General features: G+C 74.1%; 45 protein-coding genes and 2 pseudogenes (2 of these 47 cut by a window edge). 23 read left to right on the forward strand and 24 right to left on the reverse strand.

Features of this window, described 5'->3' with window-relative positions:
- The 4 genes from B124_RS15075 to B124_RS15090 form a co-directional block, all read left to right on the forward strand.
- Positions 1–1,872, forward strand: the 3' portion of a protein-coding gene (locus B124_RS15075) for a putative baseplate assembly protein (RefSeq protein WP_496503333.1). 93 nt of this gene lie to the left of the window's left edge; 1,872 of the gene's 1,965 nt are visible here — the last part of the coding sequence; its start codon lies off the left edge, out of view; it ends in the stop codon at positions 1,870–1,872.
- A 40-nt stretch (positions 1,873–1,912) separates the two neighbouring features.
- Positions 1,913–2,476 (forward strand): phage tail protein, encoded by a 564-nt coding sequence (locus B124_RS15080; protein ID WP_496503334.1) that lies wholly within the window; start codon positions 1,913–1,915, stop codon positions 2,474–2,476.
- A gap of 4 nt (positions 2,477–2,480) precedes the next feature.
- A complete protein-coding gene (locus B124_RS15085) occupies positions 2,481–3,722 on the forward strand; it encodes an NADase-type glycan-binding domain-containing protein (RefSeq protein ID WP_496503335.1) in 1,242 nt (413 codons plus the stop codon).
- A 206-nt stretch (positions 3,723–3,928) separates the two neighbouring features.
- Positions 3,929–4,591: a hypothetical protein gene (locus B124_RS15090; RefSeq protein ID WP_496503336.1), complete on the forward strand. Its 663-nt coding sequence runs from the start codon at positions 3,929–3,931 to the stop codon at positions 4,589–4,591.
- A gap of 45 nt (positions 4,592–4,636) precedes the next feature.
- Here the strand turns inward: B124_RS15090 and B124_RS15095 are convergent, their stop codons facing one another.
- The 3 genes from B124_RS15095 to B124_RS15105 form a co-directional block, all read right to left on the reverse strand.
- Positions 4,637–5,221: a hypothetical protein gene (locus tag B124_RS15095; protein ID WP_496503337.1), complete on the reverse strand. Its 585-nt coding sequence runs from the start codon at positions 5,219–5,221 to the stop codon at positions 4,637–4,639.
- A gap of 104 nt (positions 5,222–5,325) precedes the next feature.
- Entirely contained in the window at positions 5,326–6,039 is a 714-nt protein-coding gene (gene rnhB, locus B124_RS15100; protein WP_496503338.1) for a ribonuclease HII, read from the reverse strand.
- 64 nt (positions 6,040–6,103) lie between these two features.
- A complete protein-coding gene (locus tag B124_RS15105; protein WP_496503339.1) occupies positions 6,104–6,742 on the reverse strand; it encodes a TetR/AcrR family transcriptional regulator in 639 nt (212 codons plus the stop codon).
- A gap of 114 nt (positions 6,743–6,856) precedes the next feature.
- On the opposite strand from B124_RS15105, the gene B124_RS15110 reads away from it, so the two are divergent.
- Positions 6,857–8,404 (forward strand): MFS transporter, encoded by a 1,548-nt coding sequence (locus B124_RS15110; RefSeq protein WP_496503390.1) that lies wholly within the window; start codon positions 6,857–6,859, stop codon positions 8,402–8,404.
- Between the two features lie 193 nt (positions 8,405–8,597).
- Here the strand turns inward: B124_RS15110 and B124_RS15115 are convergent, their stop codons facing one another.
- Genes B124_RS15115 through B124_RS15125 form a run of 3 tightly spaced genes read right to left on the reverse strand, consistent with a single transcriptional unit; the run spans position 8,598 to position 10,799 of the window.
- Positions 8,598–9,698, reverse strand: coding sequence for an ADP-ribosylglycohydrolase family protein (locus tag B124_RS15115; RefSeq protein ID WP_496503391.1), 1,101 nt, complete (start codon positions 9,696–9,698; stop codon positions 8,598–8,600).
- Between the two features lie 19 nt (positions 9,699–9,717).
- A complete protein-coding gene (locus B124_RS15120) occupies positions 9,718–10,323 on the reverse strand; it encodes a YdbC family protein (protein ID WP_496503340.1) in 606 nt (201 codons plus the stop codon).
- A 53-nt stretch (positions 10,324–10,376) separates the two neighbouring features.
- Positions 10,377–10,799 carry a RidA family protein gene (locus B124_RS15125; RefSeq protein WP_496503341.1) on the reverse strand — a complete coding sequence of 141 codons (423 nt, stop codon included), beginning with the start codon at positions 10,797–10,799 and terminating at the stop codon, positions 10,377–10,379.
- Between the two features lie 101 nt (positions 10,800–10,900).
- Here B124_RS15125 and B124_RS15130 point away from each other — a divergent pair, with 101 nt between their 5' ends.
- Positions 10,901–11,803, forward strand: a complete 903-nt coding sequence (locus B124_RS15130; protein WP_496503342.1) for a LysR family transcriptional regulator — start codon at positions 10,901–10,903, stop codon at positions 11,801–11,803.
- Positions 11,804–11,913: 110 nt separating this feature from the next.
- Here B124_RS15130 and B124_RS15135 read toward each other — a convergent pair whose 3' ends face one another.
- Positions 11,914–14,796 (reverse strand): vitamin B12-dependent ribonucleotide reductase, encoded by a 2,883-nt coding sequence (locus tag B124_RS15135; protein WP_496503343.1) that lies wholly within the window; start codon positions 14,794–14,796, stop codon positions 11,914–11,916.
- Between the two features lie 148 nt (positions 14,797–14,944).
- Positions 14,945–15,538: a transcriptional regulator NrdR gene (gene nrdR / locus B124_RS15140; RefSeq protein WP_496503344.1), complete on the reverse strand. Its 594-nt coding sequence runs from the start codon at positions 15,536–15,538 to the stop codon at positions 14,945–14,947.
- Positions 15,539–16,199: 661 nt separating this feature from the next.
- Between nrdR and lexA the strand changes: the two are divergent.
- Positions 16,200–16,877: pseudogene (gene lexA, locus B124_RS15145) on the forward strand (transcriptional repressor LexA); the annotation flags it as partial.
- Between the two features lie 164 nt (positions 16,878–17,041).
- Here the strand turns inward: lexA and recX are convergent.
- From recX to B124_RS15165, 4 genes are all read right to left on the reverse strand, one after another.
- Positions 17,042–17,767, reverse strand: a complete 726-nt coding sequence (recX, locus tag B124_RS15150; protein ID WP_496503345.1) for a recombination regulator RecX — start codon at positions 17,765–17,767, stop codon at positions 17,042–17,044.
- A gap of 3 nt (positions 17,768–17,770) precedes the next feature.
- Entirely contained in the window at positions 17,771–18,910 is a 1,140-nt protein-coding gene (gene recA, locus B124_RS15155; RefSeq protein ID WP_496503346.1) for a recombinase RecA, read from the reverse strand.
- A 176-nt stretch (positions 18,911–19,086) separates the two neighbouring features.
- Complete coding sequence (locus B124_RS15160; protein ID WP_496503347.1) at positions 19,087–20,088, reverse strand: TAXI family TRAP transporter solute-binding subunit; 1,002 nt, start codon at positions 20,086–20,088, stop codon at positions 19,087–19,089.
- Positions 20,089–20,198: 110 nt separating this feature from the next.
- Entirely contained in the window at positions 20,199–21,377 is a 1,179-nt protein-coding gene (locus B124_RS15165) for a trypsin-like serine peptidase (protein ID WP_496503348.1), read from the reverse strand.
- Positions 21,378–21,740: 363 nt separating this feature from the next.
- Here B124_RS15165 and B124_RS15170 point away from each other — a divergent pair, with 363 nt between their 5' ends.
- The 9 genes and pseudogenes from B124_RS15170 (at position 21,741) to B124_RS15210 (ending at position 36,602) form a co-directional block, all read left to right on the forward strand.
- Positions 21,741–23,699: an IucA/IucC family protein gene (locus tag B124_RS15170; RefSeq protein WP_496503349.1), complete on the forward strand. Its 1,959-nt coding sequence runs from the start codon at positions 21,741–21,743 to the stop codon at positions 23,697–23,699.
- 120 nt (positions 23,700–23,819) lie between these two features.
- Entirely contained in the window at positions 23,820–24,581 is a 762-nt protein-coding gene (locus B124_RS15175; protein ID WP_496503350.1) for a GNAT family N-acetyltransferase, read from the forward strand.
- Positions 24,582–24,602: 21 nt separating this feature from the next.
- Positions 24,603–26,413 (forward strand): annotated as a pseudogene (locus tag B124_RS15180) (IucA/IucC family protein).
- 40 nt (positions 26,414–26,453) lie between these two features.
- Positions 26,454–28,517: an ATP-dependent DNA helicase gene (locus B124_RS15185; RefSeq protein ID WP_496503351.1), complete on the forward strand. Its 2,064-nt coding sequence runs from the start codon at positions 26,454–26,456 to the stop codon at positions 28,515–28,517.
- Positions 28,518–28,614: 97 nt separating this feature from the next.
- The gene (locus B124_RS15190) at positions 28,615–30,822 is read left to right on the forward strand and encodes a RelA/SpoT family protein (protein WP_496503352.1); all 2,208 of its coding nucleotides are present in this window, start codon (positions 28,615–28,617) and stop codon (positions 30,820–30,822) included.
- A gap of 57 nt (positions 30,823–30,879) precedes the next feature.
- Positions 30,880–32,376, forward strand: a complete 1,497-nt coding sequence (locus B124_RS15195; protein ID WP_496503353.1) for a M1 family metallopeptidase — start codon at positions 30,880–30,882, stop codon at positions 32,374–32,376.
- A gap of 140 nt (positions 32,377–32,516) precedes the next feature.
- On the forward strand, positions 32,517–34,013 hold the full coding sequence (hflX, locus tag B124_RS15200) for a GTPase HflX (protein ID WP_496503354.1): 1,497 nt from the start codon (positions 32,517–32,519) through the stop codon (positions 34,011–34,013).
- Positions 34,014–34,100: 87 nt separating this feature from the next.
- Positions 34,101–35,612, forward strand: a complete 1,512-nt coding sequence (gene miaB, locus B124_RS15205) for a tRNA (N6-isopentenyl adenosine(37)-C2)-methylthiotransferase MiaB (protein ID WP_496503355.1) — start codon at positions 34,101–34,103, stop codon at positions 35,610–35,612.
- Between the two features lie 258 nt (positions 35,613–35,870).
- Positions 35,871–36,602: a class III extradiol dioxygenase subunit B-like domain-containing protein gene (locus B124_RS15210; RefSeq protein ID WP_496503356.1), complete on the forward strand. Its 732-nt coding sequence runs from the start codon at positions 35,871–35,873 to the stop codon at positions 36,600–36,602.
- Positions 36,603–36,725: 123 nt separating this feature from the next.
- On the opposite strand, the gene B124_RS15215 is transcribed toward B124_RS15210, so the two are convergent.
- Positions 36,726–36,935, reverse strand: a complete 210-nt coding sequence (locus tag B124_RS15215) for a hypothetical protein (RefSeq protein WP_496503357.1) — start codon at positions 36,933–36,935, stop codon at positions 36,726–36,728.
- Positions 36,936–37,115: 180 nt separating this feature from the next.
- Here B124_RS15215 and miaA point away from each other — a divergent pair, with 180 nt between their 5' ends.
- The 3 genes from miaA (at position 37,116) to dapF (ending at position 39,561) form a co-directional block, all read left to right on the forward strand.
- Positions 37,116–38,054, forward strand: coding sequence for a tRNA (adenosine(37)-N6)-dimethylallyltransferase MiaA (gene miaA, locus B124_RS15220; RefSeq protein ID WP_496503358.1), 939 nt, complete (start codon positions 37,116–37,118; stop codon positions 38,052–38,054).
- A gap of 112 nt (positions 38,055–38,166) precedes the next feature.
- Entirely contained in the window at positions 38,167–38,625 is a 459-nt protein-coding gene (locus tag B124_RS15225; RefSeq protein WP_496503392.1) for a hypothetical protein, read from the forward strand.
- A 69-nt stretch (positions 38,626–38,694) separates the two neighbouring features.
- Positions 38,695–39,561, forward strand: a complete 867-nt coding sequence (dapF, locus tag B124_RS15230) for a diaminopimelate epimerase (protein ID WP_496503359.1) — start codon at positions 38,695–38,697, stop codon at positions 39,559–39,561.
- Positions 39,562–39,710: 149 nt separating this feature from the next.
- Here dapF and B124_RS15235 read toward each other — a convergent pair whose 3' ends face one another.
- The 5 genes from B124_RS15235 to B124_RS15255 form a co-directional block, all read right to left on the reverse strand.
- Positions 39,711–41,297: an FAD-dependent monooxygenase gene (locus tag B124_RS15235; protein ID WP_496503360.1), complete on the reverse strand. Its 1,587-nt coding sequence runs from the start codon at positions 41,295–41,297 to the stop codon at positions 39,711–39,713.
- A 130-nt stretch (positions 41,298–41,427) separates the two neighbouring features.
- Entirely contained in the window at positions 41,428–42,387 is a 960-nt protein-coding gene (locus tag B124_RS15240) for an amino acid ABC transporter permease (protein ID WP_496503361.1), read from the reverse strand.
- Positions 42,384–43,055 carry an amino acid ABC transporter permease gene (locus B124_RS15245; RefSeq protein WP_496503362.1) on the reverse strand — a complete coding sequence of 224 codons (672 nt, stop codon included), beginning with the start codon at positions 43,053–43,055 and terminating at the stop codon, positions 42,384–42,386. The genes B124_RS15240 and B124_RS15245 overlap by 4 nt, the downstream gene beginning before the upstream one ends.
- A gap of 116 nt (positions 43,056–43,171) precedes the next feature.
- The gene (locus B124_RS15250; protein WP_496503363.1) at positions 43,172–44,017 is read right to left on the reverse strand and encodes a glutamate ABC transporter substrate-binding protein; all 846 of its coding nucleotides are present in this window, start codon (positions 44,015–44,017) and stop codon (positions 43,172–43,174) included.
- Positions 44,018–44,053: 36 nt separating this feature from the next.
- Complete coding sequence (locus tag B124_RS15255; RefSeq protein ID WP_496503364.1) at positions 44,054–44,833, reverse strand: amino acid ABC transporter ATP-binding protein; 780 nt, start codon at positions 44,831–44,833, stop codon at positions 44,054–44,056.
- A gap of 259 nt (positions 44,834–45,092) precedes the next feature.
- Here B124_RS15255 and B124_RS15260 point away from each other — a divergent pair, with 259 nt between their 5' ends.
- Both B124_RS15260 and B124_RS15265 read left to right on the forward strand, forming a co-directional pair.
- Positions 45,093–45,836 carry a response regulator transcription factor gene (locus B124_RS15260; protein WP_496503365.1) on the forward strand — a complete coding sequence of 248 codons (744 nt, stop codon included), beginning with the start codon at positions 45,093–45,095 and terminating at the stop codon, positions 45,834–45,836.
- A 12-nt stretch (positions 45,837–45,848) separates the two neighbouring features.
- The gene (locus tag B124_RS15265) at positions 45,849–47,273 is read left to right on the forward strand and encodes a sensor histidine kinase (RefSeq protein WP_496503366.1); all 1,425 of its coding nucleotides are present in this window, start codon (positions 45,849–45,851) and stop codon (positions 47,271–47,273) included.
- On the opposite strand, the gene B124_RS15270 is transcribed toward B124_RS15265, so the two are convergent.
- Positions 47,270–48,568, reverse strand: a complete 1,299-nt coding sequence (locus B124_RS15270) for an AI-2E family transporter (RefSeq protein WP_496503367.1) — start codon at positions 48,566–48,568, stop codon at positions 47,270–47,272. The two genes, B124_RS15265 and B124_RS15270, sit on opposite strands and share 4 nt — an antisense overlap.
- A 36-nt stretch (positions 48,569–48,604) precedes the next feature.
- A complete protein-coding gene (locus B124_RS15275) occupies positions 48,605–48,799 on the reverse strand; it encodes a DUF3046 domain-containing protein (RefSeq protein ID WP_496503368.1) in 195 nt (64 codons plus the stop codon).
- A 90-nt stretch (positions 48,800–48,889) separates the two neighbouring features.
- Between B124_RS15275 and B124_RS15280 the strand changes: the two genes are divergently transcribed.
- Positions 48,890–49,792: a hypothetical protein gene (locus B124_RS15280; RefSeq protein ID WP_496503369.1), complete on the forward strand. Its 903-nt coding sequence runs from the start codon at positions 48,890–48,892 to the stop codon at positions 49,790–49,792.
- A gap of 141 nt (positions 49,793–49,933) precedes the next feature.
- Here the strand turns inward: B124_RS15280 and B124_RS15285 are convergent, their stop codons facing one another.
- The 3 genes from B124_RS15285 to B124_RS15295 all read right to left on the reverse strand — a co-directional run bounded on the left by B124_RS15285 (position 49,934) and on the right by B124_RS15295 (position 52,081).
- Positions 49,934–50,242, reverse strand: a complete 309-nt coding sequence (locus B124_RS15285; RefSeq protein WP_496503370.1) for an AzlD domain-containing protein — start codon at positions 50,240–50,242, stop codon at positions 49,934–49,936.
- Positions 50,239–51,084 carry an AzlC family ABC transporter permease gene (locus B124_RS15290; RefSeq protein ID WP_496503371.1) on the reverse strand — a complete coding sequence of 282 codons (846 nt, stop codon included), beginning with the start codon at positions 51,082–51,084 and terminating at the stop codon, positions 50,239–50,241. Before B124_RS15290 ends, B124_RS15285 begins: the two co-directional genes overlap by 4 nt.
- A gap of 145 nt (positions 51,085–51,229) precedes the next feature.
- Positions 51,230–52,081: an AraC family transcriptional regulator gene (locus tag B124_RS15295; RefSeq protein ID WP_496503372.1), complete on the reverse strand. Its 852-nt coding sequence runs from the start codon at positions 52,079–52,081 to the stop codon at positions 51,230–51,232.
- 47 nt (positions 52,082–52,128) lie between these two features.
- Between B124_RS15295 and B124_RS15300 the strand changes: the two genes are divergently transcribed.
- Positions 52,129–57,006, forward strand: a complete 4,878-nt coding sequence (locus B124_RS15300; protein WP_496503373.1) for an ATP-dependent helicase — start codon at positions 52,129–52,131, stop codon at positions 57,004–57,006.
- A gap of 316 nt (positions 57,007–57,322) precedes the next feature.
- Here B124_RS15300 and B124_RS15305 read toward each other — a convergent pair whose 3' ends face one another.
- Positions 57,323–57,671 carry the 3' portion of a response regulator transcription factor gene (locus B124_RS15305; RefSeq protein ID WP_496503374.1) on the reverse strand. 305 nt of this gene lie beyond the right edge of the window, so the window shows 349 of its 654 coding nt (coding positions 306–654); its start codon lies beyond the right edge, outside the window; its stop codon occupies positions 57,323–57,325.

Below are 57,671 nucleotides of genomic sequence, written 5' to 3' on the forward strand. Positions count from 1 at the left end.
ACCGACCACAACGTATCCGACCCGGGCGTCACCCTGATCGAGACGTTCGCCTACATGGTGGACCAGTTGCTGTACCGGCTGAACCGGGTCCCGGACAAGAACTACACCGCGTTCCTGGACCTGCTGGGCATCCGCCTCTTCCCGCCGGCCGCGGCCGGGGCCGAGGTCGACTTCTGGCTGTCGGCCCCGCAGCCCGACACGGTCGCCCTGCCCGCGGGCACCGAGGTGACCACCGCGGGCGGCGAGAGCGAGGAGGCCGTGGTGTTCATGACCGCGGACGAACTGCTCATCCTGCCGGGCGAATTGGTACGGCTGGTGACCGCGCCCCGCTCCGGTGAGCAGACCGACATGACCGGCACGCTCGCCGAAGGCCGGGACGTCCGCTGCTTCCAGGCGGCGGCCCCGGAGCCCGGTGACGCGCTGCTGTTCGGCCTGCCGACGGGGGTACCGCGCTGCATCGTCGCGCTGCGTCTGGACAGCCGGGTGGAGGGCATCGGCGTGGACCCGCGCCAGCCCCCGCTTGAGTGGGAGGCGTGGACCGGCGGCGGCTGGCAGGTCTGCGAGACCGGCACGGACACCACCGGCGGCCTGAACCAGCCCGGTGAGGTCACCGTGTACGTACCGGCCGGGCACACCGCGTCGGTGATCGGCGGGACCCGGGCGGGCTGGCTGCGCTGCCGGGTCACCGAGGTGGCGCCCGGCCAGCCGTTCTACTCGGAGTCCCCGACGGTGCGCGAGGCGGCGGTGTTCACCGTCGGCGGCACCGTGTCCGTGGAGCACGCCGAGACCGTGACCGACGTGCCGCTGGGCACCTCGGAGGGCGTCGCCGGGCAGACGTTCCGGCTCGGCCGCCCGCCGGTCCTCCTGGACCGTGAGCCTCCGGTGGTGGAGGTGTCGTCGGCCGACGGGTGGCAGCGCTGGGAGGTCGTGGAGCACTTCGGCCGCTCCGGCCCCGCCGACCGGCACGTCCGCGTGGACGCCACCACCGGCGAGTTCACCTTCCCCCCGGTGCTGCGCGAGCCGGACGGCACGCTGCGCCAGTGCGGAGCCGTACCGCCCAAGGGGGCCCGGATCCGGGTGGCCCGCTACCGCACCGGCGGCGGCCCTGCCGGCAACGTCGCCCGCGGCGCGATCTCCGTGCTGCGCAGCTCCGTTCCGTACGTGGCCAGCGTCACCAACCGGGAGGCGGCGCGCGGCGGGGTGGCCGGTGAGACCGTCGCCAACGCCAAGCTGCGGGCGCCGGACGTGCTGCGGATGCAGGAGCGTGCGGTGACCGCCGAGGACTACGAGATCATCAGCCGCCAGGCCGCGCCCTCGGTACGCCGGGTCCGCTGCCTGCCCGCCGCGGAGGGTGCGGGTGCGGTACGGGTCCTGGTGGTGCCGGACGCGGTGGCCGACGAGGGCGACGACCGGCTCCGCTTCGAGCAGTTGATCCCCTCCGGCCAGGTCCTCGAAGCGATCACGGCGAGCCTCGACGAACGACGCCTCATCGGCACCCGTCTCGTGGTGGAGCCGCCGGTCTACCAGGGCGTCACCGTGGTCGCCCGGCTCGCGACGGCACCGGGCGACACCGACCGGGTCCGCGAGGCGGCGCTCGACGCCCTGTTCCGCCACCTCAACCCGCTGCACGGCGGCCCGGACGGGACCGGCTGGCCGTTCGGACGGCCGGTGCAGTACGGCGAGGTCTTCGGCATCCTGCAACGCGCCACCGGCAACGCGCTGGTGGAGGAGATCCGCCTGTTCCCCGCCGACCCGGTCACCGGCCGCCGGGGCGCCCCGGCAGACCGTATCGACGTGGCGGCGGGCGCGCTGGTCTTCTCGTACCAGCACCAGGTCGTCGTCACGGCACTCGGGCAGGAGGCACGGGGATGAGCGTAGCCGGCACCGCCGCAGAGCAGCCGGAGGCCGTGCGATGAGCCGCGCTGCCGTACCCGGGCTGACGAGCAGGTACCCGATCGGGGAACAACTGCCCGCCCTGTACGCCGACGACGACTTCGCGCAGCGGTTCACCGCCGGTCTGGACACCGTCCTCGCCCCGGTGTTCGCGACCCTCGACAACCTGGCCGCGTACCTCGACCCGTGGGTGACGCCCGCCGACTTCCTGGCCTGGCTGGCGTCGTGGGTGGGTGCCGCCGACGACCCGCAGTGGCCGGTCGGGGTGCGCCGCCGGGCGGTCGTGCGCGCGGTGGAGCTGCACCGGTGGCGCGGCACCAGACGCGGGCTGGTCGAGGCCCTGCACCTCGCGCTCGGGGTGCACGCCGACGTGGCCGACGACGGCGGCTCGCGCTGGTCGCGTACCGCCGGGACCGAGCTGCCGCCGGAGCCTCCCGCCGAGGTCCTGGTCCGGGTGTGGCCGGGCCGCGAGGCGCGGGTGGACGCGGCCGGGGTCCACGAGATCGTCCAGGCCATGTGCCCGGTGCACACCGTCTGCCGGGTCCAGGTCCTGTCCGGCCCGCCCGCCGGCGAAGGGAGGTGACGCCGTGCGCGAATGTCCGGTCTGCGGGGCGTCCAACGGCTCCACCGACGACTTCTGCGGCAACTGCGGCGCATATCTGGGCTGGTCGGACACGACACCGGCCGCGGGCACAGGCGCAGACTCCAGCGCCGACGAGGGGCCCGGCACCTGTCCCGGCCAGGACGGGCCCGCGGCCCCGGCGTCCCCGGCCGCGCCCGACGGCACCCGTACCGGGACGCCCGCCGCCACGCGCGGCCCGGCCACCGGCGACGGGGAGTCCCCCCGCACCGACGACGCCCAGGAGGCCGCCCCCTCCGGGCCACCCGGACCCCCGGCCTCCGCGCCCACGGCGTCGCCCCCGTCCGCCGGCTCCGCACCCGCCGCGTCCGAGACCGCCGCGGGGCCCCCGCAGGCCCCGGCCGCACCACCAGCGCCCACCACCCGCACCCCGGCCGCCCCCTCCCCCGCCCCTGAGGAACCGGCACAGGACCCCGTCGGGCCCGTGCAGCCCGCGAAGCCGGTGGCCCCCCGTCCCGTCGTACGCCAGGCGGCGGTGCCGGACGAGGGGGCGGGCGTGCCCTGTCCCTCCTGCGGTACGCCCAATCCTCCGGACCGCCGGTTCTGCCGCCGCTGCGCGGCCGAGCTGCGGCCCGCCGCGAAGACCGCCCCGCTGCCGTGGTGGCGGACCGTGTGGCCGTTCCGCCGCCGGGTGCACGCGAGTTCGGGGCGGGGGGTGCGGCTGCTGGTGATCCTGGCCGTGGTGGTGGCGCTGGTCGCGGGCGGCTTCCTGCTGCTGCCGGCCGGACGCGCCCTGTTCGAGGACACGCGGGACAAGCTGGCCGAGCCGACACCCGTGACGCCGGTGGCCGTCGAGGCGAGCGCCGAGGTCCGCGGGCACCCGGCGAAGAACACCACCGACGGGCTCCGCGACAGGTACTGGGGGGCTCCCGCGGCGGGCGCTTCGGTGACGTACACCTTCCGCAAGCCGTTCCGGCTGGTCAGCCTGATCATCACCAACGGCGCGTCCGCGAAGCCGGAGGAGTACGCCGGCCAGGCACGCGCGCTCCGGGTGCGCATGGAGGTGACGACGCAGGACGGCGAGAAGCACGGCGAGGAACTCACCCTCAGCGACAAACCGGGCTCTCAGACGTTCCCCACCGGCATCAGCGACGTGAAGGCGGTACGGCTGGTGCTGCGCTCCGCCGCCGGCCTCACCGAGGACCGTCATCTGGCGCTGGCCGAGGTCGAGTTCTTCCAGCGAAGCTGACCTGAACACGAAGGTTCCCGCACCCGGACGGCGGCCGAAGAATCTGGATCTGCCGGCAATGCCGCATTGCCGCAGGCCAGTTCGGCGAGGAGAATTGAGGTTCGCTCCCAGCGCCCGCCCGGCCTCCCGGGCTGTTCGACGCTGCGCGCTCAGGCCCGTTCACCCCGCCGTGCGTTCCGTACGCCCCCAGCCCCCAGGGAGGGCCCTTGCCCTTCGGTCCCGCCACCGGTGACACCGGTCCGTCCGGCCGCATCCTCGAACCTGCGGAGTGGGCGGCGGCCGGCATCCCACTGCTGCGCAACCCCCGCGGGATCGTCACCGGCCTGCACGCCCGCCACCGGCCACCGCCGCAGACGGCGGTGATCGCCGTGCTCGACCCCGACGAGCGGCTGCGCGCGAGCGCCTCGCTGGCGCGGCACGAAGCGGGGCGCCCGGAGGCCGCCGCGGACGGCTGGGACCTGCGCAACGCGCTGCTCGGCCGGCTCCGCCGGATCATCCCGCACGACCTGCGCCGCCGCTTCCCGGTCCGTACGGCGGTGCTGCTGTACTGCCGCACCGGGGACGCCGGCTGGACGGCGGAGGACGGCGCGTGGATGTGGGGGCTGCGGGACGCCTGCACGCTGCACGGGCTGCGCTGCGGCGCGTACATCACCCTCACCGGCGACGGCTGGCAGGTGCTGGGCGAAGGCCGCGGTGGCCGCCGCCCGTACGCGGACGGGCCGCCGGTGGACGCGGAGTTCACCGCGGACGCGCCCGCGGCACAGCTCGGCACGTCCGCGGGCCCGCGGGCGCTGCCGCCGCCGGAGACGGCGCAGGAGGCGGCGCTGGAGACAGACGAGGCGGAGCAGAGCGTTTCGTGGGCCGTCTGAGCCGCCCGCTGCCGTGCGGCGCCACGGCCCGCGGCGCCGCACCGCTCAGGCCGAGACGCCCAGGACGCCGTTGATGTACTCCGCGTCGCCGCAGAGGATCAGCAGCGCGCTCGCGCGCGTCATCGCCGCCGGCAGCGCCGCGGCCGTCGCCTCGTCGCCGCCGCCGTTGACGGCGACGACCACCACCGGCCGCCGCTTCAGCCGCTCGGAGGCCGCGGCGTCGGCGTAGAAGACGTCGTCCCCCGCGGTCTCCTGCGTCCAGTAGCCGTCCTCGCCGAACGACAACTCGTGTGCCGCCCACGGGTGCAGCTCACCGGTGGTCAGGACCAGGATCTCGGCCGGCGCACGGCCGGATTCCAGCAGCAGGTCGACGGCTTCGTCGGCGGCGTCGACGGCGCCCTCGGGCGTCGCGGGGATCAGTTGGAGCTGCGGCCCGGCGGCGGGCCTGGCCTGGCCGCCGGCGGGTGCGGGACGGGCGCCGGGCGCGGTGGCACCGGGGCCGCGGCCACCGGGGCCGGAACGGGAGCCGCCACGCGGCCGTACGGGTCGGGGGCCTGGGATGGGACGAGGGGACGCACTGCGGCCCGGGACGCTCTCGTGAGTCGGAGAGTCCTCGGCTGGGAGAGGCATGGGCGCATGTCTATCAAACAGCTCTGACAAGCACATCAGCGGGTGGGCCACTGAAGGACCCGGCACTCACCGCTCGCGGCGGCCGGGGCCGCCGGGCGCACCCGTCAGATGTCGAGCCCCGTCTGCCCGGCCGCCTCCAGCTCCGCCGCCTGGGGCGCGAGCCGGGGCCGCTTCAGGTGCTGCCACTTCGCCAGCGCGTCCATGTACGCCCAGGAGAGCCGGTGGTGGCCGGTGGGCCCGTACTCCTGGAGGGCGGCGCGGTGCACGGGCGAGGGATAGCCGGCGTTGTCCTCGAACGCGTACGGCTCGTACTCCGCCCGCTCGGCGCCCAGTTCGGCCATGCGGGCATCCCGGTGGACCTTGGCGAGCACGGACGCGGCGGCGACGGCGACGCACGACTGGTCGCCCTTGATCACCGTACGGACCCGCCAGGGCGCCCCGAGGTAGTCGTGCTTGCCGTCGAGGATGACCGCGTCCGGCCGTACGGGCAGCGCCTCAAGCGCCCGGCCCGCGGCGAGCCGCAGGCACGCCGTCATGCCCAGCTCGTCGATCTCCTGCGACGAGGCGTGGCCCAGCGCGTGCGCGGTGACCCACCCCGTCAGCTCGGCGGCCAGCGCCTCGCGCCTCTTGACGGTCAGCAGTTTGGAGTCGGTGAGCCCTTCGGGCGCGCGGCGCAGGCCGGTGACGGCCGCGCACACGGTGACGGGCCCGGCCCAGGCACCCCTGCCGACCTCGTCGACGCCGGCGACGAGCCGGGCGCCCGTGGTGGCGCGCAGGGAGCGCTCGACGCGGTGGGTGGGCGGCTCACAAGTGCTCATAAGGCCAGCCTACGACCCGCCCCCGGACGCCCCGCGCCCACCCGCGCGGGCGGCCCGCAGACCGTCACTCCACCTGCAGCAGCGGCACCATCACCTGGTCGACCAGCTCGTCCATGTCCTCCTCGCTGAGGTCCCGCCCGGTGGTCTTGTGCCGGTACATCATCATCGCCGGCAGCACGTCCAGCACCAGTTCCCCGTTGACCTCGGGCCGTACGTCCCCCCGCTCCACCCCGCGGCGCAGCAGCTCGGCGATGAGCGCCTTGCCCGGGTTGATGATCTGCCCCATGACCACCTCCTGGAACTGCTCGGCCTGCTGGCGGTCGCACTCGTCGAGCACGGCGCGCATCGCCTGGCCGCCGCTGGAGTACATGCGCTCGCGCAGCGCGTGGCAGAACTCGGTGAGGTCGGCCCGCAGGCTGCCCCGGTCCGGCTGTGCCTCCAGGGGCGGCACTCCGGCCCGCAGCGCGTCCTCGACGAGCGCCGCCTTCGACGCCCACCGCCGGTAGACGGCCGCCTTCCCGGTCTGCGCACGGGCGGCGACGCCCTCGATGGTCAGCCCCTTCCAGCCGGCGACGCCGAGCTGTTCGAGGGCGGCGTCCAGGATGGCGCGTTCGAGTACGTCGCCTCGGCGGCGCACGCCGCCCGCCTGGCTCTGGCTGGTCTCGGTGCACGCTCCGGGAGCGGTCCGGCGCGAACTACCCATATCGGTCTCTCCATCAGCGGTCATAGTGAACGCTTGCGTTCCCTCTCGGGGACCCCTACGCTCATCTCATCAGTGAACGCTACCGTTCACTATTTCACATGTATGGGGAACATGGTGACAACCTCTCAACTAGCGAACGAGCCTGAGACAGGCAAGGCTCCTCGCGGCGACCAGCGCAACATGGCGCTCGTCATCATCGCGGCCTGTCAGCTGATGGTCGTGCTCGACCTGACCATCGTGAATATCGCCCTTCCGTACATCCAGGATGACCTGGACTTCTCCACCACCGACCTGACCTGGGTCGTCAGCGCGTACACCCTCACCTTCGGCGGTCTGCTGCTCCTCGGCGGCCGGGCCGGCGACATCCTCGGCCGCCGCCGCGTCTTCGTCTTCGGCATCGCGCTCTTCATCGCCGCCTCGCTGCTCGGCGGCTTCGCGCAGGAGCCGTGGCAACTGCTCGTGGCCCGCGCGCTGCAGGGCGTCGGCGGTGCCATCGCCTCGCCCACCTCGCTCGCTCTGGTCACCACCACGTTCCCCGAGGGCCCAGAACGCAACCGGGCGTTCGGGGTGTTCGCGGCGGTCTCCGCAGGCGGCAGCGCCATCGGCCTGCTCGCCGGCGGCATGCTGACCGAATGGCTCGACTGGCGCTGGGTGCTCTTCGTCAACGTCCCCATCGGCCTGCTGATCATCGCCGCCGTCCCGGTGTACATCAACGAGTCGGAGCGGCACCCCGGACGCTTCGACGTCCTCGGCGCGCTGACCTCGACCCTCGGCATGGCGGCGCTCGTCTACGGGTTCATCCGCGCCGCCGAGGAGGGCTGGCGGGACAGCCTCACGATCGGCTCGTTCGTGGCGGCGGGGATCCTGCTCGTGGCGTTCGTCTTCGTCGAGCGCCACGCGAAGGACCCCATCACGCCGCTGAAGATGTTCACCGACCGCAACCGCTCCGGCACGTACGTGATCATGCTGAGCCTGTCCGCCGGCATGTTCGGCATCTTCTTCTACCTCGTGCTGTTCGTGCAGAACGTCCTCGGCTACAGCCCGATCAAGGCGGGCGTGGCGTTCCTGCCGATCACCGTGGCGATCATCGTCGGCGCGGGCGTGGCACAGAAGTTCCTGGCGGTGCTCGGGCCCAAGCCGTTCATGGTCGGCGGCTCGGTCCTCACCGCCATCGGCATGGGATGGCTGGTGTTCCTGGACATCGACAGCTCGTTCCTGGGCGGGGTGTTCGGGCCCGAGCTCGTCTTCGGCCTCGGCATGGGCATGAACTTCGTGACGCTGACCATCACCGCCGTCTCCGGCGTCGCGCAGCACGAGGCGGGCGCCGCCTCCGGGCTGCTCAACGCCACGCAGCAGGTGGGCGGTTCGCTCGGCCTGTCCATCCTGACCACCGTGTTCGGCACCGCCAGCAGGGACGAGGCGGAGAAGCAACTGCCGTCGTTCATGGCGGACGCCACGCCGGAGCAGAAGGGCCTCCTCGACAAGACCGGTGAGCTGCCGCCGCCGTGGGGTCAGCGGGTGCTCGCGGAGGGCATGTCCCAGGCGTTCATAGCCGCCACCGTCATGGTGCTGCTCGCCGCGGCCGTCGCCGTGGTCGCGATCAAGGTGCGCAAGAGCGATCTCGAAGCGCTGGCCGGTGCGGCGGGACCGGGCGTCGGCTGACCCGGCGCCCCCCACAAGCCGGTGGCCCTGCCAGTAGCGGGGCGGGGCCACCGGGCACCTCACTCCCCCGCCTCCCCCGCGGTTGCGGGGCGCGGCCCCGTCCTCGTGACGTACGCCGTGGACATGCGCCGCGTACGGCGCGGCCTCCGCTACGCGGCGTGCCGTCTCCGGCAGGCCGCCGGCCCGCACCGGGTCACCCGTGGTCCCGCGGCTTCGGAGGGCCGGAATCCGCGTCCGCCGGGACCCACTCGGGCAGCGGCTCCACGTGCCCGGCCCACGCCGCCGGCGGCGCCCCGGCCGCCGCCCCGGCGAGCACCCCGCCCACGATCGCGCAGGTGGTATCCACGTCCCCGCCCGCCTGCGCGGTCGTCCAGAAGGCACCCGTGAAGTCACCGAGGTGCCGGGCCGCCGACCACAGGGCGAACGGCACGGTGTCGTGCGCGCTGCGGCGGCGGCCGTTGCCCAGCACGGCGGCGACGGTGGCGACGTCGTCGTAGTCGAGCATGTCCCGCGCCCGGCGCAGCCCTTGGGCCACGGCGCTGCGCGGCACGAGTGCGATCACCTGGTCGAGGAGGGCGGCGCCGGCGGCCGGCCCGGATCCGCCGCCCGCCGGGCCTGCCGCGGTGCCGGCGGCCAGCGCCGCCGCCGCGGCCACCGCCATGCAGCCGGTGACGGCCTCGCGGTGCTGGTGGGTGACGTACGACGAGACCTCCGCCTGCCTCAGCGCCTCCTCGGCGTCCCCCGCGTACCAGGCGCCCAGCGGCGCCACCCGCGTCGCCGCACCGTTGCCCCAGGAGCCCTGTCCGTCGAAGAGGGCGGCGGCGATCCGGCGCCAGTCCCCGCCGTCGCGCACCTGCCGCAGGACCCGGTTCACCGCGCGCCCGTAGCCGCGCGGGCCGCCGGTGTCCTGCCGGCCGGCGAACAACGCGGCCAGCGCGTCCTGCTCGACGCGGCCGTGCGCGGCGAGCACCGCCACCACCGACGACGCCATCTCCGTGTCGTCGGTCCACCGCCACGGCGCGGACGGCAGCTCGCGGCGGGCCAGCAGGGGAAAGCTGCCGGGCTCGGAGTACCGGGCGCCGAGCGCATCGCCGACCGCGAGCCCGCGCAGGCTCGCGAGCGCGCGCGCCAGGCGGGCGTCGGGCACGCGCGCGCCCGCGTCGCCGGACACGCCGGCATCCCGGCCCGGGCCGGCGGTCTCAGCCGGGTCCTGGGCCGGTTCCCGGGGACCGTCCAGAGCCGGTGACGGGTCCGGCGGTGTGGCGGAAGCGGGGTCCGGTGTCATCTCGGGCACAGCGTAGCGGCGCATCCGGTCAGACGGTCCAGGAGCGCTCCAGATCCACCACGTCTCCCGCCAGCGCCGCCACGTCCGCCGTGGTCTGCGCGCGCAGCGCCAGCCGTTCCACCCGCTCGTCGCGGTACTTGCCGTGCTCCCCCTCCGACCACCACAGCGACAGCACCAGGAACTCCTCCTCCCCCGACTGTCCCAGCACCCCCCGCAGCATCCCGGGCGACCCCGCCATCGCCGGGTTCCACACCTTCTCCTGCATGAGCGTGAAGTGCTCCACGCGCTCCCCGTGGACCCGGCAGTGCGCGAGCCGCATCACGTCGGCGCCCTCGAACCGCGGCTCGAAGCCCACCTTCACGTCCATCCGGTGCTCGAAGAGCCGCACCCGCATGTCCCGGAACGTCCCGAGCTGGGCCGCCGCGAGCCGGTCGTGGGAGCGCGCCATGAACGAGTCGTACAGCGCCCTGCTCTCCCAGAAGGCAACGAGGTGCACGACACCCTCGCGCGCCCGGCTCCAGCCCCCGCCCTGCCCGAGAAACCCCGGTTCACCGGGCAGCCCCGCCCACTTCCGCTGCCCCCGCTCGAAACCCCGGCGGTCCACCACGGTGCAGCGAATCCACTTGACCAGCACCGCGCCATCGTACGGCCTTGCTCAGCGGCGATCACCGGCGTGCGAGCGGCAGTTCACGCCCCCTGGCCGCCGGTCACCGCCGCGACGACCTCCACCTCCAGCAGCGCGCCGTCCCGGGGCAGCCGGGAGACCTCGACGGTGGTGCTGGACGGCGGCGGACCGGAGAAGTACCCGCTGCGCACCTCCGCGTACACGGAGAGCAGGCTCATGTCGGTGAGGAACGAGCGGATGTTCACGACGTCCGCGAGCGTCGCGCCGTGCGCGGCGAGGATCGCCTTGAGGTTCTCCATCACGCGCCGGGTCTGCGCGCCCATGTCCCCCGGGCCGACGACCTGCCCGCCGGCGTCCAGCGCGATCTGCCCGGAGACGAAGAGCAGGGCGCCGTCGCCGCCGAGACCGAGGCGTACGACGTGGGAGAAGTGGCCCGCGGGCGGCGGGACGGCGGACGGGTTGTCGAAGGTCTTCTGCAGCGTCATGGATCGAAACGCTAGACGCCCGCCACACATCCGTCCAACGAATGTCCCGCATGCCTATGATGCGGAAACCGCATACCTCGCCCCTCACCCCCGGAGCCCGCATGGACACCGCCTGGCTGGAGGTCTTCCGCGCCGTCGCCCGCCACGGCTCCTTCACCGCCGCGGGGACCGAACTGGGCTTCACGCAGTCCGCGGTATCCCGGCAGATCGCCGCGCTGGAGGCGGAGTTCGGCGCCCCGCTCTTCGACCGGCTGCCCCGCGGCGTGCGGCTGACCCAGCAGGGGCGCCACGCGCTCGGGCACGCCGCGGCGGCCCTCGACCGGCTCGCCGACGCCCGCCGCGACCTCGCCGCCCTGGACCGGCTGGCGGCGGGGCGGCTGCGGCTCGGCTCCTTCGCCACGGCGGACGCCGCCCTGGTGCCCCGGGCGCTGGCCGCGTTCACCGCCGACCACCCGGGCGTACGCGTGACGCACGTCGAGGGCTACGGCCGCGACCACGTCGCGGCGCTGGCCGCCGGCGCGCTGGACCTGGCGCTGGTGGCGGGCTACCCGGAGCAGGTGGCTGCGTACGACACGGTGGAGCTGACGCATCTGCTCGACGAGCCGGTCCTCGTCGCGCTGCCCGCCGCCCACCGGCTGGCCGGCAGCACCCGCCCGCTGCGGCTGGCGGACCTGGCCGGCGACAGCTGGGTCGCCGGCAGCCAGACGCCGGAGGAGACCCTGATCAGCGCCTGCCTGCGCCAGGGCTTCCGGCCGCGGATCGACTACGTCGCCCGCGAGTGGACGGCGAAGTTCGGCTTCGTCGCGGCCGGCCTCGGCCTCACCCTCGTCCCCGCCCTCGCCGCCGGCGCCCTCCCCCACGGCGTCACACTCGCCGCCCTCCACCCCGAAGACGCCCCCACCCGCACCGTCCACACGGCCACACCCCGCTCCCCCACCCACCCCCCGGCGGTCACCGGCTTCCTCCCATACCTGCACCGGGCAGCCGAGACGGCGACAGACTGACGAAACACACCGGAGGGGACCGGCCGTTGGCCGGCCCCCTCCGGGACATCAGCAGTCAGCTACACGAACGGAACTCCCCGCACACCGACGCGGCAGGGGCCCCGCCCGTCTCAACTGCAGCCGCTGGTCGAGCCGCAGCCCTCGCAGATGTAGCAGCTTCCCGCCCGCTGCATCTTCGTGCCGCAGGAGAAGCACAGCGGCGCGTCGGCCTGGATGCCGAGCTGCATCTCCACCAGCTCCGCCGACGTGTGCGCCTCCTTCGGGGCCGGCTTGGCCTGCTCCAGCGTCACCGGCGGGACCGGGAGGGGCGCCGGCTCGCGGGGGGCTGACTGGGCCAGGCCCTCGACGTCCAGTTCCTCGTCCGTCGGCTCGTACGAACCCGTCTCCAGGTGCCGCTCGCGCTCTTCCGCCGAGTGGATGCCCAGCGCCGAGCGGGTCTCGAACGGCAGGAAGTCCAGTGCCAGGCGGCGGAAGATGTAGTCCACGATCGACTGCGCCATCCGCACGTCCGGGTCGTCCGTCATGCCCGCCGGCTCGAAGCGCATGTTCGTGAACTTCGAGACGTACGTCTCCAGCGGCACCCCGTACTGCAGGCCCACCGAGACCGCGATCGAGAAGGCGTCCATCATGCCCGCGAGTGTCGAGCCCTGCTTCGACATCTTCAGGAACACCTCGCCCAGTCCGTCGTCCGGGTAGGAGTTGGCGGTCATGTACCCCTCGGCACCGCCGACCGTGAAGGACGTGGTGATACCCGGGCGGCCCTTGGGGAGGCGGCGGCGCACCGGGCGGTACTCGACGGTCTTCTCCACGGCCTCGCGGATCGTCTCCTCCGCCTTCTCGGCGGCCTTGTCGGCCTCCTTCTTCTTCGCCGACAGCGGCTGGCCGACCTTCGAGCCCTCCACGTACACCGCGAGGGCCTTGACGCCCAGCTTCCAGCCCTGGAGGTAGATCTCCTCGACGTCCGCGACGGTGCTCGTCGCGGGCATGTTGACCGTCTTGGAGATGGCACCGCTCAGGAACGGCTGCGCCGCCGCCATCATCCGCACGTGCCCCATCGGCGAGATGGAACGCTCACCCATGGCGCAGTCGAAGACCTCGTAGTGCTCCGGCTTGAGGCTCGGGGCGTTCACGACGCTGCCGTGCTCGGCGATGTGCGCCACGATCGCCTCGATCTGCTCCTCCTGGTACCCCAGCCGCTTCAGCGCCATCGGCACCGTCTGGTTGACGATCTGCATCGAGCCGCCGCCGACCAGCTTCTTGAACTTCACCAGCGCGAGGTCCGGCTCGATGCCCGTGGTGTCGCACGACATCGCCAGGCCGATGGTCCCCGTCGGGGCCAGCACCGACGCCTGCGCGTTGCGGTAGCCGTGCTTGTCGCCGAGGCGGACCACGTCCTGCCAGGCTTCGGTGGCCGCGGCCCAGACGGGGGTGTCCAGGTCGTCCATGCGCTTGGCCGCGCCGTTGGCGTCGGCGTGCTGCCGCATGACGCGCTTGTGCGCGGTGGCGTTGCGGGCGTAGCCGTCGTACGCGCCGACGGCGGCGGCCAGTTGCGCGGAGCGCCGGTAGGCGGTGCCGGTCATCAGGGAGGTGATGGCGCCGGCGAGGGCACGGCCGCCGTCGGAGTCGTAGGCGTGGCCCGTGGCCATGAGCAGGGCGCCGAGGTTGGCGTAGCCGATGCCGAGCTGGCGGAAGGCGCGGGTGTTCTCGGCGATCTTCTGGGTGGGGAAGTCGGCGAAGCAGATGGAGATGTCCATCGCCGTGATGACGAGTTCGACGACCCTGGCGAAGCGCTCGACCTCGAAGCTCTGCCGGCCGTCGGCGTCCTGCTTGAGGAACTTCATCAGGTTCAGCGAGGCGAGGTTGCACGAGGTGTTGTCCAGGTGCATGTACTCGCTGCACGGGTTGGAGGCGGAGATGCGGCCCGACTCCGGCGCGGTGTGCCAGTGGTTGATGGTGTCGTCGTACTGGATGCCGGGGTCGGCGCAGGCCCAGGCGGCCTCGGCCATCTGCCGGAACAGCTTCTTCGCGCCGACCTCCTCGATGACCTCGCCGGTCATACGGGCACGCAGGCCGAACTGCGCGTCGTTCTCGACGGCCTTCATGAAGTCGTCAGTGACACGCACGGAGTTGTTGGCGTTCTGGTACTGCACGGAGGTGATGTCGTCGCCCCCGAGGTCCATGTCGAAGCCCGCGTCACGCAGGGCGCGGATCTTCTCCTCCTCCTTGACCTTGGTCTCGATGAACGCCTCGATGTCGGGGTGGTCGACGTCGAGCACGACCATCTTCGCCGCGCGCCGGGTGGCGCCGCCGGACTTGATGGTGCCGGCGGAGGCGTCGGCGCCGCGCATGAAGGAGACGGGCCCCGAGGCGTTGCCGCCGGAGGAGAGCAGCTCCTTGCTGGAGCGGATCCGGGAGAGGTTGAGGCCGGCGCCGGAGCCGCCCTTGAAGATCATCCCCTCTTCCTTGTACCAGTCGAGGATCGACTCCATGGAGTCGTCGACGGAGAGGATGAAGCAGGCGCTGACCTGCTGGGGCTGCGGGGTGCCGACGTTGAACCACACCGGCGAGTTGAAGCTGAAGATCTGGTGCAGCAGGGCGTACGTCAGCTCGTGCTCGAAGATCTCGGCGTCCGCGGGCGCGGCGAAGTACTTGTGGTCCTCACCGGCCTTGCGGTACGTCTTCACGATCCGGTCGATGACCTGCTTGAGGCTGGTCTCCCGCTTAGGGGTGCCCACCGCACCGCGGAAGTACTTGCTCGTGACGATGTTGACGGCGTTGGCCTCCCAGAACTCGGGAAACTCCACGCCGCGCTGCTCGAAGTTGACCGAACCGTCGCGCCAGTTGGTCATGACGACGTCACGGCGTGCCCACTCCACCTCGTCGTACGGGTGCGTACCGGGGGTGGTGTGGATCCGCTCGATGCGCAGGCCCTTGTTCCCCTTGGCGCCGCCCTTGCGGGAACTGCGCGCCGGGCCGCTCGTCGTCTCTGTCATGCCGCCTCCCTATACGGGCGTGAACGCCCTGATGTGCCCGCATCTTCCCAGGCACGATTCCTGTTCTTGATCTGCTTGTTCCGCAGGCGGGCGGCGCGCTGCGCCGCACGCCGGCCGGGTATGGATGACGGGTGGCCCGCGGTGGGCGTCAGCCGGCCGCTCTGCCGGGTGACGGGACTCCCGGGGCCTCGCCGCGGCCGGGACTGCGGCCGGGGCCCGCCACGCCGGGGTCGCCCGGCGCGGGAGGTGGGGCCTGGTCGTCCTGTCCGTCCGGGCCGCCGCTGTCGGCGGGGGGCCTGTCCGCGGTTCGCAACTGCGTGATGGCGTCCTCGAAGTCCTCGAGGGAGTCGAAGGCGCGGTAGACGGAGGCGAAGCGCAGGAAGGCGACGAGGTCGAGCTCCTGCAGCGGGCCCAGTATGGCGAGCCCGACGTCGTGGCTGGAGACCTCCGCGCTGCCGGTGGCCCGGATCGCCTCCTCGACCCGCTGGCCGAGCTGGGCCAGCGCGTCTTCGGTGACGGGGCGGCCCTGGCACGCCTTGCGGACGCCCGTGATCACCTTGGCGCGGCTGAAGGGCTCGGTGACCCCGCTGCGCTTGATGACCATCAGGGACGCGGTCTCCACCGTGGTGAAGCGGCGCGAGCAGTCGGGGCACTGCCGGCGGCGGCGGATCGCTGCGCCGTCGTCGGTGGTGCGGCTGTCGACGACCCGGCTGTCGGGGTGCCTGCAGAAGGGGCAGTGCATCGGTCTCCCACCCTCCCCTTCTCGCACACGGCACGTCGGTCCGGCGACCCCCCGCGGCCCGCCGGAGCAGGCCCCAAGCATATGGGATGCCCTTCCGGTGAGAGGAAGGGGGACCACAACTTGTGGGCTGCTGATACCCATCTAACCACTAGATCTGGGGTTTGGCTGCCATTGAGAGCGGAGAGCGTGTTGCCCGCGCCTTGCCACGCGACGAGAGCCGCGGCCAGACCCGCAACGAGACCCGCAACGAGATCAGCAACGAGGTCAGCGGCGAGGCGGACAGGGCGCCGGGCGGGCTCTCGGCAGCCTACGTGAGCGCAGTGACGGCGACACGGGCAGGGAGAGGGTGACAAGCTGGGCGGCACCCCCGGGCAGGGCCGTACGGGGCGGGCGCGCACCCCATCAGGCCAGCGCTTTACACCTAGTTGATGGTTCACGGAAGTGAAACCGAATTTTTTCACTCGAACGTGTGTTTGGCGCAACCTTTCGAAAGCAACTACCGTTGGTCCTACGAGAGAGAGAACCGTCTCGAGAGGGGCCCGCCGACGTGACCACTACCGCAGACACCACAGCCATCGCCGCCCACGAACGGCCCCCGCAGGCAGCAGAGCCGCAGCTCACGCCGCCTCCCGGGGACGGCCGTGAGGGCGAGGCGCAGCCACCCAAGCGCTCCATGCCGGGGCGCCCGCCGGGCATCAGGGCCGACAGTTCGGGCCTGACCGAGCGGCAGCGCCGGGTCATCGAGGTCATCCGCGACTCGGTGCAGCGGCGCGGCTACCCCCCGTCGATGCGTGAGATCGGCCAGGCCGTCGGCCTCTCGTCCACCTCGTCCGTCGCGCACCAGTTGATGGCACTGGAGCGCAAGGGCTTCCTGCGCCGGGACCCGCACCGGCCGCGGGCGTACGAGGTGCGCGGCGCGGAGACGCCCGCCACCCAGGCCGCCACCGACACCACGGGCAAGCCCGCCGCGTCGTACGTGCCGCTGGTCGGCCGGATCGCCGCCGGCGGCCCGATCCTCGCCGAGGAGTCGGTCGAGGACGTGTTCCCGCTCCCTCGGCAACTCGTCGGCGACGGCGAGCTGTTCGTGCTGAAGGTCGTCGGCGACTCGATGATCGACGCGGCGATCTGCGACGGCGACTGGGTCGCGGTCCGCCGCCAGCCGGTCGCCGAGAACGGCGACATCGTCGCCGCGATGCTGGACGGCGAGGCCACGGTCAAGCGGTTCAAGCGCGAGGACGGCCACGTGTGGCTGCTCCCGCACAACGCGGCGTACCAGCCCATCCCCGGCGACGAGGCCACGATCCTCGGCAAGGTCGTCGCGGTCCTCCGCCGGGTCTGAGACCCGGCACGGCAAGCCCCGGCCCGGGACCTGGCCCCGGGCCGCCGCCTTGTGCGGCACGGAGTGACGCGAACCGGCCGCGGCGGCGGCCGGGCCCGCGAGAGGCCCGCCCTCGCGTCACGCCGCTCAGTCCTGAAGCAGGGCGCTCACTTCTTCAGCAGGCATCAGTCCTCCAGCAGGCCGTCCGTGTCCTCGCCCTCGGCCTCCAGCGCCTCCCGGACGACGCGAACCGCCAGCCCCTCCCCGTAGCCCCGGCGGGCCAGCATCCCCGCCAGACGGCGGATGCGCTTCTCGCGGTCCAGACCGCGGGTGGCGCGGAGCTTGCGGGCGACCAGCTCGCGGGCCGTCTCCTCCTCGGTGTCCGCGTCGAGCCGGCTGACCGCCTCGTCGACCACCGTGGACGCCACGCCCCGGGTGCGCAGCTCACGGGCGAGCGCGCGGCGGGCGAGGCCCCGGCCGTGGTGCCGGGACTCCACCCAGGCGCCGGCGAACGCCGCGTCGTCGATCAGCCCGGCCGCTTCGAGACGGTCGAGCACGGCCTCCGCCGCCTCGGCGTCGACCTCCCGCTTGGCCAGCGCGTCCGCGAGCTGCTTTCGCGTGCGCGGCGCCCCGGTGAGCAGCCGCAGACAGATCGCCCGCGCCCGTTCCTCCGGGCTGAGCGAGGTTTCCCGCACCCGGCCCCCGGACGGCTCGCGCCGCCCCCGTGACCGCCCCCGCCGAGAGGAACCGCCCCGCCCGGCGGGCTCCGGGTACCGCTCCTGGCCGTGGCCCTCCGGCTCCGGGCCCTCAGCGCCCGCACTGCTCTGCGGAGGGCCGGGCTCCGGCCCGGCACCGAACGGCGGGGGACCGTCGTCCGGGGGCGGGAGCGGCCAGTCGGTGCGCCGGACCACGGGTCAGCTCTTGGCCGCGGCCTTGGCCGCCTTCGCGGTCTTGGCCGGCGCCGGCACCGTCTTCTTCCCCGCCGGCGCGGCACCGTCCGCGGCCGGCGCGGGGCTGCCCGCCGCGTCCGCGCCCGGCTCGCCCTCCGCGTTCTCCGGCTTCGGGCCGATGCCCAGCTTCCCCTTGACCCGCCTCTCGATCTCGTCGGCCAGGTCGGGGTTGTCCTTCAGGAACGTCCGCGCGTTCTCCTTGCCCTGGCCGAGCTGGTCGCCCTCGTACGTGTACCAGGCACCGGACTTGCGGATGAAGCCATGCTCCACGCCCATGTCGATCAGGCCGCCCTCGCGGCTGATGCCCTGCCCGTAGAGGATGTCGAACTCGGCCTGCTTGAAGGGCGGCGCGACCTTGTTCTTCACGACCTTGACGCGCGTGCGGTTGCCGACGGGCTCCGTGCCGTCCTTGAGCGTCTCGATGCGCCGGATGTCCAGGCGCACCGAGGCGTAGAACTTCAGCGCCTTGCCGCCGGTGGTGGTCTCGGGCGAGCCGAACATCACGCCGATCTTCTCGCGCAGTTGGTTGATGAAGATCGCGGTGGTCTTCGACTGGTTGAGCGCGCTGGTGATCTTCCGCAGGGCCTGGCTCATCAGCCGGGCCTGCAGGCCGACGTGCGAGTCGCCCATCTCGCCCTCGATCTCCGCGCGCGGGACGAGGGCCGCGACCGAGTCGATGACGATCAGGTCGAGCGCGCCGGAGCGGACGAGCATGTCCGCGATCTCCAGCGCCTGTTCACCGTTGTCGGGCTGGGAGAGGATGAGGGAGTCGATGTCGACGCCGAGCTTCTTCGCGTACTCCGGGTCGAGGGCGTGCTCCGCGTCGACGAACGCGACCGTGCCGCCGGCCCGCTGCGCGTTGGCCACCGCGTGCAGCGTCAGGGTCGTCTTGCCGGAGGACTCCGGGCCGTACACCTCCACCACGCGGCCGCGCGGCAGGCCGCCCACGCCGAGTGCCACGTCGAGCGCGGTCGACCCGGTGGGGATGACTTCCACGGGCTCATTCGGCCGCTCGCCGAGACGCATCACGGCGCCCTTGCCGAATTGCCGTTCAATCTGGGCGAGTGCGGCGTCGAGCGCCTTCTCGCGGTCAGTCGCTGCCATGGGTTCCACCCGGGATGTCTGAGTCGATCGCTTCACGTCACCGACGCTAGCGCCTGCCACTGACAACACGCCCCGCGTCGGGCCGGCCTGTGGAAAACCCGACCGAGTCCCCATGGGAACCGATGTTCGATTTCCCTGTCAACCGACACCCCCGTCCCGTCTGCCCCGGGTGTTTCCTACGGCTTCTGCTGCCGGTAGTAGCGCGCCGCGCCCTCGTGCAGCTCCAGCGGGTCGGTGAAGACCGCCGTGCGCAGGTCGACGCGCTGCGCCGCGTGGACCACGCGGCCGATCCGGTCCCGGTCCCGTATCACCGTGCTGGTCACGCTCTCCGTCAGCCGCGGATCCTCCCGGACGGTGGTGACCAGCAGGTTGGCCACGGCCAGCGTCGGCACGGCGGTGTCGCGCTGGACCGTGGGGTAGGCGTCGGGCGGCATCACCGCGGCGCGGTAGTAGCGGGACAGCTCGCCCTGGGCGTGCAGGGGGCCGAGGAGGTCGCCGAGCGGTACGAGTGCGATCTCGGTCTGCTGCGCCAGGCGTTCGACGGCCTCCGTGGGCAGGCCGCCGGACCAGAAGAAGGCGTCGATCTTCCGGTCGCGCAGCAGCTTCGGCATCGAGTCGAGGCCCTCGCGCACCGCCGTCACGTCCCCCTCGAAGTCGAGACCGGCCGCCGCGAGCAGCCGGCGGGTGATCAGTTGGACGCCGGAGCCGTCCTCGCCGACGCCGACCCTGAGGTCGCGCAGGTCGGCGGCGCGCCGCACGGGTGAGTCACGCAGCACGACGAGCTGGACGTAGTCGTCGTAGAGCCGGGCCACCGCGCGCAGCCCCTGCCAGCCGGGCAGCCGGTCACGGCGGTAGGTGGCCACGGAGTCGGCGGTGGCGACGGCGAAGTCGGCCCGGCCGGCGGTGACCTTCCTCAGGTTGTCGATGGAGCCCTGGCTGGTGCGCAGCCGGACGTCGAGGCCCGGCTCGTCCCGGGCGAGTCCTTCGCGCAGCAGCCGGCCGTACTCCGCGTAGACGCCGGACCGCACTCCCGTGGCGAAGGTCACCTTCCCCTCCGGGCGTCCGTCGCCGCCCAGCGACAGCAGCCACCACAGGAGCAGCCCGAACACGGCCGCCGTCGCCACGGCGGCCTGCAGTGCTCGGCGCCCGCCGAAGCGGCGCGGGACGAAGGGGGCCACGCGGCGATCCTGCCAAACCGGGGCCTGACACGGCCAGCGCGCCGGGCTCCCGGCGGGAGCCCGGCGCGCGGTCGGGTGCGGGCAAGGCGTACGGCGTACGGTACGGGCGGTCAGTTGCCGCTGAGCTCGTCGAAGACCCCCTCGGCCTCCTTGCCCAGACGCGGCCCCGCCAGCCAGGTGGCCTGCAGCGGGCCGATGGAGGTGACGGACACCAACTGCTCCTCGCCGTCGTTCGACGCCGTCCAGCCGCCGCCGGAGGCGCCGGCGGTCATGGTGCAGCCGATGCGGTACATCGTGGGCTGCGACGCCTCGATCGAGAGCCGGCCCGGCGCACCGGTGCAGGAGTACAGGCGCCCGCCGTCGTACGGGGCGGCAGCCGGGTAGCCGGTGGCGGTCAGGTCACCGACGTCGTTCACGGCCGGGGCGTCGAACCAGAGGGGCACCGCGGCGCCGACCGTCTCCTCCAGGGACTGCCCGCCGCCGTCCTGCGGCTGCACCTTCAGCACGGCGAAGTCGTACGGGGCGCCCACGCCGCCCTCCGTCTTGCCCTGGGAGATCCACTCGTCGGTGGTACGGGCCTCCTCGGCCCAGAAGGTGCCCTTGGGCGCGACGTCGGCCTCGGTCGCCTGCTCCGCCTCCAGCTCGGCGATGGTCTTGCCCTCGGGGTTGAAGGAGGGCACGAAGATGACGTTGCGCCACCAGCCGCCGTCGGAGCCCTTGTGCACGCAGTGCCCGGCCGTGGCCACCAGGTTGGACTTGCCCGGGTTAGCCGGGTCGGCGACCACGGTTCCGGAGCAGACCATCGGGCCCTCGGGAGTGTCGAAGAAGATCTTTCCCGCGGCCGGGTGCGACTCCGTGTACGGCGTGGCGGCTTCCTCCGCCTCGACGGGCGGCGGCTCCGGGTCGGTGACGCCCTGGTCCTCCGAGACGTCGTTCTCGTCGACCCGGCTGGGCGGCTGCTCGGCGTCCCACATCCGCTCCGGGTCCCACAGGCCCTCGATGATCGGGTTGATGAACTCGCGCGCGTCGCGCAGCCAGCCCTCCTTGGCCCAGTCCTCCCAGCCCCCGTTCTTCCACTTGTCGAGATCGAGGTCCTTGAGGGCATCCGGGATCCCCTCGGGGAGCGCCAGCTCCTTCTCGGGTGCCTGCGACTCCTGCTGCTGCTTGTCGTCGGCGCCGCTGTCGCCGGAGCCGTCCTCGCAGGCTCCGGCGGTCAGCGCCAGCGTGACGGCGAACGCCGCCGCGGCAAGCGCCTTTCCCGGTATACGACGTTTCCCGTTGGCGGGCATGGATCGACTCCCCCGTTTCTCCGTGCAGATGTCCCCGGCGGGACACGAACCCCCACTATGCCGGTGCCGTTGTGGACGGCCGCACCGGGCCCCGCGGTTCCACCGCCGCCAAGGATCTTGACTGCGGCCGTGTTCCCGGGGCGGCTGCGTCGTTGGCAGTACGGGGATGCGGACCCGTATCCGGTGCGAGGGGGTGGGGCTGTGCCCGCGGTTCGCGAAGCGGTCATGCACGCGCGCGTATGCCGTACGCGTCACGTGCCCGGCGCGCCCCCGGCATCCGGTCCGTCGTCCTCCGCTCCCGGCCCCTTCCGTACGGCCCGGGGGCGCTCGTCCCGTACGCGACCCACCCCGAGGTGCACGTCTGTGAACGCGAAGCCCGCCGGCGACGAACTCCCCGCCGGCAGCGGCCGGCCCCCGGTGCGCCGGCGGCTGGCCCGGCTCATCGAGCCCGCCGTGCCCCGCCAGCACCGGCGGGGCGCCGAGGACAGCGGGCAGCCGGAGCCCGACCCGCTGGAGCACCCGGACGCGAAGGTCGCCGCCGACGCGGCCGCCGCCGAGAACCTGCTGCGCTGCTGGGTGCGGGAACACGGCGTGGCCGAGCCGGAGACCGGCACGCTGCGGCTGCTGCTGCCCGCCAGTGGCGCGTGCCTGCGCGTCCCCGTGCGGTACTGGTCGGCGACCGGCTGGCACCGCTTCGGGCGGCCCGTGCTGCACGGCGCCCCCGAGGACGCGCCGCCGGTGGCCGCGGTGACGCTGGCCTCGCTGCTGAGCCGGGAGGCCGCGTACGCCGCCGCACAGGCGGCCGGCGCCGGCACCGGCGGCACCCGGGTGCGGCCCGCGCCCGAGCCGTCCGACGGCGCCACCGACCTCGTCGGCCGCGTCGCCGACTCCGTACGCCACACCGCGGTGTTCCTCGCCGCCCGCCGCGCCGGCACCCCGCCGGCGACCGCGGACCTGTTCCTGACCGGCGAGCAGTCCCTGCTCCTGGGCCATCCCCTGCACCCGACGCCCAAGAGCCGCGAGGGGCTGTCGGACGCCGAGTCCCGGCGCTACTCCCCGGAGCTGCGCGGCAGTTTCCCGCTGCACTGGCTGGCCGTCCACGACAGCGTCCTGGCCGGCGACTCGGCGTGGACCGAGCGCGGCAAGGGCGTGCCCGCGCGCGAGCTGGCCGCCCGGCTGGCGGGCCCCGGGCTGCAGGTGCCGCCCGGCTGCACACCGCTGCCCGTACACCCCTGGCAGGCCCGCGAGATCCGCGAACGCCCCGGCGCCGCGGCACTGTTCGACGCCGGTCTGCTGCGCGACCTGGGCCCGCACGGCGCCCCCTGGCACCCGACCGCATCCGTACGGACGCTGTACCGCCCCGGCGCGCCCGCGATGCTGAAGCTCTCCCTCGGCGTGCGCATCACCAACTCCCGCCGCGAGAACCTCCGCAAGGAGCTGCACCGCGGCACCGAGGTGCACCGCCTGCTGCGCTCCGGCCTCGGCAAGGAGTGGCAGGCGTCCTTCCCCGGCGGCTTGCCGGGCGCGCCGGGCTTCGACGTCGTACGGGATCCGGCGTGGCTGGCCGTCGACACGCCGGCCGGCGAACCCGTCGCGGGCCTGGACGCGGTCGTACGGCACCAGCCGTTCGCGGCGCACGACGACGCGGTGTGCGTCGCGGCTCTGACGTCCCCGGTGCCGCGGTCGCCGAGGGGCGCGATGCGCTCGCGTCTCCAGGAGGTCGTCGAGCAGTTGGCCGGCCGCACGGGGCAGCGGGCCGCGGCGGTGGCCGCGGAGTGGTTCCTGCGCTACCTGGCGGTGGTCGTACGGCCCGTGATGTGGCTGGACTCCCAGGCGGGCGTGGCCCTTGAGGCGCATCAGCAGAACACCGTGCTGCTCCTCGACTCCGACGGGTGGCCGGCCGGCGGCCGGTACCGGGACAACCAGGGGTACTACTTCCGCGAGTCCCGCCGCGCCGAGCTGGAGCGCCGGCTGCCGGGCCTGGGCGCCGCCAGCGACACGTTCGTCCCGGACGACGTGACCGACGAGCGCTTCACGTACTACGTGGGCGTCAACAACGTCCTCGGCCTCGTCGGCGCCTTCGGCGCCGCGGGGCTGGTCGACGAGCGCGTGCTGCTCGCCGCGTTCCGCCGCTTCCTGGAGCAGTCCGCCGCGGGCGGTCCCGGCGAGGGCCGCTGCGCGCTGGCCGAACGGCTCCTGAGCGGCGGGACGCTGCGCTGCAAGGCCAACCTGCTGACCCGGGTGCACGGCCTGGACGAGCTGGTCGGCCCGGTGGACACGCAGTCCGTGTACGTCACCGTCCCCAACCCGCTGACCTCCTGACCTCCTGTCCCCTGCTCCCTGTCTCCCTGTCTCCCTGTCTCCCTGTCTCCCTGTCTCCCTGTCTCCCTGCACCCTCTGACCGCACCCTCGACTCCCTTCCGTACGACGAGAAGAGGCACCGTGTCACCCGATTCACCGCCCCCCACCAGAACCCCGGAGCCGCTCCCCGACGACACCATCGACTTCGGCGTCGGCCTCGCCCGGCTCCTTCAGAACGCCGCCCGCTCCCCCGTCCCGTACGACATCCCCCGCTGGACCGCCGCCCGCACCCCGGCGGGCCCGTTCCGCCTGGAACCCGTCGACCCGGCCGAGCCCGAGCGCGACCTGACACTGCTGCACCGCTGGATGAACGACCCTTCCGTGGCCGCCTTCTGGAAGCTCGCGGGCCCCGTCGAGGTCACCGCGCGGCATGTGCGCGCGCAGTTCGACGCGGGGCACAGCGTGCCCTGCTTCGGCGTGCTGGACGGCATGCGCATGAGTTACTGGGAGGTCTACCGCGCCGACCGCGACCCCCTCGCCCGGCACTACCGTGCGCGCCCGTACGACACGGGTGTCCATCTGCTCCTCGGCGGCTGCGCCGACCGCGGCCGGGGGCTGGGTTCCCTGCTGATCCGCGCGGTCAGCGACCTCGTGTTCGACAACGACGCGTCGTGCACGCGCGTACTCGCGGAGCCGGACGTGCACAACGTGCCGTCGGTCGCCGCCTTTCTGAACGCCGGTTTCCACTTCCATGAGGAGCTGGCCCTTCCCGACAAGCGGGCGGCGCTGATGGTACGGGAGCGCGCGCTGCGCGACAGCGGCGCCGAGCCGGCACGCCCGCAGAACCCGCCGAACCACCAGAACCCGCCCCAGCCCCAGCCGCCCCGGCCCGACCTGCCGTAGGACCGAGAGGAGCCAACGCCCTTGTCCGACGCCGCACACACCACCCACAGCACCGACTGGGACCTGGCCGCCCGCCGGCTGCTGGCCAAGATGCTGGGCGAGTTCGCCTACGAGGGCATAGTCGTCCCGGAGCCCGACCCGGAAACCGCATCCGGGCCCGGGCCCCGTCCCGGCCCCGCGGCCGACGGCGCGTACCCCTACCGCCTCCCCGTCGCCGACGACGTGACCTACCGCTTCACCGCCCGCCGCGGCCCGTACGGCCACTGGCGGGTCGACCCCGCCTCCCTGACCCCGACGGCGACCCGCTGCGCTTCCTCGCGCAGGCGCACGACGGGCTCCTGCGGCTGGCCGGCGACACCACCGGCCACCTGATCCGCGAGCTGACCGCCACCCTCGCCGCCGACGTCCGCCTGGCCCGCGGCGCCCCGTCCGCCGCCGGCCTCGCCGACCTCGGCTACGCCGAGCTGGAGGGCCACCAGACCGGCCACCCGTGGCTGGTGGCCAACAAGGGGCGCATCGGCTTCTCCGCTACCGACGCCGCCGCGTACGCCCCGGAGGCCCGCGTCCCGCGGCGGCTGCCGTGGCTGGCGGTGCACCGCTCGCTCGCCCAGTACCGCGGCGTGCCCGCCCTCGCCCGCCCCGAGGAGCTGTACGCGCAGGAGCTGCGCCCCGCCACGCGCGCGGTGTTCGCCGACGCGGTCGCCGCGGCCGGCCGGGACCCGGGGGCGTACCTGTGGCTGCCCGTGCACCCGTGGCAGTGGGACGAGACGATCGCCACGCTCTACGCGCCGCAGGTCGCCGCCGGGCTCGTGATCCCGCTGCCGGCGGACGAAGGGCCGCCCGACATGTGGCTGCCGCAGCAGTCGGTGCGTACGTTCCTCAACCTCAGCCGCCCGCAGGCGCGTTCGGTCAAGCTGCCGCTGTCCGTGCTCAACACCCTGGTCTGGCGCGGCCTGCCCACCGAGCGCACCCTCGCGGCCCCCGCCGTCACCCACTGGGTGCACGGCCTGCGCGACGGCGACCCGTTCCTCGCCGAGGAGACGCGCGTCGTGCTCCTCGGCGAGACGGCGAGCGTGGCGGTGCGCCATCCGCTCTACGACTTCCTGCCGAGCGTCCCGTACCAGTACCGCGAGCTGCTGGGCTGCATCTGGCGGGAGCCCATCGGCCCGCTGCTGGACCCCGGGGAGCGGGCCAGGACACTGGCGGCGCTGCTGTGGACGGACGCGGACGGGCGTTCGCTGACGGCGGAGCTGGTACGCCGCTCGGGGCTCGCGCCGCGGGTGTGGCTGGCGCGGCTCTTCGCCGCCCTGCTGCCGCCCCTGCTGCACTTCCTGTACCGCTACGGCACCGTCTTCTCGCCGCACGGCGAGAACGCCGTCGTGGTCTTCGACGGCGCGGACGTGCCGGTGCGGCTGGCGGTGAAGGACTTCGTCGACGACGTCAACGTCAGCTCCAAGCCGCTGCCCGAGCACGCCGGGATGCCGGGCGAGGTGAGCCGCACGCTGCTCACCGAGCCGCCGGAGTTCCTGCCGCAGTTCATCCATTCCGGTCTGTTCATCGGCGTCTTGCGCTATCTGGCGCCGCTGTGCGCGGACGAACTGGGCGTACCTGAGGCGGAGTTCTTCGGTCTCGTACGGGCCGAGATCCTGCGCTACCGGGGGCGGTTCCCGGAGCTGAAGGAGCGCTTCGCGCTCTTCGACCTGCTGACGCCGCGCATCGACCGGCTCTGCCTGAACCGCAACCGGCTCTACCTCGACGGCTACCGCGACCGGGCCCAGCGCCCGCACGCCGCCGTCGACGGCACCGTATCCAACCCCCTTCACTCGACGTGACGGCCGTCACTGTCAGTGCCGCCCCTTAGGGTTGCGTGCCATGGCAGACCAGAACGTGCTCGCGCCCGACGACGGCGCCGGCACCCCCGACCACGATGCCCATGACGACCACGACGACCGCAGCGAGCTGCGTGAACTGCTCCATGCGGCCGTGGCCGCCGTCGGCGGCGTGGAGCGGGAGGGCCAGGTGGCGATGGCCGAGGCCGTCGCGGAGGCGATCGCGGACGGCTCGCACCTGCTGGCGCAGGCCGGGACGGGGACGGGCAAGTCGCTGGGCTATCTGGTGCCGGCGCTGGCGCACGGCGAGCGGGTCGTGATCGCGACGGCGACGCTGGCGCTGCAGCGGCAGCTCGTCGAGCGCGATCTCCCGCGCACGGTGGACGCGCTGCACCCGCGGCTGCGCCGCCGCCCCGCGTTCGCGACGCTGAAGGGCCGGTCGAACTACCTGTGCCTGCACCGGGTGCACGAGGGCGTGCCCCAGGACGACCCAGACCTGGGCGCCGGGCTCTTCGACCCGTTCGAGAGCGCGTCGTCGCAGCCGTCGAGCAAGCTCGGCCAGGATCTGCTGCGGCTGCGCGACTGGGCGGACGAGACGGAGAGCGGCGACCGGGACTCGCTGACCCCCGGTGTCTCGGACCGGGCCTGGTCGCAGGTGTCGGTGTCGGCCCGCGAGTGTCTGGGCGCCGCGCGCTGCGCGTACGGCCCCGAGTGCTTCGCGGAGGCGGCGCGGGAGCGGGCGAAGCTGGCGGAGGTGGTGGTCACGAACCACGCGCTGCTGGCCATCGACGCCCTGGAGGGCGCCACGGTGCTGCCGTCGCACGAGGTGCTCATCGTCGACGAGGCGCACGAGCTGGTCTCCCGCGTCACCGGTGTGGCCACGGGCGAGCTGACCCCCGGCCGGGTCAACCGCGCGGTGCGGCTGTCGGCGAAGCTGGTCAACGAGAAGGCGGCGGACGCGCTGCAGACGGCCGCGGAGAGCTTCGAGCGGCTGATGGAGCTGGCGCTGCCGGGCCGGCTGGAGCCGGTGCCGGAGGACCTGGGGTATGCGCTGCTGGCGCTGCGGGACGCCGCCCGTACGGTCATCTCCGCGCTGGGCGCGACGCGGGACGCCTCCGTGCAGGACGAGGACGCGGTGCGCCGTCTCGCGCTGGCCTCGGTGGAGAACGTGCAGGAGGTCGCCGAGCGGATCACGCAGGGCTCGGAGTTCGACGTGGTGTGGTTCGAGCGGCACGATCGGTTCGGCGCGTCGCTGCGGGTGGCGCCGCTGTCGGTGTCGGGTCTGGTACGCGAGAAGGTGTTCAGCGACCGGTCGGTGACGCTCACGTCGGCGACGCTCAAGCTGGGCGGCGACTTCGCGGGGATCGGCGCCTCGCTGGGGCTGCCGCCGGAGGGCGGCGGCGAGGAGGGCGCCCCGGTCTGGAAGGGCCTGGACGTCGGCTCCCCCTTCGACTACCGCAAGCAGGGCATCCTGTACGTCGCCAGGCATCTGGAGCGGCCCGGCCGGGACGGCGCGCGGGGGGACATGCTCGACGAGCTGGCGGAGCTGGTGGAGGCGGCCGGTGGGCGCACGCTGGGGCTGTTCTCGTCGAAGCGGGCGGCCGAGGCGGCGGCCACGGAGCTGCGCGGCCGGCTCGACGTCCCGGTGCTGCTGCAGGGCGAGGAGACGCTCGGCGAGCTGATCAAGCGCTTCGCGGCGGACGAGGCGACGTGCCTGTTCGGCAGTCTGTCGCTGTGGCAGGGCGTCGATGTGCCGGGCGCCGGCTGCCAGTTGGTGGTGATGGACCGCATCCCGTTCCCCCGCCCCGACGACCCGCTGGCCACCGCGCGGCAGGAGGCCGTGGAGAAGGGCGGCGGCAACGGCTTCATGGCGGTCGCGGCGACGCACGCGGCGCTGCTCATGGCGCAGGGCGCGGGCAGGCTCGTACGCGCCACAGGCGACCGCGGCGTCGTCGCGGTGCTCGACCCGCGGCTGGCGACGGCCCGGTACGGCAGCTATCTCCGCGCGTCCATGCCGGACTTCTGGTACACGACCGACCGCAACCAGGTGCGCCGTTCGCTGGCCGCCATCGACACGGCGGCGCGGTCCGATCGCTCGAATGGGTGATCTGGACCACGCTGGGCGAGAGCCGTACAGGACTGCGTGGTGGGCTCGGTAGCATCAAGTACCGGCACGGGGGCCGGTGAGCTGCCGGAGGTGCCGATTGAGCGCAGAGGTCCACAGTCCGGGCAATCCGGCGGGCGGCGCCCGCCGGCGCGGCAGGGCCCGCCTCGATCTCCGCCGGCTGGGCCGGGTGGCCCTGCTGGGCGGCGCCTCCTCGCGCGACGGCCTGCCGCACGCCCTGGAGCATGTGGCCAAGGCGCACCGCGGGTTCTACCCAGACGCCGACATCCCCACGCTGCGCACCGCGTATCTGCTCGCCGAGGACGCGCACCGCGGCCAGATGCGCAAGAGCGGTGATCCGTACATCACGCACCCGCTGGCCGTCACCCTGATCCTCGCCGAACTCGGCGCCGAGACCACGACGTTGACGGCGTCCCTGCTCCACGACACCGTCGAGGACACCGAGGTGACGCTCGATCAGGTGCGGTCGGGCTTCGGCGAGGAGGTGGCGTACCTCGTCGACGGCGTCACCAAGCTGGAGAAGGTCGACTACGGCGCCGCCGCCGAGCCGGAAACGTTCCGCAAGATGCTGGTGGCGACGGGCAGCGACGTACGGGTGATGTCGATCAAGCTCGCGGACCGGCTGCACAACATGCGCACGCTGGGCGTGATGCGCCGGGAGAAGCAGGTGCGCATCGCGCGGGTGACCCACGACGTGCTGATCCCGCTGGCCGAGCGGCTCGGCGTGCAGGCGATCAAGACCGAGCTGGAGGACCTGGTCTTCGCCGTCCTGCACCCCGAGGAGTACGCGCGCAGCCGGGAGTTGGTGCTCGCGAACGCCGGGCGCCCGGACCCGCTGGAGGAGACCGCGGCCGAGCTGCGCGAGGTCCTGCACGCCGCCGGCATCACGGCCGAAGTCGCCATCCGGCCGCGGCATATCCTCTCGGTGCACCGGGTGCTGGAGAAGCGCGGCGAGCTGCGCGGGACGGACTTCGGCCGGCTGCTGGTGCTGGTGCCGGAGGCGGCGGACTGCTATGCGGTGCTGGGCGAGTTGCACACGTGCTTCAAGCCGGTGCCGGCGGAGTTCAAGGACTTCATCGCCGTACCGAAGTTCAACCTCTACCAGTCGCTGCACACGGCCGTCGCCGACCAGCGCGGGCACGTCGTCGAGACGCTCGTACGCAGCCGGCAGATGCACCGCGTCGCCGAGGCCGGGGTGGTGGCGCTGGCCAGCCCGCTGGCGCGGCCCGCGGCCGGTCAGGTGGGCGACTGGCTGAAGCGGCTGCTGGAGTGGCAGCGCGCCACTCCCGACCCCGACGCCTTCTGGTCCGCCTTACGCGAGGACCTCGCCCCCGACCAGGAGATCACCGTCTTCTGCGACCCGGGCGGGCCGCTGGTGCTGCCCGCCGGGGCCAGTTGTGTGGACGCGGCGTACGCGCGCCACGGGGAGACGGCGCACACGCTGGTGGGCGCGCGCGTCAACGGGCGGCTCGCCGGCCTCGGGACGCTGCTGCGGGACGGCGACGCGCTGACGCTGCTGCTGGCGCCGGAGTCGTCGGGGCCCGCGCCGGAGTGGCTGGACCACGCGCAGACGCCCGCGGCGCGGATCGCGATCACGCGCTGGCTGGCGGACCACCCGGCGGCGCAGCCCGCCGACGCGGCGCTCCCCGCCCCGGCCGGCTTCGCCCCGCCGGCCCCCGCCGCACCCGGCTCCCCCGCGGACGACGCCGCAGCCGACGCCGCCGGCTCCCCCGCGGACATGCCGGACGTACCGGCGGACCTACCGGCTGACGGGCTCCCGCGTGCCGCCGAACCCGCCGTCGCCGAGCTGCCGGACACCACGCTCCGCCTCGCCCGCTGCTGTACGCCCGTGCCCCCCGACGCCGTCACCGGCTTCGTCGTCCGCGGCGGCGCCGTCACCGTCCACCGGACGCAGTGCGCCACCGTGGCCCGGATGGCCGCCGCCGGCCGCCGCGAGCTGAGCGTCCACTGGCGTACCGGCGAGGGCGCACCCCCCGCCGACCTGCGGGTGACGCTCAAGGCGGAGGCGTTCGTGCGGGCCCATCTCCTGGCCGACCTCACCGAGGCCATCGCCGCCGCGGGCGTCGCCATCGTCGCCGCCGACGTCGAACCGCCCCGCCAGCAGCGCGTACGGCACACGTACACGCTGCAGCTCCCCGACCCGGCGGAGCTGCCGGGCCTGATGCGCGCGATGCGCCGGGTGCCCGGCGTGTACGACGTGTCCCGCGCCCAGCACCCCCCGGGAGCGGACCGGCAGGCGCCCGGCCTGCGGGCCCGCACTCGTTAGAGTGCACCGCTGCCGCGTCGGCGGCGCACGGCGGTCGCCCGCTGATAGCGGTAGCGCATGCTCCGCTCCGTCCGGCTGCGCCGCCCGCTGCGCCACGCCCTGCTCGCCGCCGTCGCCCTCGCCACCCTGGCCGCCGCACCAGCCGTACCCGCCGCACCAGCCGCGCCCGCCGACCCGCAGCCCCGCCCCGCGGGCATCGGCGACCCCCTCTTCCCGCACCTCGGCAACCCCGGCTACGACGTCCTCGACTACGACATCGCCCTCACCTACCCGGGCCGCAACGACACCCCCCTGACCGCCCGCACCGAGATCACTGCCCGCGCCACCGACCGGCTGCCCCGCCTCAACCTGGACTTCACCCACGGCACCGTCCGCGACGTCACCGTCAACGGCCGCCCCGCCGCCCACGCCCGCGCCGGCGAGGACCTCGTCGTCACCCCCGCCCGCACGCTGTACCCCGGCGAGCGGCTGCGCATCGCCGTCCGGCACACCAGCGACCCCCGCGGCACGGGCGGCGGCTGGATCCGTACCCGCGACGGCCTCGCGATGGCCAACCAGGCCGACGCCGCGCACCGCGTCTTCCCCGGCAACGACCATCCCTCCGACAAGGCCCGCTTCACCTTCCGCGTCACCGCTCCCAAGGACCTCACGGTCGTCGCGGGCGGCCTGCGCGTGGCCCGCGAGCGCGACGGCGCCCGCACCACGTGGACGTACCGCACCGCCCACCCCATGGCCACCGAGCTGGCCCAGGTCTCCATCGGCCGCTCCGCCGTGCTGCGCGGCACCGGCCCGCACCGGCTGCCGCTGCGCCACGTCGTCCCCGAACGCGACCGGCGCACCGCCCGCCCCGTCGTCGACCGCACGTCCGGGCAGATCGCCTGGATGGAGCGGCACGTGGGCCGCTACCCGCTGGAGTCGTACGGCCTGCTGGCCGTGGACGCGCCGCTGACCTACGCGCTGGAGACGCAGACCCTGTCGGTCTTCGGCCGCGACTTCCTGCTGGCCGTGGACAAGTACCCGGAGCGCGCCGAGGGCGTCCTCGTGCACGAGCTGGCACACCAGTGGTTCGGCAACAGCGTGACGCCGCGCAGGTGGTCGGACCTGTGGCTGAACGAGGGCCACGCGACCTGGTACGAGGCCCTGTTCACCGACGAGCGGCACGACCGCGGCAGCCTGGTGCACCGGATGCGCGCGGCGTACGAGCTGTCCGACGGCTGGCGCCGCCGCGGCGGCCCGCCGGCGGCGCCGCGGCGGCCCACGGACGGCGGCCGGCTGGAGCTGTTCCGTCCGGTGGTCTACGAGGGCAGTGCGCTGGTGCTGTACGCGCTGCGCCAGGAGATCGGCGCAGCCGTGTTCGAGGAGCTGGAGCGGGCGTGGGTGACGCGCCACCGGGACGGCACCGCCGGCACGGCGGACTTCGTCGCGCTCGCCTCCGAGGTCGCCGGCCGCGATCTGGAGGGCTTCCTGCACCCCTGGCTGTACGGCGAGCGCACCCCGCCGATGCCGGGCCACCCCGGCTGGAAGCCGGCGGCACCGGGGAAGCCGGCGCCCTGAGCCGGCGGCCGTAAAGCGGGTGACGACCGTGCGGCAGCGTGCGACCATCATGGATGCCGCGACGCCCGCCGTGCGGGGAATCCTCCCGGTCTGCGGGGCGTTGTCGGAAGCAGACAACCCATCTCACAGACAAGGATCCGATGACTTCTCCCACTCACCTTCCCCAGGACGGTCAGCGTCTCCCGGAAGGACTGCGTGCCGACGCCCTCATGGAAGCCGAAGCCGCGTGGAGTCCCGGATCCGACGCGGATCGTGACGGCGATCAGTTCGACCGCGAGGACCGTGCGGCGCTGCGCCGCGTCGTCGGTCTGTCGACCGAGCTGGAGGACGTCACCGAGGTCGAGTACCGGCAGCTGAGGCTGGAGCGGGTCGTGCTCGTCGGCGTGTGGACCTCCGGTACGGTCCGGGAGGCCGAGAACTCGCTCGCGGAGCTGGCCGCGCTCGCCGAGACGGCCGGCGCGGTCGTGCTCGACGGTGTCGTGCAGCGCCGCGAGAAGCCCGACCCCGCGACGTACATCGGCTCCGGCAAGGCGCTGGAGCTGCGCGACCTCGTGGTCGAGACCGCGGCCGACACCGTCGTCTGCGACGGTGAGCTGAGTCCCGGCCAGCTCATCCACCTTGAGGACGTCGTCAAGGTCAAGGTCGTCGACCGCACCGCGCTGATCCTCGACATCTTCGCCCAGCATGCCAAGTCCCGCGAGGGAAAGGCGCAGGTCGCGCTCGCGCAGATGCAGTACATGCTGCCGCGGCTGCGCGGCTGGGGCCAGTCGCTGTCCCGGCAGATGGGCGGCGGCGGCTCGGGCTCCGCGGGCGGCGGCATGGCCACCCGCGGCCCCGGTGAGACGAAGATCGAGACGGACCGGCGGCGCATCCGCGAGAAGATGGCGAAGCTCCGCCGGGAGATCGCGGACATGAAGACCGGCCGGGACGTCAAGCGGCAGGAGCGCAAGCGGCACAAGGTGCCGTCGACCGCCATCGCCGGCTACACCAACGCGGGCAAGTCCTCGCTGCTCAACCGGCTCACGGGCGCGGGCGTGCTGGTGGAGAACGCGCTGTTCGCCACCCTCGACCCGACCGTGCGCAGGGCCGAGACGCCCAGCGGGCGGCTCTACACGCTGACGGACACGGTCGGCTTCGTACGGCACCTGCCGCACCATCTCGTCGAGGCGTTCCGCTCCACGATGGAGGAGGTCGGCGACGCCGACCTGATCCTGCACGTGGTCGACGGCTCCCACCCGGCGCCCGAGGAGCAGCTCATCAGCGTGCGCGAGGTGATCCGCGACGTGGGCGCGACGTCCGTGCCCGAGATCGTGGTGATCAACAAGGCGGACATCGCCGATCCGGACGTGCTGCGCCGGCTGCTGCGCATCGAGCCGCGGGCGATCGCGGTCTCGGCGGCGACGGGCGCGGGCATCGAGGAGCTGAAGGCGCTCATCGACGTGGAGCTGCCGCGTCCGCAGATCCAGATCGAGGCCGTCGTGCCGTACACGAAGGGCGCGCTCGTCTCCCGCGTGCACGACGAGGGCGAGGTGCTGGTGGAGGAGCACATCGCCGCGGGCACCCTGCTCAAGGCCCTGGTGCACGAGGAACTGGCCGCCGAGCTGAGGCGGTACGCCCCCGCCGGGCAGGCCGACTGAGGGCTTTCGCCGAAGTCGTAGACTGACGGACGGGCCGCCCCGGCGGCCCGTCCGTGAACCCCCGTCGTCGTTTGGATGATCGCTGGCATGCCCGAGGAAGTCGCACAGCCGCGCACGTACGAGGTCAGGACGTTCGGATGCCAGATGAACGTCCACGACAGCGAACGGATGTCGGGGCTGCTTGAGGAAGCGGGCTACGTCCGCGCCGAGCCCGGCTCCGGCAGCACCGCTGACGTCGTCGTGTTCAACACCTGCGCGGTGCGCGAGAACGCCGACAACCGGCTGTACGGCAACCTCGGCCAGCTCGCGCCGAAGAAGGCCGCGAAGCCCGGCATGCAGATCGCGGTCGGCGGCTGTCTGGCGCAGAAGGACCGCGAGGCGATCGTGAGCCGCGCCCCGTACGTCGACGTCGTCTTCGGCACGCACAACGTCGGCAAGCTGCCGGTGCTGCTGGAGCGCGCGCGGGTGGCCCGCGAGGCGCAGGTCGAGATCGCCGAGTCGCTGGAGGCGTTCCCCTCCACGCTGCCGACGCGGCGCGAGAGCCCGTACGCCGCGTGGGTCTCGGTCTCCGTGGGGTGCAACAACACCTGTACGTTCTGCATCGTTCCGGCGCTGCGCGGCAAGGAGAAGGACCGCCGCAGCGGGGACATCCTCGCCGAGGTCGAGGCACTGGTCGCGGAGGGCGTCAGCGAGATCACGCTGCTGGGGCAGAACGTCAACGCGTACGGGTCCGACATCGGCGGCCGGCAGGCGTTCGGCAAGCTGCTGCGGGCCTGCGGGCGGATCGAGGGTCTGGAGCGGGTGCGCTTCACCTCGCCGCACCCGCGTGACTTCACCGACGACGTGATCGAGGCGATGGCCGAGACGCCGAACGTGATGCCGCAGTTGCACATGCCGCTGCAGTCCGGCTCGGACACGGTGCTGCGCGCGATGCGGCGCTCGTACCGGCAGGAGCGGTATCTGGGGATCATCGAGAAGGTACGGGCCGCGATCCCGGACGCGGCCATCACCACCGACATCATCGTGGGCTTCCCCGGCGAGACCGAGGCGGACTTCGAGCAGACGCTGCACGTGGTGCGCGAGGCGCGCTTTGCGCAGGCGTTCACTTTCCAGTACTCCAAGCGGCCGGGGACGCCGGCGGCCGAGATGGCCGGGCAGATCCCGAAGGCGGTCGTGCAGGAGCGGTACGAGCGGCTGGTGGCCCTGCAGGAGGACATCTCCTGGGGCGAGAACAAGAAGCAGGTCGGACGGGTCCTGGAGGTCATGGTCGCGGAGGGCGAGGGCCGCAAGGACGGCGCCACGCGGCGGCTGTCCGGCCGGGCGCCCGACAACCGGCTGGTGCACTTCGCGCGGCCGGAGGAGCCGGTGCGGCCGGGCGACATGGCGACGGTGGAGATCACGTACGCGGCGCCCCACCACCTGCTGGCGGAGTCCGAGCCGCGGGCGGTGCGGCGCACCCGCTCCGGCGACGCCTGGGCGGCGCGGCAGGAGGGCGGGCCGGCCGCGGGCGGGGCCGGCGGCACAGGCGTGCTGCTGGGGCTGCCGAAGGTGGGCGTCCCGGACCCGCTGCCGGCGGCGGAGGGCTGCGCGGCGCACTGACCGGCTCCGCCGCGGGGGCCGGGGCGGACGGCACGTCTGGTCGCGGAGGGCGGGGGCCGCAAGGACGGCGCCACGCGGCGGCTGTCCGGCCGGGCGCCCGACAACCGGCCTGACCGGCTCCGCCCCGGGGACAGGGGCCGGACGGCACGTCCCACCCGGCAGGCCCGGCAGGCCCTGAGCCTGGCCCGTGCCCCGGCTGCGCGCCCACCCGGCGGCGCCTTGGGGGACGCTCCGAGCGGGGCGGCTAGGCTGCGGCTCATGCTCGTCGCTGCCGCCTGCTGCCCCTGTCCGCCCCTGCTGGTACCCGAGGTGGCCTCTGGTGCCGCCGGCGAGCTGGAAGCGCTCAGAACGGCGTGTATGGACGCCGTGGGGGTGCTGGCCGCGGCGCGGCCGGACGTGCTGGTCGTCGTCGGGCCCGCGGAGCAGGCCGGGCGGGGACCGTATCCGCAGGGGGCCCGGGGGTCGTTCCGGGGCTTCGGCGTGGATCTGGCGGTACGGCTCGGGCCGGCCAGCGGCGCGGAGCCGGCCCCCGGCGAGCGGGAGCTGCCGCCGTCGCTTGCGGTGGGCGCGTGGCTGCTTCAGCGGGCGGAGTGGAACGGCACGCCCGTGGAAGGGCTGGGCGTCGGCGAGTCGCTGGCGGGCGAGCGCTGCGCGGAGGCCGGCCGGGAGATCGCCGCGAAGGCGGGGCGGGTGGCCCTGCTGGTGCTGGGCGACGGCAGCGCGTGCCGTACGCACAAGGCCCCCGGCTACTACGACGAGCGCGCCGCCGGCTTCGACGCCGAGGCGGCCCGCGCCCTGGGCGCCGCGGACACCGCGGCCCTGGCGGCACTGGACGCAGAGCTGGCCTCCGGCGTGCAGGCCACGGGCCGCGCCTGCTGGCAGGTCGCCGCGGGCGCCGCGGGCGCCGCCGGGGACACCGCCCTGCGCGGAGCACTTCTGTACAACGAGGCGCCGTACGGGGTGGGTTACTTCGTCGCCGCCTGGTCCTGAAACCTGATTCCAACCCCCGGTCCAGAAACGCCGGTCCAGAAACGCCGGTCCTGACACCCGTGCCCCCGGTGCGGCGGCCCGGGGCCGCGGGCCCCGGGCGGGGCCGCGCGCCTCCCGGAGGCCCTACTGGCGGGCGTCGTCGCCCGCGCCGCTGTCCGCGGCCCCTTCGGCCGACTGCTGCTTCGGGATCCCCGCGGCACCCGGGGCGTCCGCGCCCGCCGCCTCCCCGGCGGGCGCGGGCTGCGCCTCTGCCGCCGCTGCCGCCTCCGCCTCCCCGGCCTGCCCCTCCCCGCTCGATCCGCGGCGACGAAGAAGCTTGGCAAGAACGCCCATCTCTCCTCCAAAAACTGACTCGCGTGGGCGAAATCCCGCGCCTCCCGGAGCGGCTCCTTGCGCGCCCCGGGGCCCGGTCCGCAGACCGGCGTTCGGAACCTCGGAACGCCAAACGACGCCGCGGGCACCGCGTTACGTCACTCGTTCGAGGGCCGGCCCGTTGTTTGCGAGACTTGCCGCGTGACAGAGACCACCCCCCGCCCCCAGGTCGTCGCGGTCGTCGGGGCCACGGCCGCCGGCAAGTCCGAGCTCGGGATCGCGCTCGCCCGGCGGCTCGGCGGCGAGATCGTCAACGCCGACTCGATGCAGCTCTACCGGGGGATGAACATCGGCACGGCCAAACTGACGCCCGCGGAGCGGCAAGGCGTGCCGCACCACCTGCTCGACGTGTGGGACGTGACCCAGGCCGCGAGCGTCGCCGCGTACCAGAGCCTGGCCCGCGCCGAGATCGACCGCCTCGGTGCGCTCGGCCGCACCGCGGTGCTCGTCGGCGGCTCCGGTCTGTACGTGCGCGGGGCCATCGACGCCATGGACTTCCCCGGCACCGACCCGGCCGTCCGCGCCCGGCTGGAGGCGGAGCTGGCGGAGAGCGGGCCCGGACCACTGCACGACCGGCTCGCCGCCGCCGACCCCGCCGCCGCGCAGGCGATCCTGCCGGGCAACGGCCGCCGGATCGTCCGGGCCCTGGAGGTGATCGAGCTGACCGGCCGCCCCTTCACGGCCAGCCTCCCCGCGCACGAGTCGGTCTACGACACTCTCCAGTTCGGCATCGCCGTGCCGCGCCCGGAGTTGGCGGACCGGATCGAGCGGCGCGTGCACCGGATGTGGCGGGCCGGGCTGGTGGACGAGGTGCGGCGGCTGGAAGCGGAAGGGCTTCGTGAGGGCCGTACGGCCTCCAGGGCCCTGGGGTACCAGCAGGTGCTGTCGTTCCTCGCCGGTGAGTGCACGGAAGCGGAGGCCCGGGACGAGACCGTGCGGGCCACCCGGCGGTTCGCGCGGCGGCAGGAGACGTGGTTCCGGCGCGATGCGCGCGTGCACTGGATCAGCGGCTCGGAAGCCGATCGTGACCGCCTTGCGGACACCGCGTATGAGCTACTCGAACGGTCGGTCACAGGCTGATCACGTCATGGCATCGGGACGCCTCGGTGGCACTGCGGGTGTTCCCGGCCGTGCCATCATCGAGGCGAGCTGGGAGCCTGGAAGTCGCCGGAGGTTGGGAGGGCACGTGGCTATGGAGGCCGGCCCTCGTGACAGTCGACGGGAGCCGCAGGACGACCGGATCGCGGGACCCGTGGCAGAGCCCGCGGACGACCTCGCGGGAGACCTCTCCGAGGCACCGGAGCCTGCGGGCCAGGAGTCGTTCCGCGAACTGCGCCCGCCGCGGCTGCTGCGCTTCTGGCAGCTCGCCCCCATCGTCGCGCTGGCCGCGCTGGGCTCGCTGATGTTCGCGTTCCCGCTGGCCTTCGAGTTCGGCGGCGGCGGTCCCGTCGTGGCCATGCTCGGGCTGCTGATCAGCTGCTGCGCCGCCGGGTGGGCGATGATGGCCGCGCGCCGGGTGGGGCTGGCGCTGCCGGGGCTGCCGCGGCGCGGCTCGGGGCGCCGGGCGGACTGGCGGATCGCGCTGCTTTACGCGGCGGCGGTGGCGGCTGCCGTGGCGCTGGCCGTCTGGCGGGTGGCCCGGCTGGGCTGACCGGCGCGCGGAGCCCGGTCGTCTTTCTTCCGCCGGGGCGTTGTCGGCGCGGACGGTTACGATCGCAGAATGAGCACCGCGCACCTGAACTTCCTCAAGGGACACGGCACCGAGAACGACTTCGTGATCCTCCCGGACCCGGCCGGTCTCATCAGCCTGTCCGCGAGCACCGTGGCCCGGCTGTGCGACCGCAGGGCGGGCATCGGCGCCGACGGCCTGCTGCGGGTCGTACGGTCCGACGCGCACCCGGAGGGGCGGCGCATGGCCGCCGACGCGGAGTGGTTCATGGACTACCGCAACGCGGACGGCAGCATCGCCGAGATGTGCGGGAACGGGGTGCGGGTCTTCGCCCGCTATCTGCAGCACGCCGGGCTCGCGGAGACCGGCGATCTGGCCGTCGGCACGCGCGCGGGGGTGCGGCGCGTGCACCTGGCGAAGGACGGTGACGTGACGGTCGGCATGGGCCGGGCCACGCTCGCGGACGGCCCGGACGCCGAGGTGACGGTCACGGTGGGCGAGCGGAGCTGGCCCGCGCGCAACGTCGGGATGGGCAACCCGCACGCGGTGACCTTCGTCGCCGACCTCGCGGACGCGGGGCGGCTGTACGAGGCGCCGGGGGTCGCGCCGGCGTCGGCGTATCCCCAGGGGGTGAACGTGGAGTTCGTCGTGGACCGCGGCCCGCGGCACGTGGCGATGCGGGTCCACGAGCGCGGCTCGGGCGAGACCCGCTCGTGCGGTACGGGGGCGTGCGCGGTGGCCGTCGCCACGGCCCGCCGCGACGGCGTGGACCCGGCGGCGACGGGCCGCCCGGAGACGTACACGGTGGACGTGCCCGGAGGCCGCCTCGTGGTGACCGAACATCCCGACGGCGAGGTGGAGATGACCGGCCCCGCCGTCATCGTCGCCGAAGGCGACACGGTCCCCGGCTGGCTGTAGCCGCCGGCACCGGACAGCCGCGGCGGCCCGCCGCGGCGCGCGGCGCCGACCGCACGCCGGGCGCCCCATCCCCGCGCAGCGTCCCGTCCCCGCGCAGCGTCCCGTCCCCGCGCAGCGTCCCGCCCGGGAAGGCTCCCGTACGCGCCGCCCTACTCGTCCGCGTCGTCCGCCCGGCCCAGCATGCGGTTCGCGCACACCCGCATCGGCTCCTCGCGCACCCCCGCCATCGCCGCCATCAGATGGCCGTCCGGACGGATGCAGAGCACCGTGTGGGGCGCCGCGCCCGGGTACGACTCCGCGACCAGCAGCCGGGCGCGGACGGGGAGTTCGCCCACCAGCCGCGTCAGCTTGGGCATCAGCCCGGCCTGCAGCCAGCGGCTGCGGTCCCAGACGCGGGTGCCCGGGGCGACCAGCACCACCAGCGGGTCGCCGCCCAGCCGCTCGGAGAGCCGGCCCGTCCAGCCGTCCGGCGCGATCACGGGGACGTCGTCGACCCGCGCGCCGGGGGCCGTGCCTACCTGAACCGCCCCGTCCAGCCCCGTCGGCACCGTGTCGTACACCGGCGGGCCGCCTATCCGGCCGCGCCCCAGATGGCCGTCCGTCAGCAGCTCCGCCGCCGACTTGCCGCGCACCGCCGCCCGCAGGCCGCCGGCGCGGCGCAGCAGCGGGCGGACCTGGTCGGCGGCGCGCAGCCGGGCGCTGATGGCGCCGCGGCGCTCGGTGGCGTAGGTGTCGACGAGGTCGTCGCCGGAGTCGTCGCGGCCGGCCTGGTGCCAGACGCGGCCGAGCTTCCAGGCGAGGTTCTCGGCGTCGGCGAGACCTTCGTCGAGCTGCTGGGTGCCGAGGGAGCCCACGAGGTGGGCGGCGTCGCCGGCGAGCAGCACCCGGCCGCGGCGCCAGCGGCGGGCGAGCCGGTGGTGGACGGTGTGCACACCGGTGTCGAGGAGTTCGTACGACGGGTGCCGGGTGCCCGTCCAGCCGCGCAGGGTGGCCTCCAGCCGCGCGACCAGGGCCTCCGGGGTGACGACACCGCCGCCGGGCGGCAGCAGCCAGTCCAGCCGCCACCGGTCGTCGCCGAGCGGCCGGGCGACGCACTCGGCGCCGGGCCCGCTGCGCGGCGTGCCGCGGTACAGCACGCCCTCGCCGGGCCAGGGCAGGTCGGCCCGTACGGCGGCGACGGCGTGCCGCTCGACGGCCGTGCGGCCCGCGTACGGCACCTGAAGCAGCTTGCGCACGGTCGACCGGGCGCCGTCGCAGCCGACGAGCCAACTCCCGCGCCACCGGGTCCCGGCCCGGGTACGGACGTTGACGCCGTACGGCTCCTGCGTCAGCTCCGTCAGCCGGCTGCCGCGGAAGACTTCCACGTGGTGGGAGTGGTCGGCCAGCGCCGCCAGCGTGGTCGTCAGGGCGGACTGGGCGACGTGCAGCGGCGCCGGGCCGCCGGCCTCGCCGAACTCCACCCGCAACTGCGTCCTGCTGCCGCGCAGCACGCGCCAGCCGGCGAGCCGGGCGCCCTGCTCGCGGGCGTCGGCGGCGCCGAGGCGGTCGAGGAACGCGGTGGTGTGCGGGCGCAGTACGGCGGTACGGGCCGGGCGGGGACCGGCGGGCCTGCCGTCCTCCTCGGCGTCGCCTGCGGGCCGGTCGTCGAGGAGGAGCGTGGGGACCGCGTGCCGTGCCAGCGCCACCGACAGGGCGAGCCCGACCGGGCCCGCCCCGACGATGATCACCGGGTCCACGGTGCCGCGCCTCCGGCGCCATGCTGACTGCGTACGAGGGGTTGTGGAGCCGGGTGCGCGATCACACGACGTATGCAACCCACTGCCGGACACCGCAGTCAAGCTGAGGGCTGAGGGCCGCCCCTTCGGGCTACGTCGTGCCCCCGCCGTCTCCCCCGCCACCGCCGCCCGCGAGGGCGTCACCGCCCGCGCCGGCCGCGCCGCCCAGCGCGCCGGCCGCGGCCCCGGTGCTCAGGTCGTCGACCGCCGCGACCCCGACCACCGCGCCCGTGGTCCGCTTGCCGCGCCGGACCGCGCGCTCCAGCCAGCTCGCCAGCGACGTCAGGATGAAGTTCACGATGACGTAGATCGCCGCGACGATGATGAAGCTGGCGAACACGTTGGAGTAGTTGGACGCCAGCGTGCGCCGCTCGACGAGCAGTTCGCTGAAGCCGATCATCACGCCGCCCAACGCGGTGTCCTTCACGATGACGACGAGCTGGCTGACGATCGCCGGCAGCATCGCCGTGACGGCCTGCGGCAGCAGCACGGAGCCCATCATCTGGCCCTTGCGCAGCCCGACGGCCTTGGCCGCCTCGGTCTGCCCCCGGGGCAGGGAGAGGATGCCGGCGCGGACGATCTCGGCGAGCACGGCGGCGTTGTAGAGCACCAGCCCGGTGACGACGGCGTACAGCGGGCGCTGCTCGCTGTCGATGCCGGTGTACTCGGAGTAGAACTGGTTCGCGAACAGCATCAGGATCAGCACCGGGATGGCGCGGAAGAACTCCACGACCGCCCCCGCCGGCACCCGTACCCACACGTGGTCGGAGAGCCGCGCGATGCCGAACAGCGCGCCCAGCGGCAGCGCGATGAGGAGCGAGAGCCCCGCCGCCTTGAGCGTCTCGCCGAGGCCCGGCAGCAGGTACGTGGTCCACGCCTGGGAATCCGTGAAGAACGGCTTCCACAGCGCCCATTCGAGCTGTTTCTTGTCGTTCAGCTTGTCGATGACCCACCACACGCCGAGCGCCAGCACGGCGAGGAAGAGCACCGAGTAGACGAGGTTGCGCAGCTTGGCCTTCGGGCCGGGGGCGTCGTAGAGAACGGAACTCATCGCTTGACCGCCACCTTCTTGCCGACCCAGCCGAGGATGAGCCCGGTCGGCAGGGTCAGCACGACGAAGCCGAGCGCGAAGATCGCGGAGATGAGGAGGAGCTGCGCCTCGTTCTCGATCATCTCCTTCATGAGCAGCGCCGCCTCGGCGACGCCGATGGCCGCCGCCACCGTGGTGTTCTTGGTGAGCGCGATGAGGACGTTGGTGAGCGGACCGACGACCGAGCGGAACGCCTGGGGCAGCACGATGAGGGTGAGGACCTGGATGAAGCTCAGCCCGAGGGCACGGGCCGCCTCCGCCTGGCCGACGGGGACCGTGTTGATGCCCGAGCGCAGCGCCTCGCAGACGAACGCGGCGGTGTACGCGGACAGTCCGAGCACCGCGAGCCGGAAGTACTTGGAGTCGAAGTCGACGCCGGAGCCCAGGGTGACGCCGAAGATGTCCGAGAGCCCGAGGGCGCAGAAGACGATGATGACCGTCAGGGGGACGTTCCGGATGACGTTCACGTAGACGGCGCCGAAGCCCCGCATCAGCGGGACGGGACTGACCCGCATGCCGGCCAGGATCGTCCCCCAGACGAGGGAGAACAGGCCCGACAGCAGGGTGAGTTTCACGGTGACCCAGAACGCGTCCAGGATCTGTGTGTCGTATTCGGAGATGATGTCCAACGTCAGTCCAGCGCTCTCACCTTAAGTGGGACGCGGTGGTGTGCCACCCGGGGCGGGCGGCACACCACCGCTCTGACAGTGCGGTCGCACCGTTGCGGGGCAGCGGTGCGGTGGGGTCACTGCTTGATGTCGCCGATCTTCGGCGCGGGCTCGAAGTCGTAGTTCGCGGGGCCGAGGTTGGCCTCCATGAACTTCTCCCAGGAGCCGTCGGAGACCATCTTCTCCAGGGCGGCGTCGATGTCCTTCTTCATCTTCTCGTCGCCCTTCTGGACGCCGACGCCGTAGTTCTCGTTGCTCAGGTTCAGCCCGGCGAGCTTGAACTTGCCCTTGTTCGCCTCCTGGGCGGCGTAGCCGGCGAGGATGGAGTCGTCGGTGGTCAGGGCGTCGATCGAGCCGCCGGCGACCGCGTCGAGGCACTCGGAGTAGCCGGGGCGCTCGGCGAGCTGGGCCTTGGGCGCGATGGTGTCCTTGACGTTCTGCGCCGAGGTGGAGCCGGTGACCGAGCAGAGGGTCTTGCCGTTGAGGTCCTCGCCCTTGGTGATGTCGTCGTCGGCGCGGATCAGCAGGTCCTGGTGGGCCAGCAGGTACGGGCCGGCGAAGTCGACCTTCTGCTCGCGCTCCTCCGTGATCGAGTAGGTGGCGGCGATCATGTCGACGTCGCCGCGCTCCAGCATGGTCTCGCGGTCGGCGCTGATCGCCTCCTTCCACTCGATCTGGTCCTCGGAGTAGCCGAGCTCCTTGGCCACGTACGTGGCGACGTCCACGTCGAAGCCCGAGTACGAGCCGTCGGGCTCCTTCAGGCCGAGACCGGGCTGGTCGAACTTGATGCCGACGGTGATCGAGTCCTTGCTGCCGCCGCCGTCACCGCTGTCGCCGCCGTCGTCGTCGGAGCCGCACGCGGCCGCGGTGACGGACAGGGCGAGTGCGCAGGCAGCCGCCGCGCTGACCTTGCGGAGATTCATGGTGAGCATCCTTCTGTCTGGTGTGTTGCCGGCAGCTCAGTGGTGCAGGATCTTCGACAGGAAGTCCTTCGCCCGGTCGCTGCGAGGGTTGGTGAAGAACTGGTCGGGCGTCGTCTCCTCGACGATCTGACCGTCGGCCATGAAGACCACCCGGTTCGCCGCCGAGCGTGCGAAGCCCATCTCGTGCGTGACGACGACCATAGTCATACCGTCCCGGGCGAGTTGCTGCATAACCTCCAGCACCTCGTTGATCATCTCGGGGTCGAGGGCCGAGGTGGGCTCGTCGAAGAGCATCACCTTGGGCTCCATCGCCAGCGCGCGGGCGATCGCCACCCGCTGCTGCTGACCGCCGGAGAGCTGCGCGGGGTACTTGTCCGCCTGGTTGCCGACGCCCACCCGGTCGAGCAGGGCCCTGGCGGAGGTCTCCGCGGCTGCCTTGTCCTTCCTGCGGACCTTGACCTGCCCGAGGGTCACGTTCTGCAGCACGGTCTTGTGGGCGAAGAGGTTGAAGGACTGGAAGACCATGCCCACGTCGGCGCGGAGCCTGGCCAGCTCGCGGCCCTCGGCGGGCAGGGGCTTGCCGTCCAGGGTGATGCGGCCGGAGTCGATGGGCTCCAGCCGGTTGATCGCGCGGCACAGCGTGGACTTCCCGGACCCGGAAGGCCCGATGACGACGACGACCTCGCCGCGCGCGATCGTCAGGTCGATGTCCTGGAGCACGTGCAGCGCACCGAAATGCTTGTTGACGTTGTCCAGCACGACCAGCGGTTCGCCCGCCGCCGGAACGGCGTCCTTGGCCATCGAAACCTCGGTCATCCGCGTCTTGCTCCGTCCTCTTCGGTTGCCTGGACCTTAGTGAGCAGCCTTGACCAACGTCATCACATCTGAGCGGAAATTGAGCATAACGATCCGGCTGCAATCGGACACAATGGAATGAATCAGGACGCCGCTCTCCGTGTCTGTCACATAACGGAAACCGCTGGGTGACCTGCCCGGACTTGACGAGGCGGGGCCGCATCCGCCTGTATTCGTGTGCGGGCTGAGACGATACGCCAGAGAGGGAACAGGAGGGCCGATGAGGCTGCTGCTCGTCGAGGACGACGACCACGTGGCCACCGCGCTCTCCGCGGTGCTGGCCCGGCACGGCTTCGAGGTGGGCATGGCCCACAGCGGCCAGGAGGCGCTGCAGGAGCTGCTGCACAGCGAGCTGGCCCCGTTCGACGTGGTGCTGCTGGACCTGGGGCTGCCCGATCAGGACGGCTTCGAGGTGTGCGGACGTATCCGCAAGCTCACCGGCACGCCCGTGATCATGGTGACCGCGCGCGCCGACGTCCGGTCCCGCATCCACGGCCTCAACCTGGGCGCCGACGACTACGTCGTCAAGCCGTACGACACGGGCGAGCTGCTCGCGCGGGTGCACGCCGTCGCCCGGCGCACCGCGGCGGCGGAGCCGGAGTCCGCCGCGGGGCCGGACGGCGCGGGCGCGGCCGGGGCCGGCGAGCGGGCCGACGTGCCCGCGGCGCCGCTGGTCGTGGGTCCCGTGACGCTGGAGCCGCAGGCGCGCCGGGTCCGCGTGGGCGGCGCGGAAGTGCAGCTCACCCGCAAGGAGTTCGATCTGCTCGCGCTGCTCGCGGCCCGCCCCGGCGTGGTGTTCCGGCGGGAGCAGATCATCAGCGAGGTGTGGCGCAGCAGCTGGGAGGGCACGGGCCGGACCCTGGAGGTCCACATCGCCTCCCTGCGCAGCAAGCTCGGCCTGCCCGCACTCATCGAGACCGTGCGGGGCGTCGGCTACCGCCTCGTGCCCCCGCCCGCCGGCTGAGGCCCCCGCCGTATGCGTACCCGGCTGCTCCCCCTGCTCATCGTGCTCATGGCCGGCATGCTGCTCGCGCTCGGCCTCCCGCTCGCTGACCGCATCGCCGGGCAGGAGCAGCAGCACGTGATCGTGGACCGTATCGACGACACCGCCCGGTTCGCCTCCCTCGCCCAGTACGTCGCCTCCCGCAGCGAGGCCCGCCCGGCTTCCGAGGACGAGCGGCTGCGGGCGCTGGAGGAGGAGCTGCGCCGCTACCACGGCCTCTACGGCATCCGCGCCGGCGTCTACTACCGCGACCGCACCGCGATGGCCGCCGCCCCCACGGGCTGGCGGGCCATGGCGGGCGCCGAGGGCGAGCGGGCCTTCTCCGAGTCCCTGGCGGGCCGCCGCAGCCACGACCCCCCGCAGGTCTGGCCCTGGCAGGACGGCCGGCTGACCGTCGCCTCGCCGGTCGTACGGGACGGGGACGTGGTCGCCGTCGTGGTCACCGACTCGCCCACCGGGGCCATGCGCTCGCGCACCCTCACCGGCTGGCTCTGGCTCGGCGCCGGCATCGCCGCCGCGATGGCGGTCGCGGTGGCGGCGGCGTACCGGCTGACCGGCTGGGTGCTCAAGCCCGTACGCGTGCTCGACAAGGCCACCCACGACATCGCCACCGGCCGGCTGAAGTCCCGCGTCGCCACCGCCGGCGGACCGCCGGAGCTGCGCCGGCTCGCCGGATCCTTCAACGAGATGGCCGACAACGTCGAGGACGTGCTGGAGCAGCAGCGCACCTTCGTCGCCGACGCCTCCCACCAGTTGCGCAACCCGCTGTCCGCGCTGCTGCTCCGCATCGAGCTGCTGCGTCTCGAGGCGCCGCAGGCCGCCGCCGAGATCGAGTCGGCGCAGGCGGAGGGCGCCCGGCTGGCCCGGGTGCTGGACGACCTACTGGACCTGGCGCTGGCCGAGCACACCCCCGCCGACCTGCGGGTGACCGACGTGGCCCGGGTGGCGGCGGAGCGGGTCGCCAGCTGGCGTCCGCTGGCCGAGGGACAGGACGTACGGCTGTTCCTGTCCGGCGCCCCGGCCGTGACCGGCTGGACGGACCCGGTGGCGCTGTCCAGCGCGCTGGACGCGGTGGTGGACAACGCGGTGAAGTTCTCGCCGCCGGGCGGCGAGGTGGAGGTGCGGGTGGACGCGGACGGCGACGAGGTGACGGTCGTGGTCGCCGACGGCGGGCCGGGGCTCACCGACGAGGAGCTGGGCCGCATCGGCGACCGCTTCTGGCGCAGCGGGCGGCATCAGAACGTCTCCGGGTCGGGTCTGGGGCTGTCCATCGCCCGGGCGCTGCTGGCGGCGGGCGGGGGACGCATCTCGTACGAACGCAACGAGCCGAGGGGGCTCCGGGTGACGATCGCGGTGCCGCGGACGGCACCGGAGGACGGCGGGCCGGGGGCCGGCTAGGGCTTGCGGGGGTCGTCGCCGGACGCCGCCCGGCGGTCTGCGCCGGGGTCTGCGCCGGGGTCCCGGCCGGAGTCCCCGTCGTCCGGCTCGCCGGGGCGGCGGCTGAGCGCGGCGCGCAGCCGGGCCAGCCGGGCCGGGCCGCGGCGGCGCGGGGGCCGGTCGCCGTGGACGCGGGCATCGACCTCGTAGCGGCGTACATACGCGGAGAAGAACGCCTGCAGCGTCGCCGTGGCCGGGATCGCGATGAGCGCGCCCACCGCGCCCAGCAGCGCCGCTCCGGCGACGACGGAGCCGAAGGCGACGGCGGGGTGTATGTCCACGGTCCGCGCGGTGATCCTCGGTTGCAGCAGGTAGTTCTCGAACTGCTGGTACAGGGCCACGAACCCGAGCAGCCACAGCGCCGTCCAGGGCCCGACGGTGAACGCCAGCAGGATGGGCAGCGCCCCGGCGATGTACGTGCCCACGGTCGGCACGAACTGCGAGACGACCCCGACCCACACCGCGAGCGCGGGCGCGTACGGCACGTCGAGCAGCAGCATCGCGACGTAGTGCGCCGCGCCCGAGACGATGGCCATCAGGCCGCGCGAGTAGAGGTAGCCGCCCGTCTTGGCGACCGCGATCTCCCAGGCGCGCAGCACCTCGGCCTGCCGCGCCGGCGGCAGTACGGAGCAGATCGCGCGGCGCAGCCGCGGGCCCTCGGCGGTGAAGTAGAAGGCAAACAGCACCACGGTCAGCGCGGTGAACAGGCCGCCGAGGACGGTGGTGGAGATGCCCCATACGTTGTCGGCGCTGCGCTGCAGGTAGTCCCGTACGGTCTCGGACTTCAGGAAGTCCTGCTGGAGCTCGTCCACGCGCAGTTCGGTGCCGAAGCGCTCGTTGATCCACTCGACGAGGGACTCGACGTAGTCGGGGAAGTTCTCGACGATCAGCCGGATCTGGTCGGCGACCAGCGACCCGAGGGCGGCCACGAACGCCGCGGCGACGGCCAGCACGCCGAGGAAGACCACCGCGGTGGCGGCGCCCCGGCGCATGCCGCGGGCGGCGAGGCGGTCGACGGCGGGCTCGCAGGCCAGCGCGATGAAGAAGGCCACCACGATGTTGATCAGCAGCCCGTACAGCTCGTGGAAGGCCCATTCCGCGACGTGGAAGAGGGCGAACAGGGCCAGCGCGAGGACTATCGCGCGGGGCAGCCAGGCGGGCATGCGCTCGCGTGCGGCCGCGGGCGGGGTGCCGACGCCCGGGGGCGTGCCCGCGGGGGCGTCGTCAGAGGGGGCGGGGGGAGCAGTTGGAGCCATGGACGAACAGTGTGGCCGACGCCCCCGGCGGACCCGTCAGCGCATCTCCGCGGGGACGTCCATCGCCGCGCACACCCCGCGCCACACGTCGCGCGCCTCCCACCCGGCGTCCAGCGCCTCGCGGACCGTGCGCCCGCCCAGCTCGGACATCACGTGGTCGCGGGCGAAGGAGTCGACATAGGGCTCGCCGAAGTAGTCACGCATCCGCTGCCAGAAGACCGTCAACCGCATGCGTCCATTATCCCGCGCGTACGTGCACCTGAGAGTGCTCCCCACCCGTTGGCCGCCCCGCCGGCCCCGCCGTGCTCGTACCGTCGCCCCATGGCTGACTCCCCGCAGGCCCGCGCCGCAGAGTTCATCTGGCTGACCGCCCGCGTGCTGGAGCAGCGCCGGTTCGCGCACCACTTCGTGCCCGGCGCCGCCGACGCAGCCGGGGTGGAGAAGGCGCTGGAGGCGTACCGGAACGCCGACGGCGGCTACGGGCACGCCCTGGACCCCGATCTGCGCGGTCCGGGCAGCCAGCCGCTGCACACCGCGCACGCGCTGCGGGTCCTCGACTCCCTCGGCCGCTGCACCGGGCGCCACGCCGAGGACGTGTGCCGCTATCTGACCGCCGTCTCCAACCCCGACGGCGCCCTGCCCGCCGTGCACCCCTCGCTGCGCGGCTACCCGGCCGCCCCGTGGCTGCCGGTGCCCGCGGACCCGCCGAGCGCGCTGCTGACCACCGCGCCGGTCGTGGGACTGCTGCACCGCAACGACGTCTGGCACGCCTGGCTCTTCCGCGCCACCGACTTCTGCTGGCAGGCCGTCGAGACGCTGCGCGGCAGCCTTCCGTACGAGGCCGAGGCCGCGGTCGCCTTCCTCGACCACGTACCCGACCGGCGGCGCGCGGAGGCCGCCGCGGACCGGCTGGGCCGGCTGGTGCGCGCCGAGCGGCTGGTGCTGCTGGAGCCGGGCCGGGCGGGCGCGGAGCCGGCCGCGGGGCACGTGCCGGGCGAGCACCACCGTCCGCACGACTTCGCCCGCCGGCCGGGATCGCTGGCGCGGCGGTGGTTCAGCGACGCGGAGATGGCGCGGTCGCTGGACTTCCTGGCGGCGGACCAGCGGGCGGACGGCGGGTGGCCGGTGGCGTGGCGGCGCTGGTCGCCGGGGGCGGAGCTGGAGGCGAGACCGCTGGCGACGCTGGAGGCGCTGCTGACGCTGCGGGCGTACGGACGGATCTGAGGGCGCGCGGGGCTGGAGGGGGCGTACGGGCGCGGGGGCTGGTGTGCGGGCCTGCTGCGGGCGTACGGGCGCGTGGAGCGGGCGTACGGAAGCGTGCCCTGACCCGGGGCGCGCGGCGGGACCGGCGCGCGGCAGGACCGGTCAGCCGGCCACGGCCCGTACCGCCGCGGTGACGACCACCGCGGTGGCCACGACGAGCAGGAACGGCGCCCGCAGCAGCAGCGCGCCGCCGGCCGCCGCGAGCCCCGCGGCGCGGGCGTCGACGACCAGCGCCGTGCCGTCGGCGAAGGTCTGCTGCGCGGTGAGCGCCGCCAGCAGGGCGACCGGCAGCAGGGCGGCCAGCCGCCGCACGAGGGGGCGCTCCAGGGCGCCCGAGGGCACCGAGAGGCCGAGCAGCTTGACCGCGTAGCAGCCGGCGAAGGTCAGGCCGATCGCAAGCCAGGTGGTCACGCGGCGCCCTCCGCGTTCCGCGCGTCCGCCGCGTCCGTACCGGCTGCCGCGGCCGTCCCGGCTGCCGTGTCCGTCCCGGCTTCCGTGTCCGTCCCGTCCTCGGAAACATCCTGCGCGCGCCCGCGCGTGCGCCTCCCGTGCAGCGCGAGCACCAGCGGCGCCGCCAGCGCGGCCACCAGCACCGGCGTCCCGGCGGGCAGCGCCGGCAGCGTGCCGAGCACGAGCACGACGGCGACGACCGCGGTGGCCCGCTCCACCGTTCCGGTCAGCATCGGCCCCACCAGCGCCAGGAACACCGCGGGCCCGGCGGCGTCCAGGCCCCAGGCGGCGGTGTCGCCGATGGCCTCGGCGCCGAGCACGCCGGCGAGCGTGGTGAGGTTCCAGCAGACGTAGAGGGTCAGCCCGGTGACGACGAAGCCGGTGCGCTGGGCGCGGCGGGTGGGCTGGGCGATGGTGACGACGGCCGTCTCGTCGATGACCCACTGGGCGGCCAGCGGGCGCAGCGCGCGGGGCAGGCGGAGCATGGGGGCCAGGCGCAGCCCGTAGAACGCGTTGCGTACGCCGAGGAAGAAGGCCCCGGCCGCGGCGGCGAACGGGCCGCCGCCCGCGGCCACCGCGCCGGCGAGGGCGAACTGCGAGGCGCCGGTGAAGATCAGCAGGCTCATGGCGCACGCCTGCGCGGTGCTGAGCCCGGCGCCGGCCGCGGTGACGCCGAACGCGAACCCGGAGAGCCCGACGGCGATCCCGACGCCGAGCCCGTCGCGCAGGGCTGCGCGGTCCTCGGGGACAGAATCCTCGGGCGCGGGATCGGCGGTGGACGGAGGCTGTGCTTCTGTGGCCATGTGCCGGACGGTATGCGGCCGGCGTGTGACCGGTCTTGTACGTTCTTGCGCGTACCGGCAGGTCCGGCGGCACGTCCGGCAGGAGGTCCGGCAGGAGGTCCGGCAGGGAGGTCCAGCAGGCACCTCCAGTAGCGGGCCGGCCGGTTCAGCCGGCCCGCTCCCGCTGGTACGCCCCCGGGGGCACCCCCACGATGCGGGTGAAGTGCCTGTTGAGATGCGGCTGGTCGGTGAACCCCACGGCCACCGCGGCCTCCGACGGCCGCAGCCCCGCGTCCAGCAGCCGCCGCGCGCGCCGTACCCGGGCGTCGGTCAGCCAGCGGTGCGGCGGCGTGCCGTACGCCTCCTTGAACGCCCGCAGCAGCGCGAACGGCGACGTGCCCAGCTCCGCCGCCAGCGCCTGAAGCGTCGGCGGCGCCGCCATCCGCTCGTACAGCACCGCCCGCGCCCGCGCGGCCGTCCGCGCGCCCGCCGACGCCACCACCCGCCCCGGGAGCCGCGCGCCATGGCGGCGCAGCAGGCGGGCCAGCACGACGCGCAGCACGCTGTCGGCGGCCAGCGGGTCGTCCTCCTCCGCAGCGCGGTGCACCTGGGCGATGAGGCGGGAGGCGCCGGGGTCGTCGACCATGGTCTCGCCGAAGCCCGCGGTGCCGCGGATCGCGGTGACCTCCGCGGCCACCGCGGCGACCAGGCCGGCGGACGGGTAGAGCGTCGCGTACGACCAGCCCTCCGCGGCGCCGGCGCGGGCCGTGTGCGGCACCTCGGGATTGATCATGACGACGGTGCCTGGGCCGGCCAGGAGCGTGCCGCCGGGCAGGCCGACGGCCTCCACGCCGGCGGTGACGGCGCCGAAGACGTAGCCGTCGTGGGAGTGGGCCGGGAAGGTGTGCCCGACGTAGCGGGCGCGCAGCAGGTCCAGGCCGGGCAGGCTGGTGTAACGCCAGTGCCGGGCCCACTCGCGGCCGGCGTCGCCCGACGCCCGCGGCGTACGTGCCCCCATGGGGACAAGTGTGCTGGGTGTCAGTGGCCGGGTGCACGATGGTTCACATGGCGAGATCGGTGCTGGAGACGTTCGACCCGGCGACGCGGGCGTGGTTCGAGGGCGCCTTCGCCGCGCCCACGGCGGCCCAGGAAGGCGCCTGGCGGGCGCTGGGCGAGGGCTCCGACGTGCTGGTCGTGGCGCCCACGGGCTCGGGCAAGACGCTGGCGGCGTTCCTCTCCGCGCTCGACGGGCTGGCGTCCGCCCCGCCCCCCGCGCAGGCGCGCAAACGCTGCCGCGTGCTGTACGTGTCGCCGCTGAAGGCGCTCGCCGTGGACGTCGAGCGGAATCTGCGCAGCCCGCTCACCGGCATCCGCCAGGAGGCCGTCCGGCTCGGCCGGCCGGAGCCGGAGGTGCGGGTCGCCATCCGATCGGGTGACACGCCAGCGGCCGAGCGCCGCTCGATCGCCAACCGCCCGCCGGACATCCTCATCACCACGCCCGAGTCGCTGTTCCTGATGCTGACGTCCGCCTCGCGGGACGCGCTCGCCGGGGTGGAGACCGTGATCCTGGACGAGGTGCACGCCGTGGCGGGGACGAAGCGCGGTGCCCACCTCGCGCTCTCCCTGGAGCGGCTGGACGAGCTGCTGCCGCGGCCGGCGCGCCGCATCGGCCTGTCGGCGACGGTCCGGCCGGTGGAGGAGGTGGCCAGGTTCCTGTCGCCGGGGCGGCGGGTGGAGGTCGTGCAGCCGCCGTCACAGAAGCGGTTCGACCTGTCGGTGGTCGTGCCCGTCGAGGACTTGGGAGAGCTGGGCGGCTCGCCCGTGCAGGACGACGGCGCGGGGGCCGACCGGCCGTCGATCTGGCCGCATGTCGAGGAGCGCATCGTCGACCTGGTGGAGGAGCACCGCTCGACGATCGTCTTCGCCAACTCGCGCCGGCTCGCGGAGCGGCTGTGCAACCGGCTCAACGAGATCGCGTACGAGCGCGCGGTGGGCACACCTGTCGATGTGCGCGGCTCCGCCACGACTCTCGCCGAGGACGCGCCGCCGCCCGCCGAGATCATGGCCCAGTCGGGCGCGGCGCAGGGCGCGCCGCCGGTGATCGCCCGCGCGCACCACGGCTCGGTCTCCAAGGAGCAGCGCGCGCAGGTGGAGGAGGACCTGAAGGCGGGGCGGCTGCCGGCGGTGGTCGCCACGTCCAGTCTGGAGCTGGGCATCGACATGGGCGCGGTGGACCTGGTGGTGCAGGTCGAGTCGCCGCCTTCGGTGGCGTCCGGGCTGCAGCGGGTGGGCCGCGCGGGGCACCAGGTGGGCGCGGTCTCGCGCGGCGTGGTCTTCCCCAAGTACCGGGGCGACCTGGTGCAGTCGGCGGTGGTCACGGAGCGGATGCGCGAGGGCGCCATCGAGGCGCTGCGGGTCCCGGCCAACCCGCTGGACGTGCTGGCGCAGCAGATCGTCGCCATGACGTCGATGGACGAGTGGGACGTGACGGAGCTGCTGGCCCTGGTGCGGCGGGCGGCGCCGTTCGCCGCGCTGCCGGAGTCGGCATTCACCTCCGTGCTCGACATGCTCGCCGGGCGCTATCCCTCCGACGCCTTCGCCGAGCTGCGCCCGCGGCTGGTGTGGGACCGGGTGGCGCAGACGGTCAAGGGCCGCCCGGGCGCGCAGCGGCTCGCCGTCACCTCCGGCGGCACGATCCCCGACCGCGGTCTGTTCGGCGTCTTCCTCGCCGGGGCGGACCCCAAGAAGGGCGGCGGCCGGGTCGGCGAGCTGGACGAGGAGATGGTCTACGAGTCGCGCATCGGCGACGTGTTCACGCTGGGCACGACGTCCTGGCGCATCGAGGACATCACCCGGGACCGGGTGCTGGTCTCCCCCGCGCCGGGGGTGCCGGGCCGGCTGCCGTTCTGGAAGGGCGACCAGTTGGGCCGGCCGCTGGAGCTGGGGCGGGCGCAGGGCGCGTTCCTGCGGGAGCTCGGCGGCCTGGACCGGCAGGCGGCCCAGGAGCGGCTGACGGCGGCGGGTCTTGACGCGTGGGCCGCGGGGAACGTCCTGGCGTACCTGGAGGAGCAGCGCGCCGCCTGCGGGCACGTACCGGACGACCGGACGATCGTCGTGGAGCGCTTCCGGGACGAGCTGGGCGACTGGCGGGTGGTGGTGCACTCGCCGTTCGGCGCGCAGGTGCACGCTCCGTGGGCCCTGGCCCTCGGCGCCCGGCTCGCCGAGCGGTACGGGATGGACGCGCAGGTGATGCACGCCGACGACGGCATCGTGCTGCGGCTGCCCGACACCGACCTGATGGGCCTCGACCTGCTGGACGTCGACCCGGCGGGCGGCGGCGCCGCGCCGGATGCGGCCGGGGACGACGGGCAGTCGCCGGTCGGCGCGGCCGACGTCCTCTTCGACAAGGGCGAGGTCGACCAGGTCGTCACCGACCAGGTGGGCGGCTCCGCGCTGTTCGCCGCCCGGTTCCGCGAGTGCGCGGCCCGCGCGCTGCTGCTGCCCCGCCGCGACCCGCGCAAGCGCACGCCGCTGTGGCAGCAGCGCCAGCGCGCCTCCCAACTGCTTCAGGTGGCCAGCGAGTTCGGCTCGTTCCCGATCGTGCTGGAGGCGGTGCGCGAGTGCCTGCAGGACGTCTTCGACGTCCCCGGGCTCACGGAGCTGATGGGCGACATCGAGAACCGCCGGGTGCGGCTGGTGGAGGTGACGACGCAGGAGCCGTCGCCGTTCGCCCGCTCGCTGCTCTTCGGCTACGTGGCGCAGTTCCTCTACGAGGGCGACTCCCCGCTGGCCGAGCGCCGGGCGGCGGCGCTGTCGCTGGACTCCCGGCTGCTCGCCGAGCTGCTGGGGCAGGCGGAGCTGCGCGAGCTGCTGGACGCCGAGGTGCTGGCGGAGCTGGAGCGCGAGCTGCAGTGGCTGACGGACGACCGGCGGCTCAAGGACGCCGAGGGCGTCGCGGACGTGCTGCGCGTGCTCGGTCCGCTGACGGACGCGGAGCTGGCGGAGCGCGGCGCGGAGCCGTCGTGGGTGCGGGAGCTGGAGGGCGCCCGCCGGGCGATCCGGGTGCGGCTCGCCGGGACACCGCACTGGGCGGCGGTCGAGGACGCCGGCCGGCTGCGGGACGCGCTGGGCACGGCGCTGCCGGTGGGCGTGCCGGAGGCGTTCACGGAGCCGGTGGCCGACCCGCTGGGCGACCTGCTGGCGCGCTTCGCCCGCACGCACGGCCCGTTCACCTCCGGGCAGGCCGCGGCGCGCTTCGGCCTGGGTGCGGCCGTCACCGACGGCGCGCTGCACCGGCTGGCGGCGGCCGGCCGGACCGTACAGGGCGAGTTCCATCCGGCGGGCGTCGGCCAGGAGTGGTGCGACGCCGGGGTGCTGCGGCGGCTGCGGCGCCGGTCGCTGGCCGCGCTCCGCCAGGAGCTGGAGCCCGTCGCCCCGGCCGCGCTCGCGGCGTTCCTGCCGCAGTGGCAGCACCTGGGCACGCACAGCCTGCGCGGCCTCGACGGCCTCGTCCGGGCGGTGGAGCAACTGCAGGGCGCGCCGGTGCCGGCGTCGGCGCTGGAGAAGCTGGTGCTGCCGTCGCGGGTCGCGGGGTACGCACCGACGATGCTGGACGAGCTGACGAACTCGGGCGAGGTGGTCTGGGCGGGCGCCGGTGCGCTGCCCGGCAAGGACGGCTGGATCTCCCTGTATCCCGCGGACTCCGCGCCGCTGCTGCTGCACGAGCCGCATCCGCTGGAGGCCACGCCGCTGCACCAGGCGGTGCTGGCCGCGCTGAGCGGCGGGTACGGCCTGTTCTTCCGGCAGATCGGCGAGCAGGTACGGGCCACGCACCCCGACGCCACCGACGCGCAACTCGCCGACGCCGTCTGGGACCTGGCCTGGTCCGGGCGGCTGACGAACGACACCCTCGGCCCGCTGCGCGCGCTCCTCGGCTCCGGCCGCACCGCGGGCGCCACGGCGCACCGCGCGAAGCGGCCCACGCCGCGCGGGCGTTACGGCAGCCTGGCCGTCGCGGGCGCCGCACGCACGGCCTCGCGGAACGGGCCGCCGACGGTCTCCGGCCGCTGGTCCCTGCTGCCCGAGCGCGAGCCGGACGCCACCCACCGCGCGCACGCGCTGGCCCACACGCTGCTCGACCGGCACGGGGTGGTCACGCGCGGCGCGGTGGCGGCGGAGGGCGTGGAAGGCGGCTTCTCCGCGGCGTACCGGGTGCTGTCGGCCTTCGAGGAGACGGGCCAGGCCCGCCGCGGGTATGTCGTGGAGGGGCTGGGCGCCGCGCAGTTCGCGATGGACGGCGCGGTGGACCGGCTGCGGGCGGTGGCCACGAGCCGGGAGCGCATCGCCTCCGGCGCAGGCTGCGGGACGGAGCCGGGCGGCCTCGGGAGCACCGGCGCCGACGGCTCCGGCGCCTGGGGCGGCGGCGAGTTCGCAGACGACGAGCCGGCAGGCGCGTACGGCGGCAGCACCCTGAGCACTCGCGCAGGCCGGCGGTCAAGAGGCGGCGCCGGGGCGCCCGCTCCTTCGCGGGGGCACGGCGCCGGGGGCTCCGGCCGAGGCGGGACCGGACAGCGGGCGCTCGTCCTGGCGGCGGCGGACCCGGCGAACGCGTACGGGGCGGCCCTGCCCTGGCCGGAGCCCCCGCCCGGGACGACCCACAAGCCCGGCCGGAAGGCCGGCGCGCTGGTGGTGCTGGCGGACGGCGACCTCGCGCTGTACGTGGAGCGCGGCGGCCGTACGCTCCTGGCCTGGCCCCCGGCGGACGACCCGCGCCTCGCCGCGGCGGCCGACGCGCTGGCGGCGGCGGCCCGCGGCGGCGCCCTGGGCCGTACGACCACGGTGGAGCGCATCAACGCCACCGCCGCCCTCGACTCCCCCCTGGGCACGCTCCTGGAGCAGGCGGGCTTCCTGGCCACCCCCCGCGGCCTGCGCATCCGCGCGTAACGCTGCCCACCCAGCGGGGGCACCGGCAACCGGGCTGCCCGAACACCGGCAGCAAGCCGGCCGGCGTCCGCGGCTCACCACGCGGCGCCTCCGACGGCCCGCCGGGACTGCCGTAGCGCCGTCTCGGCGGCTACGCCGAGCGCACCTGCGGCCCCGCCGTGACCCCCGGTGCGCCGCCGACCCGCACCCGGTCGTCCCGGCCGGCTCCGCCCACGACCGTTCTGCCCGGAACCGCACCCGAATCCCGCCGGAGGCGCGACGCACCACCCCCGGCACCCGCAGTCCCGCACCACGCGCCGTGGCCCGTCCCGGTCGCCTACTCTCCCCGGCCGTTCAGATACGCCAGCACGGCCCGTACCCTGCGGTTGTCGTCGTCCGACGGGGCGAGGTCCAGCTTCGCGAAGATGCTCGTCGTGTACTTGCTCACCGCGCCCTCGGAGAGGAAGAGCTGGCGCGCGATCGCCGCGTTCGAGCGGCCCTCGGCCATCCCCGCCAGCACCTCCCGCTCCCGCGGCGTCAGCCGCCCCAGCGGCTCGTCCCGCGCGTTGCTCGCCAGCAGCTTCGCGATGACCTCCGGGTCCATCGCCGTACCGCCCTCGGCCACCCGCCGCACCGAGTCCACGAACTGCCGCGCCGCGAACACCCGGTCCTTCAGCAGGTACCCC

It is taken from the genome of Streptomyces sp. CNP082, assembly GCF_059570535.1.

Coding starts and splice junctions, on each gene's coding strand:
- B124_RS15080 (WP_496503334.1), top strand. CDS start 1,913: ATGAGCCGCGCTGCCGTACCCGGGCTGACGAGCAGGTACCCGATCGGG.
- B124_RS15095 (WP_496503337.1), bottom strand. CDS start 5,221: ATGCCTCTCCCAGCCGAGGACTCTCCGACTCACGAGAGCGTCCCGGGC.
- rnhB (WP_496503338.1), bottom strand. CDS start 6,039: ATGAGCACTTGTGAGCCGCCCACCCACCGCGTCGAGCGCTCCCTGCGC.
- B124_RS15105 (WP_496503339.1), bottom strand. CDS start 6,742: ATGGGTAGTTCGCGCCGGACCGCTCCCGGAGCGTGCACCGAGACCAGC.
- B124_RS15125 (WP_496503341.1), bottom strand. CDS start 10,799: ATGACGCTGCAGAAGACCTTCGACAACCCGTCCGCCGTCCCGCCGCCC.
- B124_RS15130 (WP_496503342.1), top strand. CDS start 10,901: ATGGACACCGCCTGGCTGGAGGTCTTCCGCGCCGTCGCCCGCCACGGC.
- B124_RS15135 (WP_496503343.1), bottom strand. CDS start 14,796: ATGACAGAGACGACGAGCGGCCCGGCGCGCAGTTCCCGCAAGGGCGGC.
- nrdR (WP_496503344.1), bottom strand. CDS start 15,538: ATGCACTGCCCCTTCTGCAGGCACCCCGACAGCCGGGTCGTCGACAGC.
- recA (WP_496503346.1), bottom strand. CDS start 18,910: ATGGCAGCGACTGACCGCGAGAAGGCGCTCGACGCCGCACTCGCCCAG.
- B124_RS15165 (WP_496503348.1), bottom strand. CDS start 21,377: ATGCCCGCCAACGGGAAACGTCGTATACCGGGAAAGGCGCTTGCCGCG.
- B124_RS15185 (WP_496503351.1), top strand. CDS start 26,454: ATGGCAGACCAGAACGTGCTCGCGCCCGACGACGGCGCCGGCACCCCC.
- B124_RS15195 (WP_496503353.1), top strand. CDS start 30,880: ATGCTCCGCTCCGTCCGGCTGCGCCGCCCGCTGCGCCACGCCCTGCTC.
- hflX (WP_496503354.1), top strand. CDS start 32,517: ATGACTTCTCCCACTCACCTTCCCCAGGACGGTCAGCGTCTCCCGGAA.
- miaB (WP_496503355.1), top strand. CDS start 34,101: ATGCCCGAGGAAGTCGCACAGCCGCGCACGTACGAGGTCAGGACGTTC.
- B124_RS15210 (WP_496503356.1), top strand. CDS start 35,871: ATGCTCGTCGCTGCCGCCTGCTGCCCCTGTCCGCCCCTGCTGGTACCC.
- B124_RS15215 (WP_496503357.1), bottom strand. CDS start 36,935: ATGGGCGTTCTTGCCAAGCTTCTTCGTCGCCGCGGATCGAGCGGGGAG.
- B124_RS15225 (WP_496503392.1), top strand. CDS start 38,167: ATGGAGGCCGGCCCTCGTGACAGTCGACGGGAGCCGCAGGACGACCGG.
- dapF (WP_496503359.1), top strand. CDS start 38,695: ATGAGCACCGCGCACCTGAACTTCCTCAAGGGACACGGCACCGAGAAC.
- B124_RS15240 (WP_496503361.1), bottom strand. CDS start 42,387: ATGAGTTCCGTTCTCTACGACGCCCCCGGCCCGAAGGCCAAGCTGCGC.
- B124_RS15250 (WP_496503363.1), bottom strand. CDS start 44,017: ATGAATCTCCGCAAGGTCAGCGCGGCGGCTGCCTGCGCACTCGCCCTG.
- B124_RS15255 (WP_496503364.1), bottom strand. CDS start 44,833: ATGACCGAGGTTTCGATGGCCAAGGACGCCGTTCCGGCGGCGGGCGAA.
- B124_RS15260 (WP_496503365.1), top strand. CDS start 45,093: ATGAGGCTGCTGCTCGTCGAGGACGACGACCACGTGGCCACCGCGCTC.
- B124_RS15265 (WP_496503366.1), top strand. CDS start 45,849: ATGCGTACCCGGCTGCTCCCCCTGCTCATCGTGCTCATGGCCGGCATG.
- B124_RS15270 (WP_496503367.1), bottom strand. CDS start 48,568: ATGGCTCCAACTGCTCCCCCCGCCCCCTCTGACGACGCCCCCGCGGGC.
- B124_RS15275 (WP_496503368.1), bottom strand. CDS start 48,799: ATGCGGTTGACGGTCTTCTGGCAGCGGATGCGTGACTACTTCGGCGAG.
- B124_RS15280 (WP_496503369.1), top strand. CDS start 48,890: ATGGCTGACTCCCCGCAGGCCCGCGCCGCAGAGTTCATCTGGCTGACC.
- B124_RS15290 (WP_496503371.1), bottom strand. CDS start 51,084: ATGGCCACAGAAGCACAGCCTCCGTCCACCGCCGATCCCGCGCCCGAG.
- B124_RS15295 (WP_496503372.1), bottom strand. CDS start 52,081: ATGGGGGCACGTACGCCGCGGGCGTCGGGCGACGCCGGCCGCGAGTGG.
- B124_RS15300 (WP_496503373.1), top strand. CDS start 52,129: ATGGCGAGATCGGTGCTGGAGACGTTCGACCCGGCGACGCGGGCGTGG.